The 57,341-nt window shown below is 65.0% G+C and carries 49 protein-coding genes (2 of these 49 cut by a window edge); 19 read left to right on the top strand and 30 right to left on the bottom strand.

Annotated features, from left to right (window positions below):
- Positions 1-1,017 carry the 3' portion of a vWA domain-containing protein gene (locus ACQR1D_RS25675; protein ID WP_434891126.1) on the top strand. The gene continues 360 nt to the left of window position 1, outside the view, so the window shows 1,017 of its 1,377 coding nt (coding positions 361-1,377); its start codon lies beyond the left edge, outside the window; its stop codon occupies positions 1,015-1,017.
- Positions 1,018-1,281: 264 nt separating this feature from the next.
- Here ACQR1D_RS25675 and ACQR1D_RS25680 read toward each other — a convergent pair whose 3' ends face one another.
- The 4 genes from ACQR1D_RS25680 to ACQR1D_RS25695 form a co-directional block, all read right to left on the bottom strand.
- Complete coding sequence (locus ACQR1D_RS25680) at positions 1,282-1,557, bottom strand: hypothetical protein (RefSeq protein WP_316218456.1); 276 nt, start codon at positions 1,555-1,557, stop codon at positions 1,282-1,284.
- Positions 1,558-2,280: 723 nt separating this feature from the next.
- Entirely contained in the window at positions 2,281-2,727 is a 447-nt protein-coding gene (locus tag ACQR1D_RS25685) for a RidA family protein (protein ID WP_315802423.1), read from the bottom strand.
- A 12-nt stretch (positions 2,728-2,739) separates the two neighbouring features.
- Positions 2,740-4,434 (bottom strand): benzoate-CoA ligase family protein, encoded by a 1,695-nt coding sequence (locus ACQR1D_RS25690; RefSeq protein ID WP_434839764.1) that lies wholly within the window; start codon positions 4,432-4,434, stop codon positions 2,740-2,742.
- 175 nt (positions 4,435-4,609) lie between these two features.
- On the bottom strand, positions 4,610-5,104 hold the full coding sequence (locus ACQR1D_RS25695; protein WP_315751998.1) for a MarR family winged helix-turn-helix transcriptional regulator: 495 nt from the start codon (positions 5,102-5,104) through the stop codon (positions 4,610-4,612).
- Positions 5,105-5,409: 305 nt separating this feature from the next.
- Between ACQR1D_RS25695 and ACQR1D_RS25700 the strand changes: the two genes are divergently transcribed.
- Together ACQR1D_RS25700 and ACQR1D_RS25705 are read left to right on the top strand one after the other, a co-directional pair.
- Positions 5,410-6,594, top strand: a complete 1,185-nt coding sequence (locus ACQR1D_RS25700; protein WP_434839765.1) for an ABC transporter substrate-binding protein — start codon at positions 5,410-5,412, stop codon at positions 6,592-6,594.
- Positions 6,595-6,614: 20 nt separating this feature from the next.
- Entirely contained in the window at positions 6,615-7,073 is a 459-nt protein-coding gene (locus ACQR1D_RS25705; protein ID WP_315751999.1) for a cupin domain-containing protein, read from the top strand.
- 118 nt (positions 7,074-7,191) lie between these two features.
- On the opposite strand, the gene ACQR1D_RS25710 is transcribed toward ACQR1D_RS25705, so the two are convergent.
- From ACQR1D_RS25710 to ACQR1D_RS25725, 4 genes are all read right to left on the bottom strand, one after another.
- Positions 7,192-8,439: a flavin-dependent oxidoreductase gene (locus ACQR1D_RS25710; protein ID WP_316238985.1), complete on the bottom strand. Its 1,248-nt coding sequence runs from the start codon at positions 8,437-8,439 to the stop codon at positions 7,192-7,194.
- Between the two features lie 54 nt (positions 8,440-8,493).
- Positions 8,494-10,842, bottom strand: a complete 2,349-nt coding sequence (locus ACQR1D_RS25715) for a bifunctional salicylyl-CoA 5-hydroxylase/oxidoreductase (protein WP_434839766.1) — start codon at positions 10,840-10,842, stop codon at positions 8,494-8,496.
- A gap of 87 nt (positions 10,843-10,929) precedes the next feature.
- Positions 10,930-11,766, bottom strand: coding sequence for an enoyl-CoA hydratase family protein (locus tag ACQR1D_RS25720; RefSeq protein WP_315802417.1), 837 nt, complete (start codon positions 11,764-11,766; stop codon positions 10,930-10,932).
- 48 nt (positions 11,767-11,814) lie between these two features.
- Positions 11,815-12,576 carry an SDR family NAD(P)-dependent oxidoreductase gene (locus ACQR1D_RS25725; protein WP_315802545.1) on the bottom strand — a complete coding sequence of 254 codons (762 nt, stop codon included), beginning with the start codon at positions 12,574-12,576 and terminating at the stop codon, positions 11,815-11,817.
- A gap of 170 nt (positions 12,577-12,746) precedes the next feature.
- Between ACQR1D_RS25725 and ACQR1D_RS25730 the strand changes: the two genes are divergently transcribed.
- From ACQR1D_RS25730 to ACQR1D_RS25750, 5 genes are read left to right on the top strand one after another with little or no spacing between them, the layout of a single operon-like run.
- A complete protein-coding gene (locus ACQR1D_RS25730) occupies positions 12,747-13,577 on the top strand; it encodes an alpha/beta fold hydrolase (RefSeq protein ID WP_434882183.1) in 831 nt (276 codons plus the stop codon).
- Positions 13,574-14,860 carry an acyl-CoA dehydrogenase family protein gene (locus ACQR1D_RS25735; protein WP_434873914.1) on the top strand — a complete coding sequence of 429 codons (1,287 nt, stop codon included), beginning with the start codon at positions 13,574-13,576 and terminating at the stop codon, positions 14,858-14,860. The genes ACQR1D_RS25730 and ACQR1D_RS25735 overlap by 4 nt, the downstream gene beginning before the upstream one ends.
- 2 nt (positions 14,861-14,862) lie before the next feature.
- Positions 14,863-16,401, top strand: a complete 1,539-nt coding sequence (locus tag ACQR1D_RS25740; protein ID WP_434894147.1) for a class I adenylate-forming enzyme family protein — start codon at positions 14,863-14,865, stop codon at positions 16,399-16,401.
- A complete protein-coding gene (locus ACQR1D_RS25745; protein WP_316183222.1) occupies positions 16,398-17,492 on the top strand; it encodes an NAD/NADP-dependent octopine/nopaline dehydrogenase family protein in 1,095 nt (364 codons plus the stop codon). The genes ACQR1D_RS25740 and ACQR1D_RS25745 overlap by 4 nt, the downstream gene beginning before the upstream one ends.
- Positions 17,489-18,475: a 3-hydroxybutyryl-CoA dehydrogenase gene (locus ACQR1D_RS25750; RefSeq protein WP_434894148.1), complete on the top strand. Its 987-nt coding sequence runs from the start codon at positions 17,489-17,491 to the stop codon at positions 18,473-18,475. Before ACQR1D_RS25745 ends, ACQR1D_RS25750 begins: the two co-directional genes overlap by 4 nt.
- Before the next feature lie 1,040 nt (positions 18,476-19,515).
- On the opposite strand, the gene ACQR1D_RS25755 is transcribed toward ACQR1D_RS25750, so the two are convergent.
- The 6 genes from ACQR1D_RS25755 to ACQR1D_RS25780 all read right to left on the bottom strand — a co-directional run bounded on the left by ACQR1D_RS25755 (position 19,516) and on the right by ACQR1D_RS25780 (position 25,785).
- Positions 19,516-20,562 carry a peptidase M29 gene (locus ACQR1D_RS25755; protein WP_434894149.1) on the bottom strand — a complete coding sequence of 349 codons (1,047 nt, stop codon included), beginning with the start codon at positions 20,560-20,562 and terminating at the stop codon, positions 19,516-19,518.
- Positions 20,563-20,594: 32 nt separating this feature from the next.
- The gene (locus ACQR1D_RS25760) at positions 20,595-21,356 is read right to left on the bottom strand and encodes an ABC transporter permease (RefSeq protein WP_434894150.1); all 762 of its coding nucleotides are present in this window, start codon (positions 21,354-21,356) and stop codon (positions 20,595-20,597) included.
- Positions 21,353-22,129, bottom strand: a complete 777-nt coding sequence (locus ACQR1D_RS25765) for an ABC transporter permease (protein WP_315802409.1) — start codon at positions 22,127-22,129, stop codon at positions 21,353-21,355. Before ACQR1D_RS25765 ends, ACQR1D_RS25760 begins: the two co-directional genes overlap by 4 nt.
- Positions 22,126-22,971 carry an ABC transporter ATP-binding protein gene (locus tag ACQR1D_RS25770; RefSeq protein WP_315802408.1) on the bottom strand — a complete coding sequence of 282 codons (846 nt, stop codon included), beginning with the start codon at positions 22,969-22,971 and terminating at the stop codon, positions 22,126-22,128. Before ACQR1D_RS25770 ends, ACQR1D_RS25765 begins: the two co-directional genes overlap by 4 nt.
- Before the next feature lie 105 nt (positions 22,972-23,076).
- A complete protein-coding gene (gene ilvD / locus ACQR1D_RS25775) occupies positions 23,077-24,783 on the bottom strand; it encodes a dihydroxy-acid dehydratase (protein WP_316218445.1) in 1,707 nt (568 codons plus the stop codon).
- A gap of 24 nt (positions 24,784-24,807) precedes the next feature.
- The gene (locus ACQR1D_RS25780) at positions 24,808-25,785 is read right to left on the bottom strand and encodes an ABC transporter substrate-binding protein (protein WP_315802406.1); all 978 of its coding nucleotides are present in this window, start codon (positions 25,783-25,785) and stop codon (positions 24,808-24,810) included.
- Between the two features lie 480 nt (positions 25,786-26,265).
- Between ACQR1D_RS25780 and ACQR1D_RS25785 the strand changes: the two genes are divergently transcribed.
- Positions 26,266-26,616, top strand: a complete 351-nt coding sequence (locus ACQR1D_RS25785; protein WP_315715601.1) for a RidA family protein — start codon at positions 26,266-26,268, stop codon at positions 26,614-26,616.
- Positions 26,617-26,735: 119 nt separating this feature from the next.
- Here the strand turns inward: ACQR1D_RS25785 and ACQR1D_RS25790 are convergent, their stop codons facing one another.
- From ACQR1D_RS25790 to ACQR1D_RS25825, 8 genes are all read right to left on the bottom strand, one after another.
- Positions 26,736-26,972: a hypothetical protein gene (locus tag ACQR1D_RS25790; protein WP_315802405.1), complete on the bottom strand. Its 237-nt coding sequence runs from the start codon at positions 26,970-26,972 to the stop codon at positions 26,736-26,738.
- Positions 26,973-27,085: 113 nt separating this feature from the next.
- Positions 27,086-28,462 carry a sigma-54-dependent transcriptional regulator gene (locus tag ACQR1D_RS25795; protein WP_434894151.1) on the bottom strand — a complete coding sequence of 459 codons (1,377 nt, stop codon included), beginning with the start codon at positions 28,460-28,462 and terminating at the stop codon, positions 27,086-27,088.
- Positions 28,463-28,474: 12 nt separating this feature from the next.
- Entirely contained in the window at positions 28,475-30,277 is a 1,803-nt protein-coding gene (locus ACQR1D_RS25800; RefSeq protein ID WP_434847595.1) for a sensor histidine kinase, read from the bottom strand.
- 139 nt (positions 30,278-30,416) lie between these two features.
- Positions 30,417-31,739, bottom strand: a complete 1,323-nt coding sequence (locus ACQR1D_RS25805; RefSeq protein ID WP_316178428.1) for an NAD(P)/FAD-dependent oxidoreductase — start codon at positions 31,737-31,739, stop codon at positions 30,417-30,419.
- Between the two features lie 290 nt (positions 31,740-32,029).
- Positions 32,030-33,355, bottom strand: coding sequence for a dicarboxylate/amino acid:cation symporter (locus ACQR1D_RS25810; protein ID WP_315802402.1), 1,326 nt, complete (start codon positions 33,353-33,355; stop codon positions 32,030-32,032).
- Positions 33,356-34,352: 997 nt separating this feature from the next.
- Entirely contained in the window at positions 34,353-34,712 is a 360-nt protein-coding gene (locus tag ACQR1D_RS25815; RefSeq protein ID WP_316218437.1) for an STAS/SEC14 domain-containing protein, read from the bottom strand.
- A gap of 689 nt (positions 34,713-35,401) precedes the next feature.
- A complete protein-coding gene (locus ACQR1D_RS25820) occupies positions 35,402-36,919 on the bottom strand; it encodes a Do family serine endopeptidase (protein ID WP_434839778.1) in 1,518 nt (505 codons plus the stop codon).
- A 620-nt stretch (positions 36,920-37,539) separates the two neighbouring features.
- A complete protein-coding gene (locus ACQR1D_RS25825) occupies positions 37,540-38,034 on the bottom strand; it encodes a MarR family winged helix-turn-helix transcriptional regulator (RefSeq protein ID WP_434839779.1) in 495 nt (164 codons plus the stop codon).
- A 349-nt stretch (positions 38,035-38,383) separates the two neighbouring features.
- On the opposite strand from ACQR1D_RS25825, the gene ACQR1D_RS25830 reads away from it, so the two are divergent.
- Positions 38,384-39,298 carry an MBL fold metallo-hydrolase gene (locus tag ACQR1D_RS25830; RefSeq protein ID WP_316218434.1) on the top strand — a complete coding sequence of 305 codons (915 nt, stop codon included), beginning with the start codon at positions 38,384-38,386 and terminating at the stop codon, positions 39,296-39,298.
- Positions 39,299-40,093: 795 nt separating this feature from the next.
- Here ACQR1D_RS25830 and ACQR1D_RS25835 read toward each other — a convergent pair.
- The 7 genes from ACQR1D_RS25835 to ACQR1D_RS25865 all read right to left on the bottom strand — a co-directional run bounded on the left by ACQR1D_RS25835 (position 40,094) and on the right by ACQR1D_RS25865 (position 47,293).
- Complete coding sequence (locus ACQR1D_RS25835) at positions 40,094-40,810, bottom strand: SDR family oxidoreductase (protein WP_315802397.1); 717 nt, start codon at positions 40,808-40,810, stop codon at positions 40,094-40,096.
- Complete coding sequence (locus tag ACQR1D_RS25840; RefSeq protein ID WP_434839780.1) at positions 40,807-41,667, bottom strand: ATP-binding cassette domain-containing protein; 861 nt, start codon at positions 41,665-41,667, stop codon at positions 40,807-40,809. The genes ACQR1D_RS25835 and ACQR1D_RS25840 overlap by 4 nt, the downstream gene beginning before the upstream one ends.
- Positions 41,664-42,539 (bottom strand): ABC transporter ATP-binding protein, encoded by an 876-nt coding sequence (locus ACQR1D_RS25845; protein WP_316178416.1) that lies wholly within the window; start codon positions 42,537-42,539, stop codon positions 41,664-41,666. Before ACQR1D_RS25845 ends, ACQR1D_RS25840 begins: the two co-directional genes overlap by 4 nt.
- On the bottom strand, positions 42,536-43,426 hold the full coding sequence (locus ACQR1D_RS25850) for an ABC transporter permease (protein ID WP_315802394.1): 891 nt from the start codon (positions 43,424-43,426) through the stop codon (positions 42,536-42,538). The genes ACQR1D_RS25845 and ACQR1D_RS25850 overlap by 4 nt, the downstream gene beginning before the upstream one ends.
- Positions 43,419-44,426 (bottom strand): ABC transporter permease, encoded by a 1,008-nt coding sequence (locus tag ACQR1D_RS25855; protein ID WP_434839781.1) that lies wholly within the window; start codon positions 44,424-44,426, stop codon positions 43,419-43,421. The genes ACQR1D_RS25850 and ACQR1D_RS25855 overlap by 8 nt, the downstream gene beginning before the upstream one ends.
- 14 nt (positions 44,427-44,440) lie before the next feature.
- Positions 44,441-45,982, bottom strand: a complete 1,542-nt coding sequence (locus tag ACQR1D_RS25860) for an ABC transporter substrate-binding protein (RefSeq protein WP_434839782.1) — start codon at positions 45,980-45,982, stop codon at positions 44,441-44,443.
- A 78-nt stretch (positions 45,983-46,060) separates the two neighbouring features.
- The gene (locus ACQR1D_RS25865; RefSeq protein ID WP_316218430.1) at positions 46,061-47,293 is read right to left on the bottom strand and encodes a dienelactone hydrolase family protein; all 1,233 of its coding nucleotides are present in this window, start codon (positions 47,291-47,293) and stop codon (positions 46,061-46,063) included.
- 159 nt (positions 47,294-47,452) lie between these two features.
- Here ACQR1D_RS25865 and ACQR1D_RS25870 point away from each other — a divergent pair, with 159 nt between their 5' ends.
- The 7 genes from ACQR1D_RS25870 (at position 47,453) to ACQR1D_RS25900 (ending at position 54,093) form a co-directional block, all read left to right on the top strand.
- Positions 47,453-48,091, top strand: coding sequence for a helix-turn-helix domain-containing protein (locus ACQR1D_RS25870; RefSeq protein ID WP_434839783.1), 639 nt, complete (start codon positions 47,453-47,455; stop codon positions 48,089-48,091).
- A 400-nt stretch (positions 48,092-48,491) separates the two neighbouring features.
- Entirely contained in the window at positions 48,492-48,740 is a 249-nt protein-coding gene (locus ACQR1D_RS25875) for a hypothetical protein (RefSeq protein WP_434839784.1), read from the top strand.
- Positions 48,741-49,201: 461 nt separating this feature from the next.
- Positions 49,202-50,461 carry an ABC transporter substrate-binding protein gene (locus ACQR1D_RS25880; protein WP_315802388.1) on the top strand — a complete coding sequence of 420 codons (1,260 nt, stop codon included), beginning with the start codon at positions 49,202-49,204 and terminating at the stop codon, positions 50,459-50,461.
- A gap of 55 nt (positions 50,462-50,516) precedes the next feature.
- Entirely contained in the window at positions 50,517-51,413 is an 897-nt protein-coding gene (locus ACQR1D_RS25885; RefSeq protein WP_315802387.1) for a carbohydrate ABC transporter permease, read from the top strand.
- Entirely contained in the window at positions 51,410-52,303 is an 894-nt protein-coding gene (locus ACQR1D_RS25890; RefSeq protein ID WP_316218428.1) for a carbohydrate ABC transporter permease, read from the top strand. Before ACQR1D_RS25885 ends, ACQR1D_RS25890 begins: the two co-directional genes overlap by 4 nt.
- A 2-nt stretch (positions 52,304-52,305) precedes the next feature.
- Complete coding sequence (locus tag ACQR1D_RS25895) at positions 52,306-53,412, top strand: ABC transporter ATP-binding protein (RefSeq protein ID WP_434839785.1); 1,107 nt, start codon at positions 52,306-52,308, stop codon at positions 53,410-53,412.
- A 210-nt stretch (positions 53,413-53,622) separates the two neighbouring features.
- The gene (locus ACQR1D_RS25900) at positions 53,623-54,093 is read left to right on the top strand and encodes a universal stress protein (RefSeq protein ID WP_434894152.1); all 471 of its coding nucleotides are present in this window, start codon (positions 53,623-53,625) and stop codon (positions 54,091-54,093) included.
- Positions 54,094-54,814: 721 nt separating this feature from the next.
- Here the strand turns inward: ACQR1D_RS25900 and ACQR1D_RS25905 are convergent.
- Positions 54,815-55,183, bottom strand: coding sequence for a CapA family protein (locus ACQR1D_RS25905; RefSeq protein WP_434894153.1), 369 nt, complete (start codon positions 55,181-55,183; stop codon positions 54,815-54,817).
- A gap of 212 nt (positions 55,184-55,395) precedes the next feature.
- Between ACQR1D_RS25905 and ACQR1D_RS25910 the strand changes: the two genes are divergently transcribed.
- Positions 55,396-56,580, top strand: a complete 1,185-nt coding sequence (locus tag ACQR1D_RS25910) for a hypothetical protein (protein WP_434894154.1) — start codon at positions 55,396-55,398, stop codon at positions 56,578-56,580.
- A gap of 119 nt (positions 56,581-56,699) precedes the next feature.
- On the top strand, positions 56,700-57,341 hold the 5' portion of the coding sequence (locus ACQR1D_RS25915) for a hypothetical protein (protein ID WP_316218424.1). The gene runs 528 nt beyond the window's last position; 642 of the gene's 1,170 nt are visible here — the first part of the coding sequence; its start codon is at positions 56,700-56,702; the stop codon falls past the right edge of the window.

A 57,341-nucleotide genomic window follows, 5' to 3' on the forward strand; every position in this document is an offset into this window, starting at 1 on the left:
AACACGGCTGACATCTCGGCCGCGATCGCCAACGCGTCCAGCGCCGTCGGGCTGTCGGAGATCCGCTACTTCACCCAGCGCGGCCTGTTCTCCAGCCGCATGCTGGAGACGATGGGCATCCAGCGGCTGCGCGACGATCTGGATACGCTCACCGAAACCAATCCGGCATTGGCGGAGCGGCTGCAGGCCGGGCTCGACGGCCTGCGCGACACCGTGCGCGATGCCGTCGCGCAGGCGCTGGCGCTGTACGGCCGAGAAGAGACCGAGAATCTGCGCCACGAGATCCTGCGCAATGCCCAGCTCTCGCGCATCGAGCCGCGCCAGGTCGCGGCGATGCGGGCGCTGATCCGACAGATCGCGCGCCGCCTGCGCGAGCGCTATGCGAAGCCGCGCAAGCGCCAGCGCCGCGGCCATCTCGACGTCCGCCGCACGCTCCGCCGCAACGCCGCCTGGGGCAGCGTGCCCTTCCTCACCGCGTGGAAGCGACGGCACCGCGACCGCCCGAAGATCGTCGCGCTGTGCGACGTCTCCGGCTCCGTCGCCCGCGTCTCGGACTTCTTCCTGCTGCTGATCCACAGCCTGCACGACGTCGTCAGCGACGTCCGCTCGTTCGCATTCTCCGGCCACCTGATCGAGGTCAGCGAGATCCTGGAGCAGAAGCCGGCCGAGGAGGCCATGGCCGAGATCATGCACAAGGTCGGCTTCGGCTCGTCCGACTACGGCTCGTCGCTGGTCGATTTCGAGAAGCAGTTCATGGCCTCGGTGACGCCGCAGACCACCGTGATCATTCTGGGTGATGCCCGCAGCAACAAGCTCGCCCCGCGCGCCGACATCCTGAAAGCGATCTCGGAGCGCGCCAAGCGCGTGGTGTGGCTCAATCCAGAGGGCCGCATGACCTGGGGCTGGGGCGATTCAGAGATGCCGCGCTACCAGACCTTCTGCAACGTCGTCCGCCCCTGCGCGACGGCCCAGCAGCTCGAGCGCGCCGTGAGCGACATCGTCTCGGCCTATCAGTAGGCCACCGCTCTCACCCCGTCATTGCGAGCGAAGCAAGCAATCCAGGGGTGGAGCAAGGACTCTGGATTGCTTCGTCGCTGCGCTTCTCACCATGACGCCGAAAATTCGTAGGGTGGCAAAGCCGTCGTGCGGCGCAAGCCGCGCGATGGCGTGCCCACGGACAGTCCATCCGCGCAAGACGGCGGGCATGGCGCGAACATGTAACACGGACAAACAATCGCATTGCGGGCGCGCCTTTGCCCACCCTACGCACCGTCGGCGGAGCTACCTTGCCCCCGCCGCCCGCTTCAACAATGCCGCACGCTGCTGGTCCGTAAAACTCACCCCCGACTTCTTCTCCACCACGCGCACCGCCCACGACCGCATCGGATCGTCATCCACCCGCGCCGGCTCGCGCAGGATCGCGACGCCGATCTCCAGCATCTTGGCATCGGCCTGATGCTCGATGCCGCCGCCACCGGCGCTTGCCAATGCCAGCGCGCCGGCCGCAGCGCCGATGCCGGCGGCCAGCGCCGTCGCCACGAAGAGTTTCCAATCCAAGTCCACCCCCTGCTCTCATCCGCCCCTGGGCGGCCACGCTCGAACAGGTTGGTGGCCGCGACATGGCGATCCCGCGTCCATCGTTCGACAGAGGGCGCATCAGACGACCACAATTGTTCGACGAACGAAGCGCAATGCCTGCGAACTGTGATGTGCTGTGTGACTGCCCGTCGCGTTACCATGTCGCAGCGCTCGAGCCTTGTGTCGTCGGGCAAATCACGACGATGCTTGCGCCCAACCTGCTCCGGCGAAGAGGGGCGTACGCGTCGTCACGATACGTGGGGCAGGCTGCGGTGGACGCCGTTGCATCATGCGCTTGTTGCGCGGACGAGTGATGTCGTGGCGTACGGTGAAGTCGTGATGTCCTGATACCCCGACGCTGGTATCACCCGCGCAACGCGCTACGCGCGTTGTCGCGAACGCGACGAGGCTTCGCCTCGCGCGGAGGTGGCCAACAAGCCCGGCGCACCAGGGAGACCACGTATAAGCCGTCAAACATCGCGCAGGGAAGGCCGGCATGTTCGGCCCACCTGTGGTTCCTGCCCCGTGCATTTTTGATCGCACGGGGGCCGCGGGTGTGGTGGACACCCGGCCTTCCCTGCGCCCTCGATTTTCGCCGGGGGTGATCGACCAGCAAAGCTCGGGCCGACCAGCCGCGAGAGCGCGATGTCATATTCCAGATTCGACCGATCAAAGACGGGCCCCTGCCGGCAGCACCCGCCCTCAGCGCGGCACCACCGCAGTCGCCTCGATCTCCACCCGCGCGGCCTTCTCGACCAGCCTGACGACCTGCACCAGGGCCATCGCGGGATAATGACTGCCAAAGATCTCGCGATAGATCTTCCCAAGCTCCTTCAGATGGCCGAGATACTCATCCATGTCGACGACATACCAGGTCAGGCGCACCAGGTGCTCCGGACGCGCATGGCCCTCGGCCAGGATTGCGGAGATGTTTTCCAGCGCCTGCCGCACCTGCGCGACGAAGCCGTCGGCGAGCGTCTCGCTCGCGTCCCAGCCGATCACGCCGCCGGTGACGACGATGCGCCCCTCGGCGCTGATGCCGTTGGCATAGCCCTTTGGCATCGGCCAGCCGCTCGGCTGCAGCACGCGCATGCCCTCGGCCTCATCCTGCTTCACCACGGCCAGCGTGGGCGCCTTGGTCGTGCTCACGACTGTGCCTCCTTATCGATTGTCAGCGCCGGACGGCGGCGCGGCCACGCCTTGCGCCAGCTGCCGCAGGGCAAAGCGCTTCAGCTTGCCGGTCTCGGTCTTGGGCAACTGTGTCACGAACTCGATCGCACGCGGATATTTGTACGGTGCGATCTCGCGTTTGACATGCTCCTGCAGCTCGGCCACCAGCGCCGGCGTGCCTTCGGCTCCCGGCGCCAGCACGACATACGCCTTCACGACCATGCCGCGCGCGTCGTCAGGCGCGCCGACGACGCCGCACTCGGCAACCGCCGGATGCGTCAGCAGCGCCGCTTCCACGTCAGTGCCGGCGATGTTGTAACCCGAGGATACGATCATGTCATCGGAGCGCGACTGGTACCAGAAGTAGCCGTCCTCATCCATCACATAGGTGTCGCCGGTGACGTTCCAACCGTTCTGAACATATTTGCGCTGACGCTCGTCGGCGAGATAGCGGCAGCCGGTGGGACCGCGCACTGCGAGCCGCCCCATCGTGCCCGGCGGCACGTCGCGGCCCTCGTCGTCGACGATCTTGGCCTCGTAGCCCGGCACCGGCTTGCCGGTGGCGCCGGGGCGGATCTCGTCCTCGATGGCGCTGATGAAGATGTGCAGCATCTCGGTCGAGCCGATGCCGTCCATCAGCTTCAGCCCGGTCGCCTTCAGCCAGGCGTCGAAGGTCGGCTTCGGCAGGGTCTCACCGGCGGAAACGCATTTGCGCAGCGAGGAGATGTCGCGCCCCTCGAGCTTGCTCAGCATCGCCCGATAGGCGGTCGGCGCCGTGAAGCAGATCGTGGCCTTGGTGCGCTCGATGGCCGCGAGCAGATCGTCCGGCGAGGTCTTTTCCAGCACGACATAGGATGCCCCGATATGCATCGGAAACAGCACGCCGCCGAAGCCGAAGGTGAAGGCGAGCGGTGCGGTACCGATGAAGCGGTCGCTCTGGCTGGCGCGCAGCACGTTGCGGGCGTAGCCGTCGCACACTGCGAGCATGTCGCGGTGAAAATGCATGGTGCCCTTGGGATCGCCGGTCGTACCGGAAGTGAAGGCGATCAAGCAGAGATCGTCAGAGGCGGTGTCGACTGCGGTGAACTCCGGGCTGGCATCGGCGATCAGCGCTTCCAGCGCGCTGGGCTGGCCGTTGCCCCAATAGACCACCTGCTTCAGCGCCGGCGCGATCGGGCGGGTCTTTTCCATCTCGTCGGCGAGCTTGCCGTCGCACAAGGCCAGCGCGATCTGCGCCTTCTGGATCGGATAGGACAGCTCTTTGGCACGCAGCAGCGGCATGGTGGCGACCACGATGCCGCCGGCCTTGATGACGGCCAGATAGGTGGCAACCATCATCGGATTGTTGGCGGAGCGGAGCAGCACGCGGCCGCCGGGCACGAGGCCGAGCTTGCCGACCAGGACGTTGGCGATCCTGTTCACCAGGGCCTGCAGCTCGCGATACGTGTAGCCGATGTCAGCGCTGATGATGCACGGCGCATCGCCCCGCCCCTCAGTCACCCAGCGATCGACGAAATGCGTCACGCAGTTCAGCCGCGGCGGATATTGGAATTCGGGCCGGCTGAAGACGAAGTCAGGCCACAGCTCGCGTGGCGGCAGATTGTCCTGGGCGAAGGTGTCGACGTGAGCGCTGTGCGCATGCGCAGTGGCGCTCTCCGGCTGCTGAACCTTGGCGGCAGTGGCCATCACACGCTCCTGTCTGAAGGGAAGAACGCCCGGCACGTTTCAGTCCTAAACATTTTAGACTTAAAACATCTGGACGCAAGAGCCGAAGATAGCCGAAGATTGTGCACTGCCCGCAAATTGTTTGAGCGTTTGCCGCGCGTGGCAGCGTGGCGTGCGACGTCCTGTCAGGCCCGCTTCAATCCTGCCGGCGCTGCACGGCCTTCTGCGCCGACCCCTTGGTCTTGGCGAGCAGCCGCATCAACTCGCGCACGTCCTTCTCCGTGAGATCGCCGAAGATATCCGCGATCCAGGTCTCGTGCTCGGCCGCCATCTTGCGGAATTCGGCGCGGCCGAGCTTGGTCAGCCGGATCACCTGGACGCGGCGGTCGGTATCGGAGGTGCGGCGATCCAGATGGCCGGATTCGACGAGGCGCTCGACCAGTCCGGTAACGTTGCCGTTCGAGACCATCATGCGCTTGGAGACGTCGGACAGGGTCATGCCATCAGGCGCCTTGTCGAGCTGCGCCATCAGGTCGAAACGCGGCAGGGTCACGTCGAAACGCTCACGCAGCCGGCTGCGGATCTCGCCTTCGATCAGCGTCGTGCAGGTGAGCAGGCGCAGCCACAGCCGCAGCTCCTCGGCATGGTCCTCGGGCAGCTCGACGGCCTTGGTCTCGGAATCAAGCGTCATGACGGAATCACTTGGGCACGTTCAGCCTCGTCTGGCGAGGCTCGTGAGTTTGACCTTCAGGACCTCCCGGGAGCAAGGAAAAATGTACCGTCATTTTGCGCAGGACGATGAGGCGGCAATTCCTTTAACCTTCAAGCAATTGGCGCGGCGCTTGCATGCGTGCCGAAACTGCCCTTTCCGCAAGCAGCTCGCTTGCGGCTGAGGGCGTCATCAGACTAGGCTTGTGACCAAGCTGCGGTCTGGCCCATCGTTTGGTCAGGTGCAAAAAACATAAACCTGAAATTCCGCATCCCGGGGGAGTTGTCATGAAAATGAGTTCGAAGCTGGCCGGTCTCGGCGTCGGTCTTGGCATTGCTGCGAGCCTGCTCGCCCAGCCGACGCTGGCCGCCGACAAGATCAAGATCGGCGTCATCGTCACCCTCTCCGGCCCCGCCGCCGCGCTCGGCGGCCAGGTCCGCGACGGCTTCAACCTTGCCATCAAGGACCTCGGCGGCAAGATGGGCGGCAAGGACGTCGAGGTGGTCGTCGCCGACGACGAGCTCAAGCCGGACGCCGCGATCACCAAGGTCAAGGGCCTGCTCGAGCGTGACAAGGTCGACTTCGTCGTCGGTCCGATCTTCTCCAACATGCTGCAGGCGATCCACCGGCCGGTCACCGAGAACAAGACCTTCCTGATCAGCCCGAATGCCGGTCCGTCCAGCTACGCCGGCAAGGAGTGCAGTCCCTACTTCTACGTGACCTCGTACCAGAACGACCAGGTGCATGCCGTTCTCGGCAAGGTCGCGCAGGACCGCGGCTACAAGAAGATGTATCTGCTGGTTCCGAACTACCAGGCCGGGCGCGATTCCGTCGCCGGCTTCAAGCTCGGCTACAAGGGCGAGATCGTCGAGGAGTCCTACGTCCCCCTCAACACGCTCGATTTCCAGCCCGAACTGTCCAAGATCTCCTCGCAGAAGCCGGACGCCGTGTTCACTTTCATGCCGGGTGGCATGGGCGTGAACCTCGTCAAGCAGTTCAAGCAGGCCGGCCTTGCCGACACCATTCCGGTGCTCTCGGCCTTCACGGTCGACGAATCCACGCTGCCTGCGCAGCAGGACGCCGCGGTCGGAATGTTCGGCGGCGCCAACTGGGCGCCCAATTTCGACAATCCGCAAAGCAAGAAGTTCGTCGCCGGCTACGAGGCCGCCTACAACAGCGTGCCCGGCACCTACGCCATGCAGGCTTATGACGCCGCGCTTTTGATCGACAGCGCCGTGAAGGCGGTCAATGGCGACCTCAGCAACAAGGATGCGGTGGCCGCGGCGCTGAAGAAGGCCGATTTCGCCTCGCTGCGCGGCAACTTCAAGTTCAACACCAATGGCTACCCGATCCAGGACTTCTATCTGACCAAGGTCGCCAAGCGGCCCGACGGCAAGTTCCAGACCGAAATCGTGCAGAAGGTGTTCGAGAACTACGCCGACCGCTACGCCAAGGATTGCGCGGCCAAGTAACAACAGGGAGCGAAACCAACATGAACCATCCGGAAATCGCCGGCATCACCCGGGCCAATGAGGGCATCCAGGGCATCTCCTGGAACATCCTCGGCCAGGTCTACGTGCCGAAGAACCGCACCGAGCACAGCTTCTCCTGGCATGCGACGTTCCCGGTCGGCACCTTCGTGCCGCCGCACATCCATCCCGACCAGGACGAGTATCTCTACATCCTCGAAGGCCGGCTCGATTTCTTCCTCGACGGCGCCGAGGAATACGCCACCGCCGGCGACACGGTGCGGCTGCCGATGGGCAAGCCGCACGGCATCTTCAACAAGTCGCAGCAGACGGCCAAAACGCTGTTCTGGGTGTCGCCGACGCGGCGGCTCTACGAGCTGTTCTGGGCGATCCACAACATGCGCGAGCAGAACCCGGACGACGTGGTGAAGCTCGCCGCCGAGCACAACATCCACTTCCTGCCCCCGCCTCCGGGGGCGTGAGGCGGGCTGGTGCTTGGGTTCGAACTATACCACAGAATGCAGTCGGCTGCCTCTCCCCGTTGTTACGGGGAGAGGGCTGGGGTGAGGGGCAGTCCGGAAAACGGTGCTCGACGCTGACTTACGACGCCTGCCGCGTCACCATCCGCGCGGCAAAGCCGGCCCGGCTGGCATAGCCGCGCACGATGCCTTCGCGGGCTTCGTAGTTGAGGATGGTGTTGATGTCGCTGAACCCCTGCGGCGCGAGCTGCTCGACGGCATCGATGACGCCCTCGGGGCCGCCGCGACGGTTGGACGCGACGATCTCGGCCGTCATCGGCAGCCGCTTCTGCTCATAGGTCATCAGCGCCTGGCGCGGATGCTCGGAGCGGGCCAAGGCATCGGCGAGCGCTCGGGCATCGAGAATGGCCTGCGAGGCGCCGTTGGAGCCGACCGGGTACATCGGATGCGCGGCGTCGCCCAGCAGCGTGACGCGGCCACTCGACCAGTAAGGCAAGGGATCGCGGTCGCAGCAGGGATATTCCCAGAACTCCGGCGTCGCCCGCACCATCGCGGCGAAGTCGACCTGGGGAATGGAGAAGCCGTTGACATGCGGCATCAGCTCGTCGGCCTTGCCGAGCCGCGACCAGTCCTCACGCCGCGGCGGCGCGGTGTTGGCATCGCCGATGCGCACCAGCACGGCCCAGTTGGTGAGGCGGCTCGCGGGGCTCGAGCCCTCGGCGATCGGATAGATCACCGCCTTGGCGTTGAGGCCGCCGGCGATGATCATCGAACGCCCGGTCAGGAACACCGGCCAGTCGGTGGCGCCGCGCCACAGCATCAGGCCGTTCCAGCACGGCGCGCCCTCGTTCGGGAACAGCGTCTGCCGGACCTTGGAATGGATGCCGTCGGCGCCGATCAGCACGTCGCCGCGGGCGGTGTGGACATGGGCGCCGGTGCGGTCGAAGAAATACGCGGTGACCCCGCCCTCATCCTGGGTGAAGGCGCCGAGCCGGCAGCCGGTGTGGACCTTCTCAGGCCCGAGCCGCTGCATCACCGCCTGATGGATCACGCTCTGCAGACGGCCGCGGTGAATCGAGAATTGCGGCACATCATGGCCGGCATCGAGCCCGCGGGTCTCGTGCCAGACCTCCTGGCCGCGCCGGGTCAGGTAGAACAGCTCATAGGTCCGGATGGCGACCTCGTCGAGCCGGTCGAGCAGCCCGAGCTGGGCGAGCTCGCGGATCGCGTGCGGCAGGGTGTTGATGCCGACACCGAGCTCGCGGATTGCATCCGCCTGCTCGAACAGCTCACAGTCGATGCCGCGCGCCCGCAGCATCAGAGCCGTGGTCAATCCGCCGATACCGCCGCCTACGATGATCGCCTTCATCGTCCCCTACTCCACTCGTACTTCGCATACCGGGCGGCAGCGTTGCACAGCGGCTCACTCCGCCGCAAGCGGCTTCGCAGCCTCGGCCTTCAGCTCGGCCCGCGTTTTCGGCTTAGCCTTAATCTTCAGCTCCTCGAAATCCTGCCGGTCGCGGACGCTGTTGCGGAAGATCTGCTCCTTGCCCGGCAGATATTGCGGTGGACAGAACATGTCGGCGCCGTACCAGGCCGCGGCCTTCATCGTGAAGGCGGGGTCGACCAGATGCGGACGGCCGAGCGCGACGAGATCGGCGCGGCCGGCGGCGAGGATGGTATTGACCTGGTCGGCCGAAGTGATGTTACCGACGCACATGGTGGCGACATCAGCCTCATTGCGGACCTGGTCCGAGAACGGCGTCTGGAACATGCGGCCGTAGATCGGCTTGGCCTCGCGCACGGTCTGCCCGGTCGAGACGTCGACGAGATCGACGCCCGCCTCGCCGAAGGCGCGGGCGATCAGCACCGCGTCGTCACCAGTGATGCCGCCCTCGGCCCAGTCGGTGGCGGAGATGCGCACCGACATCGGCTTGTGCGCCGGCCACGCCGCGCGCATCGCCGCGAACACTTCCAGCGGGAAGCGCAGCCGGTTCTCCAGCGAGCCGCCGTACTCATCGGTGCGCCTGTTGGTCAGCGGCGAGATGAAGCTCGCGAGCAGATAGCCGTGGGCGCAGTGCAGTTCGAGCATGTCGAATCCGCAGCGGTTGCCGCGCTCGGCCGCAGCGACGAAGTCGGTCTTGATCGCATCCATCGACTGGCGGTCGAGCTCGCGCGGCACCTGGCTGTCCGGGAAATACGGCAATGGCGACGCCGACACCACGTCCCAGCCGCCCTGCTCCAACGGCCGGTCGATGCCGTCCCACATCAGCTTGGTCGCGCCTTTGCGGCCGGCGTGGCCGAGCTGCAGCGCGAACTTCGCCTGCGAGTTCGCATGGACGAAATCGACGATGCGCGTCCACGCCGCCTCCTGTGCGTCGTTCCACAGACCGGCGCAGCCGGGCGTGATGCGGGCACCGCGGCTGACGCAGGTCATCTCCGTGAACAGCAGACCCGCGCCGCCGATCGCGCGCGAGCCGTAATGCACCAAGTGGAAATCGCCAGGGACACCTTCCTCCGCCGAGTACATGCACATCGGCGACAGCACCGCGCGGTTCACGATTGTCATCTCGCGCAGCTTGAGCGGCTGGAACATCGGCGCCAAGGGCTTCTCGACATCGACATCAAAACCCTTGGCGCGGACCTGGCGCGCGAAGGCCTTGTCAACCTCGGCCACGAAGTCCGGCGCGCGCAGAGTGAGATTGTCGTAGGTGATCGCTTTCGAGCGCGTCATCACGCCGAACGCGAACTGAACCGGATCGAAATCCCAGAAGCGGTCGACATGCTCGAACCAGACCAGCGACACGTCGGCGGCGTGCTGGGTCTTCTCGACCTCCTCGCGCCGGCCATGCTCGTAAAGATCGAGCGCCGCTGGAATGTTGGGCGCGCGCTGCATGGCGTCAGCCAGCGCGATCGCGTCCTCCATCGCAAGCTTGGTGCCCGAACCGATCGAGAAATGCGCGGTCGACTTGGCGTCACCGAGCAGCACCATGTTGTCCCTGACCCAGCGCTTGTTGCGGATCATCGGGAAATTGCGCCACATCGAGCGGTTGATCAGCAGCGGATGGTCGCCGAGGAACCAGCCGAAGATCTCCTTCATGCGATCGGCGGACTGCCGCTCGTCGAGCCCGGTCAGGCCGGCGCGCTCGAAGGTCTCGGGATCCGTCTCGAATATCCAGGTCGAGTGCCCCGCCTCATACTGATAGGCGTGCGCAATGAACGGGCCCCACTCCGTCTCCTGGAAGATGAAGGTGAAGGCATCGAGCGGCTTGGTCGAGCCCATCCACGCGAACTTGTTGGCGCGCAGGTCGACCTCGGGCTGGAAGTGATCGACATACTTCTGGCGGAAGCGGCTGTTGATGCCATCCGACAGGATCAGGAGATCCGCATCAGCGAATTGCGACTCGTCCTCGAGGTCGACCTCGAACTGCAGGGTCACACCCAGCTCGCGCGCTCGCTCCTGCAGGATGCGCAGCAGCGTGCGGCGCGAGCAGCCGCAGAAACCATTGCCGCCGACCCGGTGGACCGTGCCGCGGAAATGCACGGCAATATCATCCCAGTAGGCGAACTCCTGGGTGATCCGCTGGTAGCTCGGCAGATCGTGCTTCTCGAAATTGTCGAGCGTGGCGTCCGAGAACACCACGCCGAAGCCGAACGTATCGTCGGCACGGTTGCGCTCGTAGACCGCGATGTCGGCGCTGGGCCGCTGCTTCTTGAGCAATATCGCCGCATAGAGACCGGCAGGTCCGCCGCCGATGATCGCGATCTTCATGAGCGCCTCCGCTGGAGAGCCGAGCCAATGAAAATTATTTTAGACCTAAAATATCTCCTGGCAAGTCCCTTTGGTTCCCGCGGCCGCTCAATTGCCCTGGAAGACCGGTTTGGACTTGGCGGCGAACGCTTCGAAGGCGCGGTTGAAATCCTCTGTCGTCATGCACAAGGCCTGGGCAACTGCCTCCGCCTCGATCGCCTCCTCGACCGACATCGCCCATTCCATCGCCAGCATGCGCTTGGTCATCGTGTTGGCAAAGGTCGGGCCGTTCGCGATCTCTGTTGCCAGTGTCACGGCCTGCCCCAGCACGTCGGCGGGCGCGACGGTGCGGCTGAAGAAGCCCCAGCGCTCGCCCTCGTCCGCGCTCATGAAGCGGCCAGTGTAGAGCAGTTCGGACGCACGCGACTGGCCGATGATGCGCGGCAGGATCGCGCAGGCGCCCATGTCGCAGCCGGCAAGACCGACCTTGTTGAACAGGAACGCTACCTTGGCGCCGGTCGCTGCGAGACGAATGTCGGAGGCCATCGCGACGATGGCGCCGGCACCGGCGCAGATGCCCTCGACGGCGGCGACGATCGGCTGCGGACAGGCGCGCATCGCCTTGACCAGGTCGCCGGTCATGCGGGTGAAGGCGGTGAGACCCTTGGTGTCCATCTTCACCAGCGGACCGATGATCTCGAACACATCGCCGCCGGACGAGAAGTTGCCGCCGGCGCCGGTCACGACCACCGCCTTGACCTCATCGTCGAAGGCACAGGCCCGGAAGAAATCGGTCAGCTCGCGATAGCTCTCGAACGTCAGCGGATTCTTGCGCTCGGGCCGGTTCAACGTCACGGTCGCGACGCGATCCTTGACCGTAAGCAGGAAATGGCTGGGCTTGTAGTCCGCCAGCGGCACGGTGACGGGGTTGGCCGGTCTCGACATGTAAGTTCCCTCTGTTCAACTGTTTTCGTTAGGCCAGGGCGCTGCGGCTCACACTTCGCCGCCGGCAACCGCGATCGCCTGCCCCGTGATCGCACCGGCACCGCTGCCGCACAGCCACAGCACAGTGTCGGCAACCTCCTGCGGCATGATGAGACGCCCCTGCGGATTGTGCTTGGCAAGCTCGGCGATCGCTTGCTCCCGGCTGCGGCCGGTCTTTTTCATGATGTTGTCGACGCTTTCCGCGACAAGATCGGTATCGGTAAAGCCGGGACACACGGCATTGACCGTGACGCGCGTCGCGGCCAGCTCCAGCGCCAGCGATCGCGTGAGGCCGACGACCGCATGCTTGGCCGCGGTGTACGCGCTGACATAGGGATAGCCCTTGAGGCCCGCGGTAGACGCCACTGCGACAATCCTGCCATAGGGCCTGCCCTTCATTGCCGGCAGCACCGCCTGCACGGCGTGTACGACGCCCATGAAGTTGATGTCCATCATGCGGTGGAACAACGCGGTGTCGGATTTCAGGAACGGCGCCGATTCTGCGCTTCCCGCATTGGCGACCAGAATGTCGATCGGCTGATGCGCGGCGGCGCTTGCGGCTGCGGCATTGAGCGCCGCCGGATCGGCAACATCGGCGATTGCGGCGTGATCTGCGCATCCGGCCGCGATGGCCTCATCGAGCGTTGCGCGGTTGCGACCGACGATCGTCACGGTTGCGCCCGCAAGCTTCAAGGCGCGCGCGATTTCGCGGCCAATGCCGCGCCCGCCCCCGGTCACCATCGCATGCGCGGCTTGCGGAAGTCCGGACATGCGTGCGCCTCCTCTGATTTCGTTGGCTCGTCTCGACGGAGAAGTTATTTTAAACTTCAAATTTTTGCAACAACACGCCGGAAGCGGCTTGACACCTCGTTTACCGCGACTAGCGTTCAAGGGCCTGGAGCGAGCAACGTAGCGGCCTCGGGCATATCTCGGAGGTCTGCGTGCCTGCGTCGCAAATCGTTACCACGAAGGACGGCCGCTTCGGCTACGAGGCATCGGGGACGCCCGAGCAACAGAGCGTTGTGTTCCTGCACGGCATCGGTGGCGCCGCGCGCGCCTGGCGTGGTCAGCTCGATTATTTCGGCGAGCGCTGCCATGCGGTGGCCTGGGACATGCCGGGCTATGGCCGATCCGCCCGGCTCGACATGGTCAGCATCACCACGCTCGCCGCTGCGCTCCAAGACTTCCTGATTCAGATCGGCGCCAAGCAGCCGATCCTCGTTGGTCATTCCATCGGCGGAATGATCGTACAGGAATGGTTGACGATGCATCCACAGGCCGCGTCGGCCGTGGTGTTGGCTCAGACCAGCCCGGCCTTCGGCAAGGCCGACGGCGACTGGCAGAAATCGTTCATCGAGGCCCGCCTCGGCCCGCTGGATCGCGGAGCGACGATGGCGTCATTGGCGTCGGGCCTGGTCGAGGAGTTGGTCGGCGACGATCCCGATCCGCACGGCCTTGAAATTGCAACCTCCTGCATGGCCGGCGTGCCCGAGGCAAGCTATCGCTCGAGCATGCTGGCCCTGCTCGGTTTCGACCGGCGACAAGCCTTGAGGGACATCAAGGTGCCGACGCTGGTGCTCTCGGGATCGAAGGATCGCAACGCACCGGCGCCGATGATGGAGAAGATGGCAAGCTTCATTCCCGCGTCGAGCTATGTCGAGATCCAAGGCGCCGGCCATCTCGTCAATCTCGAACGGCCCGGCGAATTCAACACTGCGCTCGACGCCTTTCTGAAGGCGCACGCGACAACGACGGCAGCGGAGGCACAATGACCATTCAGGTCCAGAAGACGGCGACGGCATCCCGTGAGGCGCTCGACGCCCCGATGTTCGATCCGGCCGCGTACCGGCTGACCGCTGAGCAGGCCGACATCATCACTCGCGCTCGGCAACTCGGACAGAGCGTGCTGGCGGGCCGCGCCGCGACCTGGGATCGCGAGGCGAGCTTTCCGACTGAGAACTACAAGGACCTGCATCGCGCCGGCCTGCTCGGCATCTCCGTTCCCAAGGCTCTCGGCGGCCTCGGCGCCGGCTACCAGACCTATGCACTCACCGCCGCCGAGATCGGCCGCTATTGCGGCGCGACCGCGCTGACCTGGAACATGCACGTTTGCTCGACCTTATGGTCCGGACCGCTCGCCGACGACCTCGACATGGAGGACGACGTCCGCGCCGAGCATGAGCGGCGGCGCGCGATCCACTACAAGCGCATCGTCGAGGACGGCGCGATCTACTCGCAACCGTTCTCGGAAGGCGGCGCAGCCGCGGCGGGCGGCGTCGCCTTCGGCACCGAGGCCAAGCCGGTCAATGGCGGCTGGCTGATCAACGGCAAGAAGATCTTCGCCTCGCTTGCCGGACACGCGGATTATTATGGTGTGCTATGCACCGAGGTCAGCGAGGGCGAGAAGGCGTCCCGCCGCAACACGCTCTATCTCGCGGTGCCGGCGAAAACGGAGGGCGTCTCCGTCGTCGGCGACTGGGATCCGCTGGGCATGCGCGGCACGGTGTCACGCACGCTGCTGTTCAAGGATGTCTTCGTCGCGGAGGACGCCGCCTTGATGCCGCGCGGCGTCTACTTCCAGGCGGCCATGCGCTGGCCGCACATGTTCATGACGCTGTCGCCGACCTATATGGGCTTGGCGCAGGCGGCCTATGACTTCACCGTCAAATATCTGCGCGGCGAGGTGCCGGGCATGCCGCCGGTCAAGCGGCGGATGTATCCGACCAAGCAGATCGCGGTGGCGCAGATGCAGATCAAGCTGGAGCAGATCAAGGGCATCTGGTTCCAGGCGGTGACCGAGGCGCGCGCCAATCCGACCAAGGAGCAGGTGCTGCGCGCCTATGCGGCGCAATACTCGGTGATGGAGGGGGCCAATGACCTGGCGGCGCTCGCCATCCGCACCTGCGGCGGACAGTCGATGCTGAAGACGCTGCCGCTGGAGCGCATCTATCGCGACAGCCGCTGCGGCTCGCTGATGCTGCCCTGGACGGCCGAACTGTGCCTCGATCGCATCGGCCGCGAGGCACTGTACGAGCCCGGCGAGACGGACGACTGAGCGTGGACCTCTGCAGCCTGATCGAGCGCAACGCGGCGTTCACGCCGGACAAGCCGGCGATCCACTTCGAAGGCGTGACGCTGAGTTATGCCGATTTCAGCGCGCGCATCGCGCTGATGGCGCGGGCGCTGAAATCGGAGTTCGGCGTCGGGCGCGGCGACCGCGTCGCGATCCTGAGTCTCAACCGGCCGGACTATCTGGTCCTGCTCTATGCTTGCGCGCGGCTTGGCGCGATCCTGGTGCCGCTGAACTGGCGGCTTGCGGTGGCCGAGCAGGTCTTCATTCTTTCCGATGCCGCGGCCAAGGTGCTGGTGCTCGAGCAGGCGTTTGCGCCGGTGCTGCCGGTGCTAGCGGAGCAGCACCCGGAGACAGTGCCGGTCGGCATCGATTTCACGCCGGCTAACGGATTGCAGATCGACGATCTCCTAGCGCGTGGCCACGGCGACGATCGCAACCCGCACATCGATCTCTCCTGCCCGCTGCTGATCGTCTACACCTCGGGGACCACGGGCCGGCCGAAGGGCGCAGTGCTGCGGCAGGAGGCGCTGCTGTGGAACGGGGTGATGAGCCAGCACATGCATGGCCTGACCTCCGACGATCACGTGCTGACGGTGCTGCCGCTGTTCCATGTCGGCGGGCTCAACATCCAGACCACGCCGGCGCTGCATCACGGCGCCACCGTCACGCTGCACGCCCGCTTCACCCCGGATTCGACGCTGGCCGCGATCGTCAGCGACCGGCCGACATTGACCGTGCTGGTGCCTGCAACGATCCAGGCCGTCACCGAGCATCCGGGCTGGGCCGCCGCGAACCTGTCGTCGCTCAAGGCCGTCGCCACCGGCTCGAGCATCGTGCCGCCGGCGCTGATCGCGCGTATCACGGCGCGCGGTGTGCCGGTACTGCAGGTCTATGGCTCGACCGAGACCTGTCCGATCGCGGTCTACACGCGGCTCGGCGGCAACCTCTCGCGCGCAGGCTCGACCGGCCTGCCCGGGCTGTGCTGCGAGGCCAAGATCATCGACAAAGACGGCGACGAGCTTCCGGCGGGCAAAGCGGGCGAGATCGCCGTGCGCGGGCCCAATCTGTTCTTCGAATATTGGGGCAACGCCAAAGCCACGCAGCAGGCGATCCATGACGGCTGGTATCGCACCGGCGACATCGCCCAGCGCGATGCGGAGGGGTACTTCTTCGTGCTCGAGCGCAAGAACAACATGATCATCTCCGGCGGCGAGAACGTCTATCCGGCCGAGATCGAGCGTGTGCTCAGCGAGCATCCCGACGTCGTCGATTGCGGCGTGATCGGCCGGCCCGATCCGCGCTGGGACGAGGTGCCGGTCGCCTTCGTCGTCAGGCGCCAGGGCTGCGCGCTGGACGCCGAGACCCTGCGCGCGCATCTGCAGTCGCAGCTCGCGCGCTTCAAGGTGCCGCGGGACATCGTTTTCGTCGACGACCTGCCGCGCACCGCGCTCGGCAAGGTGCAGCACCATCTGCTGCGCCAGATCGATGACCCCGAAATAAGCGAGACGGAGACGCGCTCTTGAAAATTGCAGTGCTCGGCGGCGGCAACGGCTCCTTTGCAGCGGCAGGCGATTTCGCGCTCGGAGGTCACGAGGTCCGGCTGTGGCGCCGCGATGCGGACGCTGTCGCGCAGCATCGAGCGGCGGGCTCGACGATCGTCGTCAAGGACGTCAATGGCCGGCATGAGGCCAGGCTCGCGCTGGTCACGACCGACATCGGCGAGGCCGTCCATGGTGCCGAGCTGATCCTCTGCCCCGCGCCGGCCTTCGCACAGGCCGACATTGCGCGCCATCTGGCGCCGCATCTGACCGACGGCCAGGTCGTATTCCTGCCGCCGGCGACCTTCGGCACCATGATCTTCGCGGCAGCCGCGCGCGATGCCGGCAACAAAGCCAGTGTCAGCTACGCCGAGACCGGCACCCTGCCCTGGCTGACCCGCAAGCACGGACCGTTCGAGGTCGCGATCACCATTCGCGCCAAGCGGCTGCCCGTCGGAGTGTTTCCGCTGAAGACGGCCGAGCATGCGCTCGCCATGATCGGCAAGGCGTTCCCCGGCGTGATCGAGCCGTGCGGCGATGCGCTGTCGGGCGCACTGATGAATGCCGGCTGCATCATTCATCCGCCGCTGATCGTGATGAATGCAGGGCCGATCGAGCACTTCGAACGCTGGGACATCCACAAGGAGGGCACGCAACCGTCGATCCGCCGCGTTACCGATGCGCTCGATGCGGAGCGGATTGCGGTACGCGAAGCGCTCGGCTATGGCGCGCCGCATTTCCCGCTGGCGCATCACTACGCCAAGGAGGGCGAGATCTGGATGTATGGCCGCGGCTCGCACGATCGGCTCACCGATTCCGGCGATTGGCGCGAGCAGCTCGTGCTGACGCAGCACCGCTACATGCGCGAGGATCTCCGGCTCGGCCTGTCGTTCCTGATCTCGGCGGCGGAGCTGAGCGGCACGCCGGTGCCGCTTGCCCGCGCTTTCCTTGCCATCGGCGGCGCAATCTGCGGCGAGGATTTTTGGGCGACGGGACGCACGCTCGCCAGCCTCGGCCTTAGCGGTCTCGATCGAACCGCCTTGCAGGCGCTGCTGCGCGACGGGTTCGCGGCATGAGCACGCGCGGTCATATTGCCTGCCTCGGCGCCGGTCGCATGGGGCGCGGGATCGCGGTGGCTTTCGCCTATGCCGGCCATCCCGTGACCATGATCGACATCAAGCCGCGCACGGCGGCCGAGTTCGACAGGCTGCGGCGCGAGGCGCTCGGCGAGATCAGCGCGACGTTCGCGACCTTGACGCGGCTCGGGATGCTGCAGGCCGCGGATGCCGACAGACTGATGGCGAAGATCAGCGTGGCTCCGGCCGGCGCGAGCAGCGACGTGCTGGTGCAGACCACGCTCGTCTTCGAAGGCGTGCCGGAGATCGTCGACCTCAAGCGCGAGGTCTTGGCTGCGGCGTCGCGCGCGGTCGCGCCGGACGTCATCATCGCCTCGACGACGTCGACCATCCTGGTCGATGATCTCTCCGGTGCGGTCGAGCGGCCCGAGCGCTTTCTCAATGCCCATTGGCTCAACCCGGCCTATCTGATCCCGCTGGTCGAGATCTCGCCGGGCAAGGCCACAGATCCCGACGTCACGGCGCGGCTGAAGGCCCTGCTGGAAGACATCGGCAAGGTGCCGGTGGTCTGCGCGGCGACGCCGGGCTTCATCGTGCCGCGCATCCAGGCGCTCGCCATGAACGAGGCGGCGCGCATGGTCGGCGAAGGCGTCGCCAGCGCCGAGGAGATCGACAAGGCGATTCGCTACGGCTTCGGCTTCCGCTACGCCGTGCTCGGCCTGCTCGAATTCATCGACTGGGGCGGTGGCGACATCCTCTATTACGCGAGCCGCTATCTCGAAGGCGCGCTGGGTAGCGATCGCTACCGCGCGCCGGAGGTGATCGAGCGCAACATGGCGGAGGGCCGCATCGGCCTGCGCACCGGCTCGGGCTTCCTCGACTACTCCGGGATGGATGTCGCCGCCTATCGCGAGCACCGGCTGGGAGCGCTGGTCGACATGCTCAGGCATTTCAAACTGGCCCGGCCACCGGTGGTGGATTGAGCGCGGCGAGTGCACGTGAATGCGCCCTCTCCCTTTGCGGGAGAGGGCATGTAGGACAGTGCGGCGAGCTCGGTTGGGTGAGGGGTATGTTTCCACGAGCTTTGCTCGCTGAGAGATACCCCTCACCCAATCGAGTGCGAGGATGGGCCGGCGATGCCCTCTCCCGCAAGGGGAGAGGACGCTGTATCGCGCAGCGAGGCGATGGGTGCGGTCGGATTCACGGTTCAAACAGCGATCGGCATGAGGGCGCAGTCTCGCGGCACATCATGCCCGAGGTATGCGATGAGTTCGTCCCTCTGGGAATGCAGAGGGCGCAGGGAATGCCGGGTGAAGGCCTCACCCATGGCCCGCCTGCGAAAAAAATGCAGGCGGCAGGTACCACAGGCAAAGCCGAACACGCCGGCATTCCCTGCGCGATGGGTCTAACGCTTATACGCAGTCTCCCTGGTGCGCCGGGCTTGTTGGCCACCATCACCGCGCGGCACTGAGGCCGACGCGACTTGATACCAGCGTCGGGGTATCAGGACGCTGCGACTTCACGTCCGCGACAGATCGTTCGTCCGCGTCCTCGTAAGAAGACGCTGCGATCTCTCGCGGCCATCGCATCCCCACCTCGCGTGTCGTGACGATCGCGCGCTACGCCCCTCTGCGGTGAGGCGGGATGCAGAGAGAGAACCACGATTTCCGAAAAATAGCAAGTCGATTATTTTTAACAGAAGCAAGAGATTCCGTACGGAGCTGCGAGCGAATGGTCATTTGGGTCAGCCCCGCGATGACGGTGCGCTCCCCTCCCCTTGCGGGGAGGGGCCGGGGGTGGGGGTCCCACGAGCCGTGCTTGCAGTGAGGCGCGGAAGAGCGCGGTGTCGATCAAGCGGTCGCGTCGTGCCGGACCATGCGGGTCTGATGGGGAGATTTGAAGGAGCAGTTTTGCTCACAATGGCAATCAGCGCCTGGGCACCTCCCCCCCCAACCCCTCCCCGCAAGGGGGAGGAGGATGCACTGCCGCGGTGGCGGGCCCCTCGCGCGCAATGCGCAGGAGTTCAGCCGAACACGTCCTGCAGCACGCCATCCTTGATCACGGCGACGCCGTCCAGCTCGATCGTAGTGCCCATCATCGGCAGGTCGAAATGACCCGCCGTGTAGCGGCCGGCGAATTCATTGGCGCCGGTGGAGAACAGGAAGTTGCCGGGGACGGCGCGCAGCTCGGTGCCGTTGGTGTCGCGCTGGTCGTACATGGTCAGCGCCTCGTAGCGCGCGCCGGGGTTCATGCCCCAGCCGACATGCGACACTGCATAGGCCTCGCGGTCGCCCCAGGAGGCGAGATAGGCGCGCATCATCGCGGCGTCGGCGCCCTCGCCTGCCAGGTCAGTGATGTAATCGTCGCGCATGGTCATCGTGACGGGCGAGCTCAGATAACGCTTGAAGGTGAGGTTGATGTCGCCGGGCGCCATCACGATGGTGCCGTTGACGGAGCCGCTCTTGGGGAAGCTGACGACGATGCCGCCCGGCCAGTGCGCCAGCGTGCCCGGACGGTCGGTCCAGCCCCAGACGCCGACGGTGGAGGCGCCCTCCATGATCACGTCGAGGTCAGTCCCCGCCTTCGACGTCACGCGCATCCGCTTCGTGCCGCGCAGCATCTTGGCGGCGGCCCGCACCCGCTTCTCCAGCGCCGTATCGGGTCGCATGCGCTCCAGCGCCTCGGGATGCTCGTTGGAGATCACCAGGATGCGCGCGCCGGCTTTCAGGATCTCCGGCGTCTCTACCGCATGCATCAGACCCTCGATGGTGCAGTCGACGACGAAACCGGCCTGCTGCAAGGCCGTCACGACGGGCCCGAGCTTGCCGATCGCCTCCGACGCGCCGGTCGAACGCACCGGCACCGGGTGGGGGTTGCGCGGGGTCGGCACCACGACGTGGAACGGACGCGCGCCCATGCGCAGCAGCGCCAGCTCGGCGATGTGCACGTTGAGCGGGCGCGACTGCGTCTCCGAGAGGATGGCGGCGGTATCGCCGGCCTTCACGGCACAGCGCTCGAAGATCTCGCAGAATGCGTCGATCCATTTCGCCTCGATGCGATCCGCCAGCATGGTCGTTCTCCCGATTGTTGTCGTTGTTTGTATCAGACCGAGGGGAAGCCGCGCAGCAGGTAAGCGCGCAGGCCCTGCAGCAGGGCGTTGAGAATGAGGCCCAGGAGCGAGATCGTGATCAGCGGCACGAACATGTCGACGGCCTGGAAGGTGCGCGCGGCGGTCACCAGCACATGGCCGAGCCCGTCGGTCGAGGTGATCATCTCGGCGAGGAACACGACGATGCAGGAGATCACGAGGCCGATGCGGCAGCCGGTCAGGATCGACGGCATCGCGGCCGGCAGCACCACCTTCCACAGCACGTCGCGCGGCGGCGTCCCGGCGGCGAGTGCCGACCAGATCAGCTTCTGCTCGACCGTGGTGGCGCCGTAATAGGTCGACAGCAGGATCGGAAACAGCGCATCCGCCGCCACCAGCATGATCTTGGATTCGTGGCCGAAGCCGAGCAGCAGCAGGAAGGCCGGATAGAGCGCGACCTTCGGCAGCGGCGCCAGCACGCGCACGATGGGCTTGACGGCGGCGTTGACGGGCGGGCTCACCGCAGCGGCAATTCCCAGGGAAACACCGAGCACCACGGCGATCGCAAAGCCGGCGAACAGCCGGAACAGCGTCGCCACGATGTCCTGCTGGAAGGTGACGCTCGAGAGCTGCTGACCCATGCGCAGGAACACCTGCCCCGGCGGCGGCAGCAGGGTCGGCGGCGCGTAGCCGAACGACACCAGCCCCTGCCACAGCAGCAGGACCAGCACGATCGGCGCGGCGCCCAGCAGGATGTCGTTGGAGGTGCGCGTCATGAGAAGCTCAAGGGCATGTCGAACTGCGGCTCGGACCAGCGAACCAGCCAGCGCCTGACGACCTCGAACGCCGCATCGAGGCAGATGCCCATGGCGCCGATGATGATGATCATCGCGAACACCGTGTCGTACTGGCCCATGTCGAGCGCGTTGAACAGGATGTTGCCGGCGCCGGACTGCCGCGCGATCATCTCGCTGGTGACCATCGTGATCAGCGCCAGCACCAGGCCCGTGCGGCAGCCGGTCAGGATCTCCGGCAAGGCCGCAGGCAGGACGATGCGCAGCAGACGCTCGGCCGGCGACAGACCCATCGCCGCTCCCGACCACAGCATCTTCTCCTCGACCGCCTTGGCGCCCTCGAAGCTGTGGTAGATCACCGGAAGGCTGACGCCGAGGAAGATCACCAGCGTCTTGGAAATGTCGCCGACGCCGAGCCACAGCATAATGATCGGCATCAGCGCCGCCTTCGGCACCGGGTAGATCAGCATCAGCAGCGGATTGAAGAAGGCGGCGGTCGACCGGCTGCGCCCCATCAGCAACCCGAGCGGAATCGAGAAGGCGAGCGCCAGCGCGAAGCCGATCGCCATCCGCCGCAGCGAGGCCAGGATGTTGATCAGGGATTCCTTGTCGGTGAGGATCGGCGGGATCGCGCGCAGCGATTCCAGCGCGGTCGGGAAGCTGTCGTTCTTCAGCCCGAGCGAGGCGAGCTGCCAGGCCAGGAGCAGACCGCAGCAAGCCAGCACCGGCGCGAGCGGCTTCGACAGTCCATTCATGACGGCAGCTCGTTGTCACCGGAATCGTCGAACATGCGCTCGATGTCGACGATGTATTTCTGATAGCGCGGGTCCAGCAGCAGCTCCTCGCGGCGGCGCGGCCGGGGCAGATCGATGTCGATCACCTCGCGGATGCGGCCGGGCGAGCGCGACATCATCACGACCTTGTCGGACAGGAACACGGCTTCCTCGACCGAGTGGGTTACGAACAGCACCGTCTTGCGGTCGCGCTCCCAGATGTCGAGCAGGTCGTTCTGCAGCCGCGTGCGCGTGTGCGCGTCGAGTGCGCCGAACGGCTCGTCCATCAGCAGCACCTCCGGCCCGTAGGCCAGCGTGCGCGCCAGCGCGACGCGCTGCTTCATGCCGCCGGAGAGCTCCTTGGGATAGAATTTTTCGAAGCCGGTGAGGCCGACCATGGCGAGCAACGTCCGCGCGAGCGCCTCGGCCTTCGCCGGCTTCTTGCCCTGCTGCAGCGGACCATACATGACGTTGCCGAGCACGCTCTTCCAGGGGAACAGCGCGAACTCCTGGAACACCGGGCCGCGATCGGGGCCGGGACCGGTGATCGGCTTGCCCTTCATCTTCGCGGTGCCGCTGGTCGGGCTGACGAAGCCACCGACGATGTAGAGCAAGGTCGACTTGCCGCAGCCGGAGGGCCCGAGGATCGAGACGAAGGCGCCCTCGCCCACCGTCAGCGAAATGTCCGACAGCGCGGTGTGGTCGCGGCGCGACGAGGTCTTGAACACCTGCGACACGTGATCGATCTCGATGATCGGCGTGGCCGCGCGGCGGCCGAGCGGCGTGCCCGCAAGCTGGCCGGGTCGGATCGGGGTCACGCCCATGTCGGCTTCTCTTTCCGATGCAGCACGCTCAAACGCTCCGTGAAATCAGGCAAGACGGACTGCCGCAGATTAGCAAGAAACCTGCCAATCGTCGCCACGCGCGGATCATTCCCGGTCCTGATCGAACCAGGGCCATTCGGCCGGCCCCTCGTGAGTCACGGCGCCGAGCGGTGCCTGCCCAACGAGTTTCGCGTATTTCGCCAGTGCTCCTGCCCTGTGCCGCGGCGGGCGCTGCGACCACGCGCTGCGACGCGCGGCGAGCTCGCGCTCATCGAGCAGCACGTCGAGCGTGCGCGCCTTCGCATCGATGCGGATCGGATCGCCATCCTGCACCAGCGCCAGCGGACCGCCGACGAAGGCTTCCGGGGAGACGTAGCCGATGCACAGGCCACGGGTGGCTCCGGAGAAGCGGCCATCGGTGATCAGCGCGACCTTCTCGCCCATGCCCTGACCATAGATCAGCGCGGTGACGCCGAGCATCTCGCGCATGCCGGGACCGCCGACCGGTCCCTCGTTGCGGATGATCAGCACCTCGCCGGCTTGATAGTTGCGCGCGCGCACGGCCGCGACGCAGGTCTCTTCGTCTTCGAACACCCGTGCACGGCCCTCGAACACCAGGTTCTTGAGGCCGGCAACCTTGATGACGGCGCCATCGGGCGCGAGGTTGCCCTTGAGCACGGCGACGCCACCGTCGGCCATGATCGGCCTGGCCGGGCTGAACACGATCTCGCCGTCCGGCGCGTTGGCCGCGCCGTATTCCTCGGCCAGCGTGCGGCCCGTCACCGTGAGGCAGGAGCCGTCGATGTGGCCGCTCTCGATCAGCGCGCGGATCACCACGGCGGCGCCGCCGATGTCGTAGACGTCCTTGGCGGTGTACTTGCCGCCCGGCCTGAGATTGCCGATCAGCGGCGTGCGCGCGAACACCTCGCCGACATCGTCGAGCGTGAAGCGGATGCCGGCCTCATTGGCGATCGCCGGCAGATGCAGCGCCGCGTTGGTGGAGCCGCCGGTCGCCGCGACGATCGCCGCGCCGTTCTCCAGCGCCTTCCGGGTCACGAGGTCGCGCGGCAGCGGGCCGCCACGCGCGAGCATCTGCATGATCAGGCGTCCGGCCTGCCGCGCCACGTGGGCGCGCTCGGCATAGACGCCGGGGATCATCGAGACGTTGGGCATCGACAGGCCCATTGCCTCCGACAGCATGCCCATGGTGTTGGCGGTAAATTGCCCGGCGCAGGCGCCGATCGTCGGCAGGCAGGACCGCTCGATGCCTTCGAGCGTCTGTGCATCGATCTCGCCGGTCATGTAGCTGCCGACGGCTTCATACGAATCGAGCACCGTCAGCGTCCTGCCCTGGTACTTGCCGGGCAGCGCGCTGCCGCCATAGATGAAGATCGAGGGCACGTTGCAGCGGACCATGCCCATCATCACGCCGGGCAAGGTCTTGTCGCAGCCGCCGAAGCCGATCAGCGCATCATAGGCGAGGCCGTGGACCACGGCCTCGATCGAATCGGCGATCAGCTCGCGCGAGAACAGAGAGAACTTCATTCCCTCGTGGTTCATGCTGATGCCGTCGGAGACCGAGACGGTGGCGAACTCGCGCGGCGTGCCGCCGGCCTCCGAGATGCCCGTCTTCGCCGCGTCGACCTGGAAGTCGTGCGTCATGTTGCAGGGCGTCTGCTCGCCCTTCTGGCTGACGACACCGATCATCGGCTTGGCGATGTCGGCGTCATCCAGCCCCATCGCGCGCATGAAGGCGCGGTGCGGGGCGCGGTCGAGCCCCTCCACCGTCACGCGCGAGCGCAGCTTCCTCATCGACACGAGCTCCGCGCCAGCCGCCTACTGGATCGGCGCGACGATCGTCGGATGCTTGAACTGGGCGACGTCGAGCTTCGGCAGCATGCCGGTCTCGGCGTAGATGTCGAGCATCTTCTGGATCGCCGGGAAGTTCGGCGCGGCGACCGGGTCGCGGCCGAAATCATTGTCTTTCAGCAGATAGGTATCGATCACGGCGACCGGCGCCTTCATGACCTCCGACACCACCTTCAAGGTCTCGTCGCGGTTGGCGAGCGCCTTCTTCATGCCGGCGGTGATGTCGCGGACATAGGCCTTCACCAGCTCAGGGTTCTTGTCGACGAAATCGGCGCGGCAGGCCTCGAGGATGTGGACGATGTTCGGCATCGCCTCGGACAGCGAGAACAGCTTACGGGTGCCGCCCTTGGCCTCGGCGCGCGCTGCAAAGGGCTGATTCATGTTGACGGCGTCGACACGGCCCTGGCGCAGCGCATCCTCCGACACCGCGAAACCGACCTCGACCAGCTTGATGTCCTTGGCGGGATCGAGCCCGGCCTTCTTCAAGAGCATGTTGAACGGCCCCTGCGTGCCGCCACCGATCACGGAGATGCCGACCGTCTTGCCCTTGAGATCGGCGATGGTCTTGATCGGCGAATCGTCCTTGACCGCCCAGTAGACCGAGAAGCCGCCCGGCTTCTCATAGACGTGCTGCGCGACGATGTAGGCCTTGAGGCCGCCGCCGACCACGCCGTTGGCGAGTGACAGCGGCGCCTGCGTGGCGCAGTCGAGCGCGCCGGCGGCGAGCGCCTGCGTCATCGGTGCCGTTCCCTGGAACTGGGTCCACTCGATGTTGTAGGTCTTGCCGATATCCGGAAATTCGGCGGGCCGCTTCATCATCCAGTATTTGGATTCTTCCGCCGGGATGGTCCAGCCGACGCGGATCGTCTGCTGTGCGAATGTCGGCCCCGCGCTCGTCACCAAAGTCATCGCCGCGAGTGCCGCCAGCATCAACCGTTTCCGCATCACGCCCCTCCGCCTCATCAAAAAAGGAACCTCGCGGAGAATGTTTCATGTCTCAAATATCCGTGCAAGCGCGGAAAACGCCCCATGCTTGCCTGCCCCATGGGCAACCCCGCTTTGCAGCGCGGTGAAGCGGCGTCATGCGGAAACGTCGCTGGCCGTGTGCTGCGGATATGCCGGCAACGCAAGGTCGTGTCGAGGCCTCATGGTTCGAGACGCGCCGCTAGCGGCGCTCCTCACCATGAGGAGATGCATCGTGCTGCAGGATAGATGGACCGCGCCGCGAATTCCGGCCTCGTCCTGAGGAGCCCGCAAAGGCGGGCGTCTCGAAGGACGATGGAGGGCACATTGCCAGCCACGACGTTGTAAAAGGGGGCGGGAAAGAGGCTCGATTGCCACCCCTGCCCTGCCTCAGCCGACTGGCGTTGCCGCGCCGCACGCGCTAGGGAGAGGCCCCGAATTGACCTTTTGAGGAGTTCTTCGATGTCGATCCAGCGTTTCGAAATTGGCCCGCGCATGAGCCAGGTCGTCGTTCACGGCAATACCGTCTATCTCGCCGGAGTCGTCGCGCAAAAGACGGCCGGTGAAAGCGTGACCAAGCAGACCGAGGAGATTCTCTCGATCATCGACGGCCACCTCGCCAAGGCCGGCACCGACAAGTCGAAGCTGTTGTCGGCTACGATCTACCTCACCGACATCAAGACGTTCGGCGAAATGAACGCCGTGTGGGATGGCTGGGTCTCGGCCGGCAACACCCCGGCTCGCGCCACGGTCGAGGCCGGACTTGCGGCGCCGCAATACACCGTCGAGATCATGGTGATCGCGGCGAAGTAGACGCTGGGTCGCCGCGCCCTAGATCATGATGCGATTCCGCGGAATCGCATCATGATCTTATCCTTTTGTTTGAGCATGATCTTTTCGGAAAACCGGCTTCCACTTTTCCGGATCATGCCCTAGGCGGTGTCGCGGCGACCAGTGTTGCGATTGAGCGGATCACGCCGCTCGCGCCTGAGCCCTTCGGGAAGCACCGGCTCGGTGCCGGGCAAGGGCTCGGCCCGCACGTCGGCGCCCCACTGCTCCTGCTGGCGGGGCGTCGTTTCATCCTTGACCTGTTGCGGCTGCGGCAGACCGTCCTTGCTGACGGGGTCGTAGGCGCCGGAGCGCAGGTCGCGGGTGTCTCTGCCTGTCATGATGTTTCAACAAGCGTGCTGCGGCATTCGTTCCTGATCGCCGGCATGGAACGAGGCCTTCCTGCCTCAGGTGAGCGCAGTGGTCGGCGTCGACGGTGGCGATGCAGCCGCGGTCAGGACTGAGGCCGCGCCGGCGCGCCCTCGCGGATGCCGTCGACCTTGACGGCGAGCCGCTTGATCTTGTCGTAAAGCGTCTGCTTCGGAATGCTCAGCAGCGCGGCGGTCGCCGGCACGTCGCCGAGCTTGCGGCGCAACGCATCCTCGATGATCGAGCGCTCGATGTTCTCCAACTGCCGTGGCAGCGACAGCTCGGAGCCTGCGGCGCCCGAGCGGTCGAGGACCTTGCGGTCGAGCACACCGAGCACGAAGCGGTCGGCGACGTTGCGCAGCTCACGCACATTGCCCGGCCATGAGTAGCCGAGCAGCAGCGACATGGTCTGCTCGTTCACGATCGGCGCGTCGCGCTCGAACCGCTTGGCGGCCTCGAGGGTGAAGTGCTCGAACAGGATCGGGATGTCCTCGCGGCGTTCGCGCAACGGAGGCAGCTCGATGAAGGCGACGCCGAGACGATAATACAGGTCGGCGCGGAACAGCTTCTGCTCGCCGAGCTCGAACAGATTGGCCTTGCTGGCCGCCACCACGCGGCAATCCACCGCCACAGGCTTGTTGGAGCCGACGCGCTCGACCGAGCGGTCCTGCAACGCCCGCAGCAGCTTCACCTGCACGCTGAGCGGCATGCTCTCGATTTCGTCGAGGAACAGCGTGCCGCCATGGGCGTATTCGATCTTGCCGATCCGCTGCTTGGTCGCGCCGGTGAAGGCGCCGGCCTCGTGGCCGAACAATTCGCTCTCGACCAGCGACTCCGGCAGGCCGCCGCAATTCACCGCGACATAGTTGCCGCCGCGCCGGGCGCTGTGAGCGTGCAGGCAACGGGCGACGACGTCCTTGCCGGTGCCGGTCTCGCCATAGATCGTCACGTCGACATTGGTCGAGGCCAGATTGGCGACGAGGCGGCGTACCTCCTGGATCTGCGGCGAGCGCCCGAGCAGGCTCGCTTCGATGCCCTGGCGGTCGGCGAGCGCCGAGCGCAAGGTGCGGACTTCGAGCGTCAGGCGACGCTTGTCGAGCGCGCGGCGCACGACGGAGACGAGCTGCTCCGACGAACACGGCTTCTCGATGAAGTCGTAGGCGCCGTTGCGCATCGCGTCCACGGCCATCGAGATGTCGCCGTGGCCGGTGACCAGGATGACCGGCAGGTCGGGATCGAGCCGGCGCAGCTCGGACAGCCACTCGGTGCCGCTCTTGCCGCGCAGCCGCACGTCGGACACCACCACGAACGGCGTGTCGGCGCGGACGATTGCGCCGGCGGCTTCGGCGGAGGCGAACGGCGTCACCGGGAGGCCGGCGAGCTGCAGCGCCTGGACGGCGCCGATGCGGACATCCTCGTCGTCCTCGACATAAATCACGCCGACCGGTTGCTCAGGAGTCATGCGGGGACCTCTTCAATCGGCGAGCGGCAGCAGCACGATGAATTCGGCGCCGGCCGGCTCGAGATTCCGCGCCCGCAGCTCGCCGCCGAATGACCGTGCGATGTGGTTGGCGATGACGAGCCCAAGCCCGAGGCCCTTGCCGGCCGGCTTGGTCGTGACGAAGGGCTCGAACAGGTGCGGCAGGACATCGGCGGCGATCACCGGGCCGCTGTTGGCGATGGCGATCCGGCACTGCCCCTCCTCACGCACGGCGCGGATGTGGATGGACTTCCGCGCGGCGCCCTCGACGGCATCGAGCGCGTTGGCGATGATGTTGCAGAGCAGTTGCTCGAGCCGGATCTGTTCGGCCCTGACATGAAGCTCGGGCGCGAGATCGATGGTCACGTCGACATGGCCGTCTTTCACCCGCGCGCCGAGGATCTTGAATGTCTCGGACAGCGCCTGCTCGACCGCGACGGCATCGAGCGGCGCGTTCGATTTGTAGGCGAACACGCGCAACTGGCCGGTCAGGCGCGCGAGACGGCGAACCAGCTCGCCGATGCGGATGAGATTGCCGCGGGCCTCGCCGATCATGCCGCGATCGACGAATTGCACGGCATTGTCGGAGGCGGTCTGCAGCGCCGCGAGCGGCTGGTTGATCTCGTGCACCATGCCCGCCGACATCTGGCCGAGCACGGCGAGCTTGCCGGCATGGACGAGTTCGTCCTGCGCCGCGCGCAATTCGGCGGTGCGCTCCTGCACCCGCATTTCCAGCCTGTCATTGGCGGCCTGCAGCGCGGCCTGGCTCGCCAGCCGCTGCCGGATCTCGCGGCGTCGCTGCGCCAGCAGGCCGAACGCCAGCAGCGCCACGATGCTGGCGAGACCCGAGAGCGTGCCGATGATCAAGGCCGTCCGCCGGATCGGCGCCTCGTCGTCGAGCAGCAGCAGCTGCCATTGCCGCCCGTTGAGCGGACGCTCGTCGACGCTGTAGACCGCGCCACGCTCGGTCGCGACCTGACCGCCGCGATCGGTCCTCTCCATGAAGGTCCAGCCGAGCGGCGCGAGGCTGGAACTGCCATAGGGCTTCGACGTCGCGATTTCCTCGAGCGCATCCACCGAGAGCGGCGTCAGCGGGCGGAAGCGCCATTCGTCGCGCGAGGCGAGAATGGTGACGCCGCGGGCGTCGACCAGAAGCATGTCGGCACCGCGGTTGCGCCATTCGCGCTCGAAGGCATCGAGATTGACCTTGACGACGGCGACGCCGATCGTCCGTCCCTGTTGCTTGACGGCATAGGACAGGTAATAGCCGGCGCGCGCGCTGGTGATGCCGATGCCGAAGAACGCGCCGCGGCCGGTCGCCAGCGCCTGGCGCATATAAGGCCGGTAGGACAGGTTGCTGCCGACCGGCGTGCCCGGCTGGTCGAAATCGGCGGCGGCGATCGCATCACCGGCGACGGTGAGGACATAGAGGTTGTCGGCGCCGGCCAGCAGATTGATCGACTTCAGATGCAGGCTGACGCTCTGCTGCAGCGCGCGATCGTCCGGCGTGCCGAGCAGCCGGAAGACATCGGGCGAGGTCTCCAGCAGCGACGGCAGATATTCGAAGCGCGAGAGGTAGCCGTCGAGCTGCGCGGCCTCGACCGCCAGCCGCTGCTGGGCCGTGGCGTGCCGCTGATCGAGCCCGCGGGAAAAGGCAATGGCATAGCCGAACCAGGCCGCCGTGCCGACCAGCGCAGCCGCCATCACTCCGCGAACGACCAAGCCCGCGCGCCTGCGGACCACCGCAGTGACGTCGGGATGTCGCTCGAGGCCGATCCGGAATGGAAGGTCCGTCATTCCCTTTTCCAGGCCCATCGCTCCCAGGCCCATGCACCGGGCCGCGCCTGCCGTATCCGCAATTGTTCTGCAAGTCTAAGGCCTTGCCGGGCCATAGGCGACAACAAAATCGGCCACGCCGGCGCCCTGGGCACCCTCGTCAGTGCAGCTTGACGTGCGGCTCGGTGCGGCGGGTGATCAGCCGCGCCAGCGTGTCCAGGGTCACCTTGGCGAAGCCGTGCAGCGCGTATTCGTGCATCTTGTAGAGCGACAGATACATCATCCGCGCGAACAGGCCTTCGAACACCAGATTGCCGCCGACCAGCGCGCCCATCATCGAGCCGACGGTGCTGAACTCGCCGAGCGACACCAGCGAGCCGAAATCGTGATAGCGGTAGTCCGCCAGCGGCTCGCCCCTGATGAAGCGCGGGATCTGCTTGTAGAGGTGCGAGGCCTGCTGATGCGCGGCCTGCGCCCGCGGCGGCACGTTGCCGCGCTCGCCCCAGGAGCAGGCCGAGCAGTCGCCGATCGCGAAGACGCGCTCGTCGCGCGTGGTCTGCAGGGTCTGCCTCACCACGAGCTGGTTGATGCGGTTGGTCTCCAGCCCCGCGATGTCCTTCAGGAAGTCGGGCGCCTTGACGCCCGCGGCCCAGACGATCAGCTCGGCCGGGATGACACGGCCGTCGGCGAGGCTCACTTTGTCGGGCCCGACCTCGGCGACCTTGGCGCCGACCAGCACCTCGACGCCGAGCTTTGCGAGCAGCTTCTCGGTCTCGCGCGACACCCGCTCGGGCAAGGCCGGCAACACCCGGCCCGCGGCTTCGATCAGCGTGATCCGGATGTCCTTCTCGGCGTCGACCTGGTCGAGACCATAGGCCACCACCTCGCGGGTCGTCCGATGCAGCTCGGCGGCCAGCTCGACGCCGGTCGCGCCGGCGCCGATGATCGCCACCTTGAGCTGGTGCGGGGCGATCGGCGACGACTGCGAGTGGGCGCGGATGCAGGCGTTGACCATGCGCTCGTGGAAACGCCGGGCGTCGTGCTGCGATTCCAGCTTGATCGCGTGGTCGACGACACCGGGCGTGCCGAAATCATTGTTCTGGCTGCCGATGGCCATGACGAGCACGTCATAGGGGATGGTCCGCCGCGGCGTGACCTCGCGCCCCTCCGCATCGAGATAGGGCGCCACCAGCACCTCGCGCTTGTCGCGGTCGAGGCCGATCATGTCGCCGATGCGGTAGTGGAAGCCGTGCCAATAGGCCTGGGCGAGATAGTCAACCTCATGCGCCGAGAGGTCCATGCTGCCCGCGGCGATCTCGTGCAGCTTCGGCTTCCAGACATGGGTGCGGTTGCGCTCGACCAGGGTGACGTCGAGCTTCCCCTTGCGGCCGTATCCGTCTCCGAGCCGGGTCGCGAGCTCCAGGCCGCCGGCACCGCCGCCGACGATCACGATGCGAGGAACACCAGACTGCGCAACGGCCATCATCAACCTCCCCAAGGGTGACCGCGCCGCGACGGAGGGACTGCGATGTCACTCCGGTTGCGTCATCACGTCGGAATGCGCGGCCTTGCGGCGCCAGGCAGGATGCCTCCACGGTGAGCCCCTGCCCGCTGCCACCCTAGCAGATTATCCGAGATGTTGGCGGCATCGCGATTGGGCTTGACCGACTGATGCGCCGGGCCCTGACGATGACGAAGCGGGCATGCCACATTTTGGCACGACGGCGCCACTGACGCTGGAATGCGACAGCAGCGCCACCCGCGACCGCAGGCCTATCCCGTCGTGACGGCGACCTCGACATCGGCCGGATCGATATCGCGATCGAGCGCGATGCGCAGCTTGTCGCGATCCAGCTCGCCTTCCCACCACGCCACGATCACGCAGGCGACGCCGTTGCCGCACAGGTTGGTCAGTGCGCGGCATTCGCTCATGAACTTGTCGATGCCGAGCACGATTGCCATGCCGGGAACGAGCTCCGGCCGCACGGCCGCCAGCGTTCCGGCCAGGGTGATGAAGCCAGCGCCGGTGATGCCCGAGGCGCCCTTCGAGGTCAGCATCGCGACCAGCAGGATCGTGATCTGCTCGCCGAAGGACAGATGAACGTTCATGGCCTGCGCAATGAACAGCGTCGCCAGCGTCATGTAGATGTTGGTGCCGTCGAGATTGAACGAGTAGCCGGTCGGAACCACCAGGCCGACGACCGGCTTGGAGCAGCCGAGCCGCTCCAGCTTCTCCATCATCTGCGGCAGCGCACTCTCGGACGACGAGGTGCCGAGCACGATCAGCAGCTCGTCCTTGATGTATTTGAGGAACTTGAAGATCGAGAACCCGGCGATGCGGGCGATGATGCCGAGCACGATCACGACGAAAGCGATCGCCGTGAGATAGAAGGTCGCGATCAGGCCGGCGAGGTTGCCGAGCGCCTGCGGCCCATAGCGGCCGATGGTGAAGGCCATGGCGCCGAAGGCGCCGATCGGAGCGGCCTTCACCACGAGAGCGATGACGCCGAAGATTGCGTGCGCGGCGTCGTCGACGAAGGCGCGCATCGTGTGGCCGCGCTCGCCGAGCGCCATCAGCGAGATGCCGAACAGGATCGAGAACAGCAGCACCTGCAGGATCTCGCCCTGCGCGAACGCCCCGACCACCGTGTCCGGGATGATGTGAAGCACGAAGTCGACCGACTTCATCTCGCTCGCCTGCTTGGCGTAGTTGGCGACGGCGGCGGCGCCGGCGTTGCTCTGGCCCTGGAACCCGGCCCCCGGCTGGATGAAATTGCCGACGATGAGCCCGAGCGCGAGCGCGAAGGTCGAGACGATCTCGAAATAGATCAGCGCCTTGACGGCGACGCGCCCGACCTTCTTCACCTCGGAGACATGCGCGATGCCCGACACGACGGTGCAGAAGATGACCGGCGCGATCACCATCTTGATCAGCTTGACGAAGCCGTCGCCGAGCGCCTTGATCCATTCGTTCCTGCCGAGCTCGGGCCAGAGCCAGCCGACGACGACACCGAGCACGATCGCGAACAGGACCTGCACATAGAGGATCCGGTAGAACGGCTTCTGCGGCGCCGCGGCCGCTGTGATGGTTGCAGACATCGTATCTTCTCTCCCTGATCTTACTCGGTCTATCTCTCTGGCCTGCCTAGGACCCGCTTCCGCGCCGGCTCCATTGCGTGCCGGGGCAACGTCGCGCGTCTGGACGCGGGCCGCGCGAGGCGGACCCGCTAAGCTGCGCAGTCGGGATCGCCCGTCACCGGGTCTCAGGTGAGGAATGAGCTGTAGGCTGGCATCCGGACGTCCCCTCGCATCTGTTGTTCTGGAGCTGGCGCTCGTTTGGCGGCTCAGTAAGCAGCAATCGTGCCAGCCGAACGGTGCGGCGTGAGGCATCTGCATGTCCTTCAGTTTGCTGCGATTTGTGAACCATCACTCCCGCCGGGCCAGGGCCCTCGCGGCGCCGCGTCTGGACTTTCGGAAAATGGCCCCGGCCGACGCCCGAAGAACCGGACGGGCCGGCACGCCGTGGCCCGACCGGCCCCGCCGGTGATCACGAGCAGGTATCGCCCGTCCGCGATGAGGTTCGGTCCGCGTGGTCGTGCTCGACGAAGCCACAACAAGATCGATCAGCCCGGGCCGCCAGACTCCTTGGGCCAAAGCGGCGCGATCCAGCCCAGCGATTATTCCTTTGTCAGATCGGTCTCGGGTTGGGAACGCACATTTCCTGCGGATATCTTTCCGCATGGAGGTGAACTGATCGTTCTAAGTCGGTGCGGGCGTCGAAGCGCAGGTCGATGGCAAGGCGATGGATGCTGTCGAGAAGTCGTGCGACGAGTGCGTTTCCCATGACCAGGCGTGTTCCGTGTGTCGCCGATCCGGTCCATCGCATAGCGGGTGAGAAGACCGAGGACATGCCTCAATGGTCCAGCGAGGTGGACCGGATGCGCCGCGAACAGGACGCCCGTCTTCCGCTCGAGAAAGTCGAGAACGATCGGGCCGGCCTTGGGGAACATGTCCACGCGTCGGTAGGTCGCGTGCTGGCCGAACTTCGCGGTGAGATAGGTGCGCGCAGCAGCGTCCCCTCACCCTGCTCCTCTGGTCATGCGGCGATCCAGGCGTGGGCCTCGGCCGCCTCGGACAGCGAAAACACCCTGGTCGTTGCCGGCATCATGAACGCGAAGAGACGTACCGCCGTCCGGATCCATTCGATGTCGGTCACGACCGCGATCCTGTCCCAGCGCATCAGATGCTCGATGCCGATCTTGAAGTCTTCCCACATTGCGCCGGCATCGAGCGTGAAATCCTTGCCGGTCTCGTAGTATAATCGAAGAGTCCGGTTGGCTTGAAGTCCGGCGAGCACGGCGGGCGCCAGCACCTTGTCATAGTCCTCCTTCGTCACCCGGCCGCTGCAGCGGAACCCGACGACCTGGTCTGGAAAGTTCGTGAGCTGCTCGATCATGGCGTCCTCCTGTCGTTTTGTTGTGAAACCGAGGGGTTCGATCACGACGCACTCGATCTTGACCCTGCGATCTCGACCTTGCAGAGACTGGTTTGGCGGACCTGGCACCGGCTCGGTAGCTTTAGCGTCAGTCTCTCTGCGCGCTTGTCCGAGCGACCGTCAGATCCAAGGCCCGCGCTGGATCTTGATCCTGCCGGCCAGTATCCCGGCTGCTGTCCCTCGATCGCGAAACGGCTCCATCTCGCCACCGACTTGCAGCCAGTCGACGGCACCCGCGACATCATCTCGCTGTCCTCCGCCTGCGCCCTACAGACCGAGACGTCCAGCCAGGCCGGAAGTCCGGCCGGGATCCGGTAACGTGCGGATGCAGTCGATCCGTCTTCGCGCGGGCCGGAAGGCGCTCGGTTGGTGTTTCCTTGTTGACCATGCCCATGGCGCTGACTCCCCACCGTTGGTCGCCCCCTGACGTGAAACGCACTTCGCGACATCCGGTTGCCGTTTCAGTACCGGATGCGTCAGATGTGGCCACAGGACGCGCTGGCCGCCGCAACGATTCTGCGGAGTCGCCCCTCGCCGAGACGTCGGGTCGACACGGGGCTCGCCGCATGTCCGTCGTTCATCCCGCACACAACGCGTGGCCTGCCGCCGGCGATGGGGAGAGCACCGGCAGCAGGCTCCGTATCCGCGCTTCAGCCGATCGGGACCGCAACAAAATGGGTATTGGCGGCGGACTTGACCCGCATCAGCACGTCGCGCTTGCCGGCGGACCTTGCCTCCGACAATGCGTCGCGCAGTTCGGCGACGGTGCCGACGGTCCTGCCGCCGACATCGAGAATCACATCGCCGGACTGCACACCGTGCTCCGCCGCCGGGCCGTCGGGATCCACGGTGGTGACCACGACACCCTTGTTTCCGGCGCCCGCCACGTCCTCTGCGGGCGCGACTGACAGACCGAGATGTGGCACGCCGCGAGCCGAGCCGCTGTCGTGATCGTCGGAACTGGCCTGCTTCTCCTGCTGGTTCGGCATGTTCGCAAGCGTCACAGCGATGGTCCGGGACTCACCCTTGCGCAGGATGTCGAGCTTTGCCGAGCTTCCGGGGGCCATCGCCGAGATCCGGCCCGCCAGGGCGCGCGAGTCCTTGATGGCTTCACCGTTGACGGCCGTAATGACGTCGCCAGGTTCAATCCCGGCTTTCGCCGCCGGCGTATCCGGCTTTGCTTCGTCGACCAGCGCGCCCGCGGCGTTCTTCATGCCGAGGCCTTCAGCGATGCCTGCGGTCACCGGCTGGACCTGCACGCCGAGCCAGCCCCGGGTCACCACGCCCTTGTCCTTAAGCTGGGCAACGATCATCTTGACCGTCGGCGCAGGTATATCGAAGCCGATGCCGACCGAGCCGCCTGTGGGCGAATAGATCGCGGTGTTGACGCCGATAACATTGCCGTTGGTATCGAAGGTGGGACCGCCCGAATTGCCCTTGTTGATCGGCGCGTCGATCTGGATGTAGTTGTCATAGGGGCTTGAGCTGAGCTCGCGGCCTTCCGCCGAGACGATGCCCGCCGTGACGGTGCCCCCGAGGCCATAGGGATTGCCGACCGCCACGACCCAGTCACCGACGCGCGGCGTTTTGCTGTCCAGGTTGACATAGGTGAAGTCCGACTTGCCTTCGACCTTGATCAGCGCGACGTCGGTCTTCGGGTCGGTCCCAATGACCTTGGCGGTGTAGGTCTTGCCGTCGTCGGTGGTGACCTGCACCGACTTCGCGTGGTCCACGACATGGTTGTTGGTCACCGCGTAGCCGTCGGCCGAGATGAAGAATCCGGAGCCAACTCCCGTAATCAACTGGTGGCGACGCATCTTGCCTTGCGGGCCGTCGGCGAATCCGTATTGGCGGAAGAACTTCTCGAACGGCGTTCCCTGCATGAACGGCTCCCCGTTCGGTCCAAGCATGTCGGTCTCGTCACCTTCGTCGACACTGACGCGGACGGAGATCACCGCGGGCCTGACCTTGGCGACCAGATCGGCGAATCCGGTGGGGCCCTGCTCGCCCTGGGAAGGCGCCGCCGCCCAGGCCTGATCGATCAGGCGGCCATAGCCGAGCGGTCCCGACAGCGCGATCGCCGAACCGATCACGGCAACCGATCCGAGCAGAGTCAGGCGCCGCGCGGGCATGATCCTGCGGCGAGGTTGTTGATTGCTGTCCGACATGGATTGTCTCCTTCAAGATGTTGCGCCTCACGGCGTTGCACGAAGGAGTAACGCTGGTCAGATTACTACGTCCTGTCCGACGAATTAATTCATCCTGTCGGTGAGATGAATTCGTAGTAAGGCGGCATGCGCTGCCGAAGCACAGAAAGATGACCTGTTCGGCAGCGATCGCCCGGCGGACTGCGGCGTTCGGCATAGAAGGGCTCTTAGGTGAAGTGGAGCGATCGATGGCCAAAGATGCAACATCGCCAACGGCCGCCGCAGCTTGGCGCGATTCAAATGGAAGACTGCGAGAGGTGGGCGCCGATCATTCAGGCCGCCGGGCTCGCAGGCAAATAGCCGGTGCCATTTGGAGTGACTTGGGCCTGCGAGTTTGGCGACGTCGTTCCAGTTGCTCGCTCAAGCGTGCTGCGGCCAATGCTGCTGAAACCTCTTTCGGACAAACCCAACGACTATACCGGCGGATTGACGATGATCATCGATGCGATCGCCGCAATTTCCTCGAGCTCATGACGTTTTCGGGCGCGCCCCCTGCATTGTCCGCATGCGCTGAACTCGCTTCCAGCTGGCGTCGGTTCGACTAATGGCAGCAGCCGGGGGGCATGACGGCATCGAATACCCTATTCGACGATATCTTCTTCGCCGCCAGCGGCTGCCTGCAGATCAGTGAGCTCCGTAGCTCGTTCCGAGAGTCTCCTCAGCAGCATGTCCAACATCTGTGCGTCTTCATCGCTCAGACACGCTGCCAAATCTCTATTGTACGCCTTGGTTATCCGTTGCGCCTGCTCGTACAGGGCCTGTCCAGTGTCCGTCAACGAAAGTGCCAAACGTCGCTTATTTTTGGGGAGCCTTGTCTTCGCAATGATTCCGCTGCCCACGAGCCTACCAACCCCTCTACTTGCAGGCTCCAGCTCGATGTCGGCGACTTCGGCGAGTTCGCTCAGGCTCATGCCAGGACGTTGCGCGACGTAAGCAAGAATGCGCCAGTCGCGCCGACCGATCCCCAACTCCCGCCGTAGCATGATGCCCGCGCCCCGCGCGGCGAGCTTTCCAAGATTATAGATACGAAACGCGAGATACTCGTCAATGTTTGACGGATCCTTCAAATTGCTCATGACGTTCCGGCTGAGGGTGGAGGATGGCGGATGAGGTGACGTTTTCGAAACATACCGTCGTTTGACAATCTCCAACAGCAGCATTGTGCATCGCAGAACACATTTGATTTGGTCAAACGTTCGTCGACCATTGACGCTGAGCCGAAAGACACACATCAACGATCGAGCCGCGTCCCTAAATGGACCAAGCTGATAAAGGTGGCGACGGCCACAGGCCCCCCTGCTATCAGCAACCTCGAAAATGTTCGGTGTTCAGATGCAAGCAATCGAAACTGGCATAGTGAGACTAGTTGCTTCTACAATTGCGGCCTGTGTTCTGCTGTGGGGAAATCCCTCCGCGGCAGATGAGATGAAGGTGACTTTGCTCGGAACCGGCACACCGACTCCACGGATCGGAAGCTTCAGTGCGTCAACACTCGTCGAGGCCGGACCCGAGAAATTGCTGTTTGATATGGGGCGGGGCTCGACCATTCGCCTCTTCCAGAAGCGAATTCCGCTCGGCGCCATCACCGCTCATTTCATCACGCATCTCCACTCCGACCATATTGTCGGCTTGCCTGATATGTGGCTCAGCGGCTGGATCGGAACGCCCTGGGCCTCACGAAAATCACCGATGGTGATCTTCGGGCCGGCCGGAACCGTCGCAATGACGCAAAACCTGACCAAGGCGTTCTCGGAGGATATTCGCATTCGCGAGGATGACGAACATCTGCCGCCGGAAGGCGTGGCATTTAATGCGCACGACATTCAGCCCGGACTCGTCTATGAGAAGGGCGGCGTGAAGGTCACGGCGATTGAGGTCAACCACGGTGAGAAGATCAAGCCAGCCTTCGGCTACGTGATCGAGTACGGCGGCAAGAAAGTCGTTCTATCGGGTGACACCAAATATGACGAGCGAATCGTGAACGCCGCGAAAGGCGCCGATCTGCTGGTTCACGAGGTCGCAATCATCGAACCTGATCTCGTGAAGGATTATCCCTCTTATCGTGCTATCGAAGCCCATCACACTTCACCGGAGGAAGCCGGGCGGATCTTCTCGCTCGCAAAGCCGAAGCTGGCGGTCTATTCGCATGTCGTATTCGCGACGGTGAAGCCGGTGCAGGATGTGCCCGAGGAGGCGCTGCTTCGGCGCACCCGCGCGACGTACCAGGGTCCATTAGTCATCGGACACGACCTGATGTCCTTTTCCGTCGGAGACGGCGTGTCGTCCTATAGTCCAGATGGGGAGCCCATGAAGCCGTTGATGGGCGATGGCCAGCGCTGATAACCACACTTGGTGACGATCTGACTGTGAAACTGCTTGGGGAACTATCCTGCCTCTGAAACTCAGATGCGAGCGCCGCGCTCATGTCCCGTCGGCAAAGGCGCGTGTTATCGCCCGCTGCGCGTATTCTCATTGAACGGTGATCCCCGCCAACAAAGGCTCTGAATGTTGGCGTTCGGGACAAGCGCGAGCTGCACGAACTCGTTACGGGCCTCACTAGGCGTATTTGACTTCTGGGGCATGCCGCACCTCCATTTAGGGGTGACAAGCTTGGCGGGTGAGTCAGGGGCTTCAATCAATCTGACCTTAGGCGGGCAACGCCTGGTCTATACCGGGCCTCAAGCAGCCGCCCTCGTTCACGACGCCTTGGTTCGATCTGCTCCCATAGGGCAGCGTTCCTTCCGCGCTGCGCTACGATGACCTTTTCGAGCTTGGCAAAAGGCGTGTTCCCCAACAAGTGGCGGACGTCACCCAATTCCTGCAACCTGCCTAGGGGCCGGCCGTCTTCGGAGAAGCGAGTACCGGCAGACTGTCGCACTTCGGCCACGCTCTCGGACCGCTCCCTGGCCTTTACGTCCGCCTGGCAGGCTTCAAAGGAAACCGGTGCCTCGGGAAGCCAATGCCAGTCGTCTCAGTCTCCTGGGCCCGCGCTGGGGCCTGTCACCTATAGTTTTCGGGATCGGAAGAACTGACGCCTCGTCGCGGCAGAAATCTCGGTTACATGCCTCGCGCTCTCTGCCGCGTCGACCTTCTCGCGTCGCTGCTCCGAGTGCGACTTTTATCAAGGCGTTCGTGCTAGCCCGACGCCAATTGCTTTTCCACCGCCTTGTGATCCTGCGCGAGGCCGGCGGCGATGCCCTTGGCCATGTCGCCGACATAGATGTCCTCCTCGCCGGTCTCGTAGCCGTCGAGAATTTCCTTGGCGGCCTCGGCCGGCGTCATCTTCGGGATCGGCAGGCCGGCCGTCATGCGCGTGTCGACGGCACCGGGCAGCGCGCCGGCGACGTGGACGCCCTTCGGCGTCAGTTCGCCGCGCAGTCCTTGCGTGAGGCTCAGCGCCGCGGCCTTCGAGGCGCAATAGGAGCCCATCAGCGGCAGGTTCACCCGCGCCAGGATGGTCAGGATGTTGAGCACGGCCCCCTGGTTCTTGATCAGCACCGGCGCGAAGGCGCGCGTCAGCCGCAACGGCGCAAGGTAGTTGATCTCGATCTCCTCCGTGGCGATGGCGAGATCGGGCGCGAGCATGAACGCAGTGTTGTGATTGACGCCGGCATTGTTGATCAGCAACGTCGCGTCGGAAGCCTGTGCGGCGGCGGCTGCCGCGTCCCCATCGCTGGTAACGTCGAGCTTCAACGGCACGACCCTGTCGGACGCCGTGAGCGCGGAGACGTCGCGGGCGGCGGCATAGATCTTCGCAGCACCGCGGGCGAGCAGTTCGGCGATGAGCGCCTTCGCGATGGCGCCGGTGGCGCCGGTGATGACGACGACGGAGTCCTTGATCGAAGCACTCATGCGGCTGATCCCTGCTGCTGGGGTTGCTCACGGGGCGAGGTGTCGTCGAGCCAGCCCGGCTCGACATCGGGGAGCGGAATGGCGGCCAGGAGCTGGCGCGTATAGGCGTGTTGCGGATGGGAGAAGATGCGGCCGACCGGGCCGTGCTCGACCACCTCGCCGCCCTTGAGAATGGCGACCTCGTCGCAGAGCACGCGGATCACTGAGAGATCATGGCTGATGAAGACCACGGTCAGCCCGAGCCTGGCGCGCAGCTCCTTCAACAGCATCAGGATGTGCGCCTGGGTCGAGACGTCGAGCCCGGAGACGATCTCGTCGGCGACGATGAAGTCCGGCTGCAGCGCCAGCGCGCGTGCGATGCCGGCGCGCTGGCGCTGGCCGCCGGAGAGCTCGTGCGGATAACGGTCGACGAAGGCTGTCGGCAGGCCGACGAGATCGAGCAGCGCGGCGGCGCGGTCGCGGCGATCGCGCCGGCCTTTCAACTGTCCATAGACCTCGAGCTGGCGCGTCAAGGTGACCGCGAGCGGCAGGCGCGGATTGAGCGAGGATTGCGGATCCTGGAAGATCATCTGGATGCGCGCGCGCAAGGGGCGCAGCGCGGCTTCCGACAGATGGCTGATCTCGATGCCGTCGAACTGGATGCCGCCCGACGTCGGCTCCAAGAGCCGCACCAGCAGCCGGCCCAGTGTGGTCTTGCCCGAACCGGATTCGCCGACGAGGCCGAGCACCGCGCCGCGCGAAACGGCGAGATCGACCGACTTGATGACGTCGCGCATGACCGGCTTGCCGAACAGCGATTTCGATCGCGCCGGATAGGCGAAGCCGAGCTGGCCGGCGCGCAGCAGGATCTCGCTCATGCCGGCCTCCCCGCCGCGAGCTGATCGAGCCTGTGCGCCTCGGCCCACAAGCTTTCGATCAGCGCCGGAGGCACCGGCTTTAAACTATCCGCGGGACGGTCGGCGCGCGGCGTTGCCGCCAGCAGCGCGCGCGTATAGGCGTGGTGCGGCTTCACCAGCACGTCCGAGGTCAATCCATCCTCGAGCACGCGGCCGGCATGCAGAACGGTCATGCTGCGGCAGACCTTGGCGACGACGCCGAGATCATGGGTGACGAACAGGATCGCGGCGCCGTGGCGCTGACGCATCCGCTCGACCAGCTGCAGCACCTGGCGCTGCACGGTGACGTCGAGCGCGGTGGTCGGCTCGTCGGCGATGACCAGCGACGGGTCACAGGCGAAGGCCATCGCGATCAGCACGCGCTGGCGCATGCCGCCGGACAGCTCGTGCGGATAGAGATGCAGCACACCGGCGGGATCGTGGATCGCGACCTCGGCAAGCAGCTCGGCGGCGCGATCGCGCGCGGCACGCTTCGACAGCTTCAGATGCAGCTGCAACACCGCGCATATCTGCGCGCCGATACGCCGGACCGGGTTGAGCGACGTCATCGGATCCTGCGGGATCAGCGCGATGCGCCGTCCCAGCAGGTCGCGGCGCTGCTTGTCCGGCATCGCCAGGAGGTCGCGACCCTCGAAGCTCACGCGGCCGGCCGTGATGGCGGCCTTCGCCGGCAGCAGGCCGAAGATGGTGCGGCCGACCATCGACTTGCCGGCACCGGATTCGCCGACGAGCCCGCGGACCTCGCCGGCCTCGACGCGCAAGGAGACGCCGCGCAGCACATTGGCGGCGCCGATCGCGACGTGGAGATTGTCGATGTCGAGCACGGCACTCATCGGCGCTGCACCGGATCGAGCGCGGCGCGCAGGCCGTCGCCGAGCAGGTTGAAGCCGATCACGCTGACGATGACGGCGCCGATCGGCAGCGCCATGATCCAGGGCGCCTGGTAGACGATCTGCCGTCCCTCGGTGATCATGCCGCCCCAGCTCGCGGTGTCGCCGGTGACGGAGATGCCGACGAAGGACAGGATGACCTCGACCAGGATAGCTATGCCCATCTCGACCGCCAGCAACGTGACGATCAGCGGCACGAGGTTGGGCAGGATCTCGAGCCGCAGCGCCTGCGCGCGGGTGAGGCCGAGCACCCGGGCCGCGGCGGCGTAGTCGCGCGCAAGCTGGGCCTGCGTTTCGGCTCTGGTGATGCGGGCGAAGCGGGTCCAGTCGACGACCACGATCGCAGCAATGACCGAGGTGAGGCCGGCGCCGATGACGGCGGCGAGCACGATCGACAGCAGCACCGGCGGGAACGCCATCCAGACGTCGATCAGCCGCGACACCAGCTGATCGATCCAGCCGCCGAAGGCGCCGGCAATCAGGCCGAGTGCGATGCCGATGACCGCAGCGAGCAGCGAGGCGATCAGCGCGACGGAGACCGCAGTACGCGCGGAATATATCAGGCGCGACAGCACGCAGCGGCCGAGGCTGTCGGTGCCCAACGGAAACGCCGCCTCGCCGCCGCGCATGAAGGCCGGCGGCAGCTGCGCCGACATCAGATCCTGCTCGGCCGGATCATGCGGCGCGATGACCGGGGCGAACAGCGCGATGAGCAGCAGCAGCGCCACAAGGCCGCCGCCGATCCACAGCCGCGCGCCGCCGCGTGAGAGAGCGCTGCGCCAGCGCGACGGCTGGGCCGTGATCGGGCCAGAAAGAACCAGGTCAACCATGGCGCAGCCTCGGATCGAGCAGCGCCACCAGCAGGTCGACGGCGAGGTTGAGAGCGATGAACAGGACGGCGAAGGTCAGGATCAGCCCCTGGATCAGCGGGAAGTCGCGGTTGATGACGGCATCGATCGCCATGTTGCCGATGCCCTCGTAGGAGAAGATGCGCTCGACCAGCACGGTGCCGCCGAGCAGCAGGGTGACCTGCACGCCTGAGAGCGCGACCGTCGGGATCAGCGCGTTGGGGAACACCTCGCGCTGCAGGATCGTGGTGCGCGAAAATCCGCGGGTGCGGGCGATCTGGGCGTAGTCCTGGTCCTCGGCCTCTGCGAGCTGCGCCTTGAGGAGACGCGCGACCAGCGCGGCGAAGGGCAGCGCGAGCGCCAGCGACGGCAGCAACATATGGCGCAAGAGATCGGCGGCGACGTCGAGGCGCATGGTGAGCAGGCTCTCGATCAGATAGAAGTGGGTGCGGAAGGCCACGGCAAGCTGCGGATCGAGCCGGCCGGAGATCGGCAGCAGCGGCAGCAGCACGCCGAAGCCGAGCAGCAGGATCAGGGCCCACAGGAAATCAGGAATGGCGAGAAAGAAGCCGTTGGCGGTGTCGAGCAGCCATTCGGCGCGGGTGCCGCGCGTGAGGCTGCCGACCAGCGCCACGGCTCCGCCCATCACGAGCGCCATGATCACCGAGAGCGCTGCGAGCTCAAGGGTCGCCGGCAGCCGCGCGCTGACCAATTCGAACACCTGCTGGCGCAGGCTGATCGAGCGGCCGAAATCGCCCGACGCGACTTGGCCAAGCCAGGTGATGAACTGCGACAGCAGCGGCTGATCGAGGCCGTAGAGCGCGCGCAGCCGCGCAATGTCGGCCGGCGAGGCGCCGGGCGGGATCATCATCGCGATGGGATCGCCGGGCACCACGCGCAGCAGCACGAACACGATGGCGCCGACGCCGAGCAGGGTCGGCGGGATCAGAGCGAGGCGCTTGAGAATGGCGCTCCAGCGCATCGCCCGACTCCGTCTCAGCCCTGGGTCACGAGCTGCGGCAGGATCATGCCGTTGGCCTGCGGCACCACCTTCAGCCCCTTCTTGTGCACGATCGGCTGGACGTATTGCAGCAGCGGGATCACCTCACCCTCTTCGGCGATGTATTTGTCGACCGCTTTCCAGCCGGCGATGCGCTTGGCCTCGTCCTTCTCGCCCCACAAGGGCCCGATGCGCTCGATCAGGTCCTTGCCCTTCCAGGCTGAATGTGGCGACGGGCCGAACATCGCAAAGCCGGTCGAGGTCGTGGGATCGCCGATCGCGTTGCCCCAATTGTAGAACGCCGCCGGCGCCAGCGCGTGGCGGGCGCGCAGCTCGAAATGCTGCGCGATCTCGTAGACCTCGATGTTGGCCTCGATGCCGACCTTGCGCCACATGCCGGCGATCGCCTGGACCATTTCGTAGTCCTTCGGCTTGAAGCCGCGCGTGGTCTGGATGGTGAACTTGACCGGCTTAGCGGCCGAGTAGCCGCTCTGGGCGAGCAGGCTCTTGGCGAGCTCCGGATCATAGGCGACCTTGATCGAGGGATCGAAGGCGGCGTAGCCCGGAGCTTCCAAGGTATCGATCGGCACGCCATAGCCGCGCAGCAGCTTGTCGACGATCGCCTTCTTGTCGATGGCGTGGTTGGCGGCGAGCCTGATGTTGCGGTCGAGCATCGGATCGATGTCGGTAAGGAAGATCATTCCGATGTCGGAGATCGGCTGCGTCAGGCCTGCCAAATTCGGCTTGGCCTTGAGGCGGTCGAACTCTTCATAGGGAATCTCGAAGGTGATGTCGGAGCCACCGGACTCGATCTCGGCGACGCGGCTGGTCGGATCGGTGACGAACTTGAAGACGACGGTCTCGAACGCCGGCTTCGGCCCCCAATAGCCGGGATGCGCCTTCAGCCGCAGGAACGCGTTGCGCTCGAAGGCATCGACCTTGTACGGGCCGGAGCCGATCGGCGCCTTCTCAAAGCCCTCCGCGCCGACCTTCTCGTAATAGGCCTTGGGCAGCACGTAGCCGGTGAGGAACGCCATCCATTTGAACAGCACCGGCTCGAACTCAACCACGTCGGCCGTGATGGTCTGGCCGTCGATCTTGAAGTTGTTGATCTTCGACCAGACGAACTGGATCGGGTTGCCGCCCTTCGGATCGGCGGCGCGGGTCAGCGACCACACCACGTCCTCCGGCGTCACCTTGGAGCCGTCATGCCAGGTCGCGTCGGAGCGCAGCTCCATCGTGACCTTGGTGCGGTCCTCGTTCCAGCCCCACTTCGTCAAGAGGCCCGGCTTGAACGAGAGATCGGCGGCCTGGCCGATATAGGGATCGAAGATGGCCTGGTAGATCGACTGGATGGTCGGATTGACCGCCGAGACGCCGACGGTCGGATCGAACGACGGCAGGTTGACGTTGTAGGCGATGGTCAGCGCGCCCGGCGCGGCACTGGCGGGGCGCAGCGGCAGGCCGGTGGCGAGTGGCAACGCAGCTGCGCCTGCGAGCTGCAACATCGTACGACGAGAGATCTGATGGTCACGCATGGTGATGCAACTCCGCATGGACGAAGGACGATGAGCGAAGAGAAGCGACGTCCCTGCCGACGCCGCCGGACGAATTGATCAGTTCGGCGCGCTCTCGGCCCAGCGCTTCATCAGCGTGTTCGAGGGCAAGGATTCGTCGACCAGCTTCTTCGCCGTCTCGATGCCGGCGACCGGGAGCTTCGCCGGATCGAGCAGGCCGATCTGCACCAGCACCGAGGCCTGATCCCAGTAGATGTGCTCGTTGTAGAGCTTGTCGCCGCGGAAGCGGACGATCGCAACCAGCGGAATCTCGACATATTTGCCGGTCGGCGGGATGCCGGGCAGCATCCAGTCGATCTCGATGTCGTGGGTGAAGCAGAACAGCATCTCGTCGACGACGCGGTCGGCGCCGATGGTGCGCGAGATCGGCACCAGCTTGGTGTCCGCCGGCGTCTTCGGAATGAAATGGTTGGCGTAGAACCTCAAGAGATCCTTGTAGCCGACGCCGCCGGTCATGGTCGGGATGTGGTTGACGTAGGGCTCGGCGACCATGGTGCCCATCGTCGCCTCCGCCGAGCGGGTGGCGAATTCGAGCTCGGTGTGACGGTCCCACAGCGACGACAGATCGTAGTGCGGGCCGAGCACTTTCCGGAACAGCGCGATCGAGCGCGAATGCGCCATCAGGGTCGCCGGCTTGTCGAAGCTGGAGCGCTCCGGCGCGGCGAAGGCGTGGTCGCAGCCTGGATAGAGATAGAACTCGGCATCGTCGCGGCCGGCAAAGCCGGCCTTGACCGCCTCGCGCGCCTCGGCGGGCGCGAACTTGTCGAGCTCGGCGAAGTGGAAGACGATCGGGCCCTTGATGTTCTTGGCCTCGGCGATATCGGCCTCGATGCCAACGCCATAATAGGAGACGGCGCAATCGACGTCGGTGCGGGCGGCGGTGAGATAAGCGAGCTTGCCGCCGAGGCAGAAGCCGAGCGCGCCGACCTTGCCCTTGCACTCGGGACGGGCGCGCAGCACCTTCAGCGCGTCGGCCGTGTCCTTGATCGCGAGATTGACGTCGAAGCGCTGGTAGTAGCCGAATGCTTTACCGAAATCCGCCTCACCATAGCCGAGCTCGATGCCCGGCTCGAAGCGCCAGAACAGGTCCGGCGCCAGCACCACATACCCTTCCTCAGCATAATAGTCGGCGACCGCGCGCATCGAGGCGTTGACGCCGAAGATCTCCTGCAGGAGCACGATGCCGGGACCGGAGCCTGACGCGGGCACCGCGAGATAGCCCTTGAACGTGCCGCCATCGGCGGCGGCGATGTCGATCCACTGACCAGCCACTGTCGTGCTCCCCGGTTCTGCCGGCCGACGTCCACGGTGACGCCGCGCCTGATGTGTTTTCTTCATTGAATTTTTAATGTAAAAACGTTGGATGTAAACAGCAGAGATTGAGCATGCGCTGCACACGCGTTGTGCGGAGCGGCATCGGGAGACGGGCTATTGAAGAGGACGACGAGCGCTGGGGCGAGGCGCAAGACCGTGGCGGTGAAGGCGAGAGTGGCGGGCGGCAAGGCGCGGTCACGGTCAGAGGCGGCTCGCGATGAGGCCGAGAGCGGCAAAGGCGACGCGAAGGGAGCGTGGCATCTTGCGCGCAGTGACACCGAGCGACGGCTGTCCGACTTTGAATTCGCGCTGGAGCGGCTGGCCCAGTCCTATTATCGCTGGAAGGCGTCCTGCCTCGCCGCCGTTTGCGAGGTGCCGCTGACCGGCGACGATGTCGCCGTCCTCAATGTCGTACGCATGGGCGACGAGCCGAAGCGGCTCGCCGAGGTTGGCCAACTGCTCAACCGCGTCGACGTGCCCAATCTGCAATATGCGACGCGCAAGCTGGTCCGCGCCGGGCTGATCGAGACCGAAGGCCGTTCCTCACGCAAGGAGACACGCTACCGCGCCACGACACGCGGCCGCGCCGTCACCGAGGATTATGCGGCCTTGCGCGCGGCAACCCTGCCGCCGATGTTCGACGGCCTACCCGGCTGGATCGACGGCTGCGCCGCGACAGCGGCTCAGCTTGACCAGATGGCGGGGCTGTACGGCCAGGCGACGCGCATCGCGATCACGAGGCGGCACCAGTCCTGACCCGCCTCAGCGCAATATTTCGACCTTGGACCGCTATGTCGCGACTGTGGACGCGCTGAGGCCGTTCATTTGAGCGCCCCATCTCTGGAGGCTAGATGGACGGAGAGAGAACAGGCCTTTGCCCGCAGCCTCCGGTCGTGTGGGGCACGACAGGGGCGAAAGGCCAGAAATAAGTTCAATGACTTATGCACCCCTCCTCTATTGAGGCGCCTTGATCTCAAATGGGAAATTTTAGCGGCGCCCGCACCGTCCAATGGTTGGGCTGGGCTAGGACGACCCGCCAAAGCCACGGCCTCAGGATCACAACCGCGCCCAAGGGGGAGGCGCGGAACCATCTCCAATTCCGCGCCATTGATGCCAACAGGCAAACAAGCGCATCCCGCAAAACGAGAAAACGACCATGAGAGACGATCCATCGCTCCCGCCGTTCGTCTATGAAGGGCTCTATCCTGCCGAGGACAAGAAGACCGCCTTTGGCTCCTTCGCTGGTCTCGTAAAGCAGGCTGCGAAGCAGGTGCGCAGCGCCGTGGAGTCCGGGCGCAAGCCAGGCATGCCGCTCAGCGTCCTAAGCAACGCCGCCCGCCGGGCCCCGCTTGCTTCTCTGCTGTTCGCGTTCCTTCTGGGCGCTTCGATAGCCCGCCGAAGGTGAATGCCACCAGCATGGGACGTAGCCCCTGCCCGTCCGCGCACGATTCTCCAACTGCCGGCAAGCGAAGCGCAACCAGACGACGATCTTGGCCCCGAGATCGTCCGGCTCTTCTGAGTTTCGCCTTGAACGCTATGCTTCCGCGCTGACGGACGCCCGAACGCCGAGGTGCAACGTGCCGGTGATCCGATATTGCAGGATCGCTGTTGCTGACCGCGCCGGTTCACCAGCTATCTTTCCAAACGTCCTCTTTTAGAGAGGCGGCTTCAGCAGATCGGAAGGCTCAACACCCAGCGCGACAGCCAGGGCTTGGACCTTGTCGAGTTGCTGCCGATCTACCAGCTCTCAAGCGACCGTCGACATTGTTGACGCAGGTCAACGCTCTTGGCGATGGACATGTCAGCTTTTTACAACTTCAGGTTAATCGGGACCAAAACTTAGCGAGAAGGATGAGGAGACTTCCCATGCGGCTCGGCGGTCATACTGCAGCACTAGGCATGTTGCTTGGCGTCCTCGCCTTCCCCAGCGTCTGCCAGGCCGGCGGCACCGTCGAGGTGCTGCACTGGTGGACATCCGGTGGCGAAGCCAAGGCGATCGCCACGCTGAAGAGCGCCTTCGAAGCCCAAGGCGGCAAATGGATCGATTCTCCAGTCGCTGGCGGGGGGGGCGACGCCGCCATGACCGCCTTGCGAGCGCGCGTTGTTGCCGGCAATCCGCCGAGCGCGGTCCAACTCAAAGGACCGAATATCCAGGAATGGGCGCGCCAGGGCGTACTCACCGATATCGATGCGGTCGCTCGGGCGGAAAAGTGGGACGAGCTGCTGCCGCCGGTGCTTGCGTCGATCATGAAGTTCGACGGCAAATACGTGGCCGCCCCCGTCAACATCCATCGGGTCAACTGGATCTGGGCCAACCCGGCGGTGCTTGCCAAAGCCGGCGTCTTGCCGCCGACAACCTGGGACGAGTTCAACGCCGCAGCGGACAAGCTCAAAGCCGCGGGGATCACGCCGCTGGCGCATGGTGGCCAGCCATGGCAGGACGCGACCTTGTTCGAGACGGTCGTGCTCGGGTTGGGTGGCGCGGATTTCTATCGCAAAGCGCTGGTCGAACTCGACGAAAAAGCGATCACCAGCAGCACGATGATCAAGGTGTTCGACCAGATGCGCAAGCTGCGTTCCTATGTCAGCCCGGATTTCTCCGGCCGCGACTGGAACCTCGCCACGGCCACCATCATGAACGGCCAGGCTGGCTTCCAGCTGATGGGAGATTGGGCGAAAGGCGAGTTCGTGGCGGCCGGAAAAGTGGCTGGCCAGGATTTCTTGTGCATTCCGGCGCCGGGCCTGCCGGGCTTCATCTTGAATTCGGACAGCATCGCGATGTTCAAGGTGAACGGTGTCGACAAGCTGGAGGGTCAGAAGGTGCTTGCCAGCCTGATCATGTCGGAGGGTTTCCAAGAGACGTTCAGCCTCAACAAGGGGTCGATCCCCGCACGGCTCGGCGTGCCGCGCGACAAGTTCGATTCCTGCGCGCGGAAATCGATGGACGATCTGGCTGCGGACACCAAGGCGAATACCCTGGTTCCAAGCATGGCGCATGAAATGGCGGTGTCGCGTTCGGTACGCGGCGAGATCCTGGACGTCGTGACCAACCATTTCAATTCGGACATGAGCTCGCAGGACGCTGTCAAACGATTGATGGAGGCGATCAGGCGCGCGAGGTCATAAGACGAACGGCGCTGCCGTCTGCAGCGCCTCATGTCCGTCGAGCAGTACCATCGCCATGCCCCACGCAGCGCTCCATCGATTCCTGCGACGTGTCGACACTTGGCTGCCGCGCCTGGTCATAAGTCCGTCCGGCGCGGCCGTGTTCGTGTTCGTGTATCTGTTCATTGCCTGGACGATCTACATCTCGTTCACCCGGTCCAGCGTCCTGCCCGATTACAGCTTTGCCGGGCTCGTCCAATACGCGCGGCTGTGGGCGACGCCGCGCTGGTATGTGGCGATCGCCAACCTGTTCATCTTCACCACCCTGTTCATGGGCGGCTGCACCGTTATCGGCATCATGCTGGCGATCCTGCTCGACCAGCGCATCCGCGTCGAAGGCGTGATCCGCACCATCTATCTCTACCCGATGGCATTGTCGTTCATTGTCACCGGCACCGCCTGGAAATGGATCCTCAACCCTGGTCTCGGACTGGAAAAGATGGTGCAGTCGCTCGGCGTTACGAGCTTTCGCTTCGACTGGCTGGTCAATCCGGACATGGCAATCTACACCGTCGTGATTGCCGGCATCTGGCAATCTTCCGGCTATGCCATGGCGCTATTTCTCGCGGGCCTGCGCTCGATCGACGACGATGTTCTCAAGGCCGCGGCGGTCGATGGTGCCGGTCCGTTCCGCCTCTATATCCAGCTCGTGCTGCCGATGCTGCGGCCGATCTTTCTGTCAGTATTTGTCGTGCTGAGCCATCTCGCGATCAAGAGCTTCGACCTCGTCATTGCATTGACGAACGGCGGGCCAGGCTATGCGACCGATATGCCTGCGACCTTCATGTACTCGTTCGCATTCCAGCGCAGCGAGCTCGGGACCGCGGCGGCGAGCGCAACCATGATGCTGGCGACCGTGGTGGCGATCATGGTGCCATATCTATGGTCCGAGCTGCGGACGGAGCGCCAATGATCCGCTCGCGCGCGCCCGGCATCGTCCGCCCGACCGGTATCCGAACCACGGTGCTGCGCGGCGTCCTGTTCGCGATCCTCGGCCTGTTCGTTCTCTACTACCTGCTGCCACTGCTGGTGATGGTGGCGACATCATTGAAGTCGCTCGCGGAGATTCGTACCGGCTCGCTGATCAGCCTTCCACGCGCCGTCACCTTCGAAGCGTGGCCGAAAGCCTGGGAATCCGCCTGTGTCGGGGTACGCTGCGCCGGTCTCAAGCCCTATCTCTGGAATTCGGTTCTGATGGTCGTTCCGTCGGTATGCCTCTCCACCATGCTTGGCGCCGTCAACGGCTATACCCTGGCGAAGTGGCGGTTTCCCGGCTCAGAGACGTTGTTCGGGTTGATCCTGTTCGGCGCCTTCATTCCCTTTCAGGTCGTTCTGTTGCCGATGGCGCGTACCCTCGGCATCCTCGATCTGGCCGGCACCATTCCCGGACTGGTGCTGGTCCACGTGATCTATGGAATTCCGTTCACGACGCTGTTCTTCCGCAACTTCTTCGTCACCGTCTCGGACGGCATCATGAATGCGGCCAAGATCGACGGCGCGGGCTTCTTCCGGATCTTCTTCCAGGTCGTGCTCCCGCTCGCGCCGTCGACCATCGTGGTGACCGTGATCTGGCAGTTCACCCAGATCTGGAACGACTATCTGTTTGGAGTGGCCTTCACGGCCGGCGACAGCAACCCGGTCACGGTTGCGCTGAACAATCTGGTCGCGACCTCGACGGGCGTCAAGGAATACAATGTCGACATGGCGGCGGCCATCATCGCTGCTCTGCCCACGCTGGCCGTCTATATCATCGCCGGAAACTATTTCTTGCGCGGGCTCTCCGCTGGTGCCGTGAAAGGTTGACCGTGGCTTCTGTACGTCTCGACAAGGTCTACAAGCAATTCGGCGCAACTGCGGTGCTCGACGGCATCGACCTCGAAATCGCCGATGGCGAATTCGTCGTGCTGGTCGGGCCTTCGGGCTGCGGCAAGTCGACCCTGCTCAACGTTGTGGCCGGGCTCGAGACATTGTCGGAAGGCCGGGTCCGGATCGGCGACCGGATCGTCGATGATGTACCGCCAAAGGATCGAAACATCGCAATGGTGTTTCAGTCCTATTCGCTCTATCCGACCAAGACCGTCCGCGACAACATCCTGTTCGGGATGGTGACGCGGCGAATCCCGGAGGTGCAGCAGCAGCAGGCTCTCGCGCGCGTGACCGAACTGCTGCATATTGAGCAGCTACTGCAGCGCAAGCCCGGCCAGCTATCCGGCGGACAGCGCCAGCGCGTCGCCATGGGACGGGCGCTGGTGCGCGAGCCCGATGTTTTTCTGTTCGACGAGCCTTTGTCCAATCTCGATGCCAAGCTGCGGGTGGAGATGCGCACCGAGATCAAGAAGCTGCACGCCCGGCTCGGGCAGACCATCATCTATGTCACTCATGATCAGGTGGAGGCGATGACGCTGGCTTCACGCATCGCCGTGATGGACAATGGGCGGATCCGTCAGTTCGCCGCGCCGGAAACCGTCTATGAGCAGCCGGCGGATCTGTTCGTTGCAGGTTTCATGGGCTCGCCGGCGATGAACCTGGTGCCGGCACGCGTCGTTCAGGGTGATGGAATCTGGCTCGAAGTGGAAGACGCGCGCGGCAATGTGCGACTTGCCGTTCCGCCGGGAGCGTCAGCCTCGATTGGCACTCATGTCGGGCGCCATCTGAAACTGGGACTCCGGCCGGAAATCATCACCCGTCAGGGCACCCAGAAGCCGAGCGGGTTGCTCTGCACGTTCCAACGTCCAGTCGATGTGGTCGAACCGACCGGACCCGATACCATGATCGTGTTCGATCTGGGCGGTGTAGAGATGATCGCGCGCGTCCACCCCGAGGACAAGGCGCCTGTCGGCAGCCTCTATTCTTTCGAGGTCAACATGGACAAGGCGAAGCTGTTCGATCCCGACTCCGGCAAGCGGGTCTGACACCCCTCCGGCTGGACCCAGGACCAGCCTTGGTGTTGGAGCTTGATGGAAATCAACCTCCCCGCCTGCAAGATCGAAACAATAGCAGCCTGTCATCACGGTTGCTGCAAGTGCCTACGCTTTCCTTAGCGGCTCCGCTTTGCGGCACGCGGAGCTGTGGTCGAGAACTGCATCGGTCAGGCCGCAATGGTTTCATAGTCAGGATGCCGCATGCATAAACATATTCTAATCCCGACGGACGGCTCGACGTTGTCGCAGGCTGCGGTTGAGTACGGCATCGCCCTCGCCAAGTCGGCTAGCGCCAAGGTCACAATATTGACCGTATCCACCCCCTTCCACACCTTTGCCGTCGAGCCGGCAATGGTCACGGACACGCCGGCGCAGTACGCGAAGCAGGTCGCGGCCCTTGCCACGAAGTATCTCGATGCGGCCAAGGAGGTCGCGTTGGCCGCTGGCGTCGGCTGCGAGGCCGTGCATGTCGAACATGATCATCCTTATCTGGCCATAGTCGACATGGCGAAAGCGAGGTCATGCGACCTGATCGTCATGGCATCGCACGGCAGGCGCGGGATCACCGCCATCATGCTCGGAAGCGAAACGAACAAAGTACTGACACACAGCAACGTGCCGGTGCTTGTCGTTCGCCCGCCGGACCGGCCGATCGTCTCCGTCGAATCCTGAACTCGACCGCTTCTGCGGCCGAGGTATGACTGCTCGCGTCTCATGGATGCTGCGCCGGGCAATGCCGAAGCACCCCAGGATCTCGCCGAGACGGTCACCGTCTCAAGATGACACCCGCCAAGGCAGACGGCCGGCGCTCACACCCTTGCCGAGCGCACTTTCGATGCCCACCGGCGTCCAATATCTTGCACGCCGGTTGACACACCTCGCCGCAGCCCAACCGTATCGCGGGGCGATCTGCTCGGCGCGCTTCGCTGAAATGTCGCAGGCTGCCTATCAGCACGCAGCCATTCAGGCCGCAGTTGGCGCCGCTCTTTCACGCTGCTCGGCCAGACTGCGCTGCAGGGCCTCCGCAAACATTACGACCTTCGCTTGGTACGTAGCCGATGCGACCTCACGTGCCGTGATTGCGAGACATCCGACTGGAGGCTTGCCCGCGAGTTCCTGCATCTGGCCGAAGGCTCTGTCGCTGCCTGCCCCGCCCAGCGTGCAAAAGAACGCCACCGCAGGAAGTCTTGACCTGCTTGCCAGCAGGAAGGCGCGGACGGGCGACGAAAGCGACCAGGCCCACACCGGCGTGCCGACAACAACGAGATCATAGCTCGATGGATCCTTGGCTATCGTAGCAATGCGCGATGGGACCTGCCGTCGCGCTTCGATCACCGATCGTACATAACCACGCATCCCTCGCCGGCTTACGGCCTCGACGATCTCTTCGCTGTCACAGCTCAGCGCTGTCCAGGCCGGCGTAGCCCCAGTCGAGCACGTGGTTATTGGCCAGGACACAGCGGTCGATTCCTGCTGCGATGAGGCAGTCCGCGTTCTCTGGGCTCATGCGGTAGTTGATGCCCTTGTGAGCCCCGTCGTTACTGTGGGTCACGGCCGTTTCGAGATTGACGCTCCGTGCATCCGGCTGCATGCGCGCAAGTTCGTCCAGGGCGGCGCCCCAGATGTAGGATGGTGCATTGCGCCGCGAAATGTGGCCGCTCGCCTGCTCGGCAAGGAACACATAATCCTCGGCCGACCGCGAGGCCTGCTGCTCAATGAGCTTCCGAGATGCGTCAGATGAAGCTGGACGGGTCGCAGTCATCGTCAGCGCGAAGGCGAAGGATCTTGGAGGGTCGAATTCGGGTCCGCTGCGACGGGCGGTTTCGCCCCGCTGTCTTCGGGGCCACGCGTACAAGGAAAGCTGAAGGCGCCGTCGTCGATGACGTGACGAGCATGCCGCGTCGATTGAGGCATCTCAATTTCAATAGATTGGACTTTGCCTAAGCTGGGGGCATCCGGGCTGGGACGACGACGATGAAATTTCCCACGGGCTGGTGGATCCAAGGTGTCGCCATCATGGCGGCAGTCGCGCTGCTCGGCTCCTCTGCGAGCGCAGGATGCAGCTTCGAGGACGTTGCCAACGCGTTCTGCGGAACGCTCAAGGCAACATCGGACTGCAAGTCTGTTTGCGAGGATGACGCATCCTGCGCTGCCGCGGTCGCACTTGAAATAGCTCTTGCGGGGGTCGCCCTCGAAGGATCGGACACCGGAAAGGGACAAGGGCTGGTCGATCAATTCTGCGCGGAAGCCAAAGTGAAGGGAAAGGATATCGTCGGTGCGCTGAACACGATATTCGGCAATGCAATCGCGAAGGAAGTGCTCGGCGATTTGTCAACTGAGCTCGCGGCCGTGGGCTCAGCTGCCAAGGTTGTGCAGTGCGCCTGTGAAACGGAGCAGAGCACGAATTCGATCGGCGCCGATATCGGCGCGTGCATTCAAGATGCGTTGTGCGGGGGGCTGGGGATCGGCTGCAACTGCTCGCGGCCACCGCCTCAGATGGCTTATTGCGGATCGGTCGACGTCAAGCATTGCCAGACGGAAGGTCACTTCGATCAGATGAAGGACCCCGCCTGCGTTCCCTACAGCTCGATTGCGAACTGCAATGACAAGTGGCAGAAGTGCGGCTACGGCGACAATATCCCAACGGTGGAGAGGATTGAGTCGGCGGAGGGAACGCTGGCCGTTCAACTACCTCCCACGCAAGAGGATACGGGTTGTGACCCGGTCATATCTTGCTTTTGTCCCAAGCCGATGGTGCCGGCCTGGCACGAGATCTCCAATCCGAACAGCGACGTGCATCGCTGGCTATTCGCCTGCGATTGTCCATATGAGGCCAACAATCCGGATCATCAAACACACCCAGGCCCGATCCTACCGAGCGGCTTGTCTCAGTGCCTCTGCGACAACACGGGTAAGCCGGCGAACCTGGGTTTTGCGCCGTTCGGCATGTGTCCGCCGCCGGCGTGCCCCGCGGGACAGACGCGTATGGGCCTGACCGGTGCGTGTGTGACACCGTGCTCCGATCCAACCCAGGGCATGGCGTTTGATGGCAGTTGCTGTAATCCCGCGCAGATGACGTCCTGCGGGCAATGTTGTCCGGTGGGCACGATACCTGACCCGAACAGCGGCACCTGTGTGCCGAAGCAGGCGGTGAAATGAGATTGGCGTCGTGACGCCACGGCCGGCACGATCGGCCGTCTATCGATTGACGCATCTCAAATTCAATGGACGCAGGTTCGGTTATCTCTATCGGGCCAAGTCAGTGGCGGGCGATGGTCATGCAACTTCGAGGAAGTTGGTGGTTCCACGGCGCAGCGATCGCCGCCGCAATGCTGCTGTTAGCGTCGCCGGCGCGAGCAGGCTGCAACCCAAGCGACATATTCAATGCTGCCAAACAGACGGTGGGCGGACTGTCGAGTTGCGCGGATGCCTGCGCGGACGGAGCTGGGTGCGCTGCGGCGGCTGCAGCCACCGGGGTCCTCACCGAGGTCGCCGGCGCTGCGGGGCAAGGCGCGGTCAACTCGTTCTGCAGCAAAGTACAGGGAAACCTCACCCAGATCCTCGCCCAACTGCAGTCGGCGGGCGGCTCGAAGATTGGACAGGGCCTGCTCGGGGAGCTCGCCAATGTGCTGTCCGCCGTCGGTTCGCCCGCGAAGGTCATGCAATGCGCCTGCTCAACCGAGCAGGGGGCGGGTTCCCTTGGCTCGGACATCGGGCAATGCATGGAGGACGCGCTGTGCTGGCTTCAGGAAGAGATTGGTCTCGGCGCTTGCGATTGCACGCGACCACCGCCCCGTTTCGCCAATTGCGCTGCCATCGACCTGAAGAAGTGTGAAGGCAAGGACTTCCTCACCAGAATGCATGACCCTGCATGTGTTGCGCCCGGCTCGATCGGCCACTCCATCCCGAGCTGCCAAAGC

This window comes from Bradyrhizobium sp. HKCCYLRH2047 (assembly GCF_051168175.1).
Classification (GTDB): Bacteria; Pseudomonadota; Alphaproteobacteria; order Rhizobiales; family Xanthobacteraceae; genus Bradyrhizobium.

What these genes read in the sequence shown, in the direction of transcription:
- ACQR1D_RS25720 (WP_315802417.1), bottom strand. Translation starts at nt 11,766, where the DNA reads ATGTCGAGACCGGCCAACCCCGTCACCGTGCCGCTGGCGGACTACAAG.
- ACQR1D_RS25835 (WP_315802397.1), bottom strand. Translation starts at nt 40,810, where the DNA reads ATGAGTGCTTCGATCAAGGACTCCGTCGTCGTCATCACCGGCGCCACC.
- ACQR1D_RS25890 (WP_316218428.1), top strand. Translation starts at nt 51,410, where the DNA reads ATGATCCGCTCGCGCGCGCCCGGCATCGTCCGCCCGACCGGTATCCGA.
- ACQR1D_RS25840 (WP_434839780.1), bottom strand. Translation starts at nt 41,667, where the DNA reads ATGAGCGAGATCCTGCTGCGCGCCGGCCAGCTCGGCTTCGCCTATCCG.
- ACQR1D_RS25855 (WP_434839781.1), bottom strand. Translation starts at nt 44,426, where the DNA reads ATGCGCTGGAGCGCCATTCTCAAGCGCCTCGCTCTGATCCCGCCGACC.
- ACQR1D_RS25770 (WP_315802408.1), bottom strand. Translation starts at nt 22,971, where the DNA reads ATGGGCGTGACCCCGATCCGACCCGGCCAGCTTGCGGGCACGCCGCTC.
- ACQR1D_RS25815 (WP_316218437.1), bottom strand. Translation starts at nt 34,712, where the DNA reads ATGATCGAGCAGCTCACGAACTTTCCAGACCAGGTCGTCGGGTTCCGC.
- ACQR1D_RS25765 (WP_315802409.1), bottom strand. Translation starts at nt 22,129, where the DNA reads ATGAATGGACTGTCGAAGCCGCTCGCGCCGGTGCTGGCTTGCTGCGGT.
- ACQR1D_RS25820 (WP_434839778.1), bottom strand. Translation starts at nt 36,919, where the DNA reads ATGTCGGACAGCAATCAACAACCTCGCCGCAGGATCATGCCCGCGCGG.
- ACQR1D_RS25725 (WP_315802545.1), bottom strand. Translation starts at nt 12,576, where the DNA reads ATGTCCGGACTTCCGCAAGCCGCGCATGCGATGGTGACCGGGGGCGGG.
- ACQR1D_RS25795 (WP_434894151.1), bottom strand. Translation starts at nt 28,462, where the DNA reads ATGACTCCTGAGCAACCGGTCGGCGTGATTTATGTCGAGGACGACGAG.
- ACQR1D_RS25885 (WP_315802387.1), top strand. Translation starts at nt 50,517, where the DNA reads ATGCCCCACGCAGCGCTCCATCGATTCCTGCGACGTGTCGACACTTGG.
- ACQR1D_RS25695 (WP_315751998.1), bottom strand. Translation starts at nt 5,104, where the DNA reads ATGACGCTTGATTCCGAGACCAAGGCCGTCGAGCTGCCCGAGGACCAT.
- ACQR1D_RS25910 (WP_434894154.1), top strand. Translation starts at nt 55,396, where the DNA reads ATGAAATTTCCCACGGGCTGGTGGATCCAAGGTGTCGCCATCATGGCG.
- ACQR1D_RS25880 (WP_315802388.1), top strand. Translation starts at nt 49,202, where the DNA reads ATGCGGCTCGGCGGTCATACTGCAGCACTAGGCATGTTGCTTGGCGTC.
- ACQR1D_RS25810 (WP_315802402.1), bottom strand. Translation starts at nt 33,355, where the DNA reads ATGTCTGCAACCATCACAGCGGCCGCGGCGCCGCAGAAGCCGTTCTAC.
- ACQR1D_RS25760 (WP_434894150.1), bottom strand. Translation starts at nt 21,356, where the DNA reads ATGACGCGCACCTCCAACGACATCCTGCTGGGCGCCGCGCCGATCGTG.
- ACQR1D_RS25790 (WP_315802405.1), bottom strand. Translation starts at nt 26,972, where the DNA reads ATGACAGGCAGAGACACCCGCGACCTGCGCTCCGGCGCCTACGACCCC.
- ACQR1D_RS25800 (WP_434847595.1), bottom strand. Translation starts at nt 30,277, where the DNA reads ATGACGGACCTTCCATTCCGGATCGGCCTCGAGCGACATCCCGACGTC.
- ACQR1D_RS25825 (WP_434839779.1), bottom strand. Translation starts at nt 38,034, where the DNA reads ATGAGCAATTTGAAGGATCCGTCAAACATTGACGAGTATCTCGCGTTT.
- ACQR1D_RS25875 (WP_434839784.1), top strand. Translation starts at nt 48,492, where the DNA reads ATGAGAGACGATCCATCGCTCCCGCCGTTCGTCTATGAAGGGCTCTAT.
- ACQR1D_RS25705 (WP_315751999.1), top strand. Translation starts at nt 6,615, where the DNA reads ATGAACCATCCGGAAATCGCCGGCATCACCCGGGCCAATGAGGGCATC.
- ACQR1D_RS25805 (WP_316178428.1), bottom strand. Translation starts at nt 31,739, where the DNA reads ATGGCCGTTGCGCAGTCTGGTGTTCCTCGCATCGTGATCGTCGGCGGC.
- ACQR1D_RS25690 (WP_434839764.1), bottom strand. Translation starts at nt 4,434, where the DNA reads ATGGCCACTGCCGCCAAGGTTCAGCAGCCGGAGAGCGCCACTGCGCAT.
- ACQR1D_RS25860 (WP_434839782.1), bottom strand. Translation starts at nt 45,982, where the DNA reads ATGCGTGACCATCAGATCTCTCGTCGTACGATGTTGCAGCTCGCAGGC.
- ACQR1D_RS25905 (WP_434894153.1), bottom strand. Translation starts at nt 55,183, where the DNA reads ATGACTGCGACCCGTCCAGCTTCATCTGACGCATCTCGGAAGCTCATT.
- ACQR1D_RS25735 (WP_434873914.1), top strand. Translation starts at nt 13,574, where the DNA reads ATGACCATTCAGGTCCAGAAGACGGCGACGGCATCCCGTGAGGCGCTC.
- ACQR1D_RS25785 (WP_315715601.1), top strand. Translation starts at nt 26,266, where the DNA reads ATGTCGATCCAGCGTTTCGAAATTGGCCCGCGCATGAGCCAGGTCGTC.
- ACQR1D_RS25750 (WP_434894148.1), top strand. Translation starts at nt 17,489, where the DNA reads ATGAGCACGCGCGGTCATATTGCCTGCCTCGGCGCCGGTCGCATGGGG.
- ACQR1D_RS25700 (WP_434839765.1), top strand. Translation starts at nt 5,410, where the DNA reads ATGAAAATGAGTTCGAAGCTGGCCGGTCTCGGCGTCGGTCTTGGCATT.
- ACQR1D_RS25780 (WP_315802406.1), bottom strand. Translation starts at nt 25,785, where the DNA reads ATGCGGAAACGGTTGATGCTGGCGGCACTCGCGGCGATGACTTTGGTG.
- ACQR1D_RS25715 (WP_434839766.1), bottom strand. Translation starts at nt 10,842, where the DNA reads ATGAAGATCGCGATCATCGGCGGCGGACCTGCCGGTCTCTATGCGGCG.
- ilvD (WP_316218445.1), bottom strand. Translation starts at nt 24,783, where the DNA reads ATGAGGAAGCTGCGCTCGCGCGTGACGGTGGAGGGGCTCGACCGCGCC.
- ACQR1D_RS25830 (WP_316218434.1), top strand. Translation starts at nt 38,384, where the DNA reads ATGAAGGTGACTTTGCTCGGAACCGGCACACCGACTCCACGGATCGGA.
- ACQR1D_RS25900 (WP_434894152.1), top strand. Translation starts at nt 53,623, where the DNA reads ATGCATAAACATATTCTAATCCCGACGGACGGCTCGACGTTGTCGCAG.
- ACQR1D_RS25755 (WP_434894149.1), bottom strand. Translation starts at nt 20,562, where the DNA reads ATGCTGGCGGATCGCATCGAGGCGAAATGGATCGACGCATTCTGCGAG.
- ACQR1D_RS25850 (WP_315802394.1), bottom strand. Translation starts at nt 43,426, where the DNA reads ATGGTTGACCTGGTTCTTTCTGGCCCGATCACGGCCCAGCCGTCGCGC.
- ACQR1D_RS25845 (WP_316178416.1), bottom strand. Translation starts at nt 42,539, where the DNA reads ATGAGTGCCGTGCTCGACATCGACAATCTCCACGTCGCGATCGGCGCC.
- ACQR1D_RS25710 (WP_316238985.1), bottom strand. Translation starts at nt 8,439, where the DNA reads ATGAAGGCGATCATCGTAGGCGGCGGTATCGGCGGATTGACCACGGCT.